Origin of the sequence: Mesorhizobium sp. B2-4-13, assembly GCF_006658535.1 — a bacterium.
Taxonomy (GTDB): domain Bacteria; phylum Pseudomonadota; class Alphaproteobacteria; order Rhizobiales; family Rhizobiaceae; genus Mesorhizobium; species Mesorhizobium australicum.
On record NZ_VFVB01000006.1, the window covers coordinates 168,897 to 223,684 of the forward strand.

A 54,788-nucleotide genomic window follows, 5' to 3' on the forward strand; every position below is an offset into this window, starting at 1 on the left:
ATCCCGAGCGCATCGATCGCGCGGTGACCGGGATCGTGCGCCAACTGGAAAGCTCCGGCGAAACGGAAGTGGCCTCGGGTGAGGTCGGCCGGCTGGTCATGGATGCGCTGAAATCGCTCGACGATGTCGCCTATGTGCGTTTCGCCTCGGTCTATCGCAATTTCCGTGAGGCCAAGGATTTCCACGAGCTGCTCGGCGAGCTGAAGGGGGACGAAGAAAAGAGCGAAGAGGACGCCGGCTGAGCATGGCAGCACCGCAACGCAGCGAGGCCGAACAAGCGGCCCCTGACCGCCGTTTCATGGCCGCGGCCTTGCGGCTGTCGCGCAAGAACGCCGGACGCACCTCGACCAACCCTTCCGTCGGCACGCTGATCGTGCGCGATGATGGGACCGGGCCGATGATCGTCGGTACCGGCGTCACCGCCGTCGGCGGCCGGCCGCACGCCGAGACCGAGGCGCTTGCCGAGGCCGGCGAACTCGCGCGTGGCGCAACCGCCTATGTCACGCTCGAGCCTTGCGCCCATCACGGCCGCACACCGCCTTGTGCCAACGCGCTGGTCAGTGCCGGCATCGCGCGTGTCGTGGGTGCGGCCAGTGATCCCGATCCGCGGGTCTCCGGCAAGGGTTACGCCATCCTGCGCGAGGCCGGTGTCGAAGTGGTCGAAAAGGTCCTCGCCACGGAAGCTGCCGAACAGATGGCGGGCTATTTGATTCGCTCTCTGAGAAAACGCCCCGAAGTAATTCTGAAGCTTGCGCTTTCCAGCGACGGCAAGATCGGCAGGGAAGGCGCCGGCCAGGTCGCGATAACAGGCGACATGGCGCGCCGCGAAGTCTACCTGATGCGCGCCGAGGCGGACGCCATCCTGGTCGGCATCGGCACGGCGCTGGAAGATGATCCGGCACTGACGGTGCGTTTGCCCGGACTGGAGAACCGGTCGCCGGCACGCATCGTGCTCGACCGCCAGATCAGGCTGCCGGAGGGCTCGAAGCTGGTGTCGGGCGTCGATCGCGTACCTCTTTATGTGGCGGCTTGCCTGGAGGCCGATCCGCAGCGCCGGGCCGCGCTCGAGCGCGCCGGCGTGCGCTTCATCGGTACGGAGACGCACGAGGGCGGCGTCGCATTGCCGGAGCTGCTCGAGGATCTGGCGGCGCTTGGCATGGCAAGCGTGCTGGTCGAGGGCGGCGCCAAGGTGGCGAGCGCCTTCCTGGCCGACGGGCTGGTGGACCGCATCGTGCTGTTCCAGGGTCCGGAAGCGATCGGCCAAGATGGCATTGCATCGCCTGTCGACGCTGACCATGTCCCCGCGGGTTTTCGCAAGCTGCGCGAGATGCGGTTCGGCGAAGACGGTTACGCCGAATGGATCAGGGATTTTCAGGGATAGCGATCGATGTTTACCGGGATTGTCACCGATATCGGCACCGTGGCCGCCATCAAGCCGCTGCGGGAAGGGGTGGGACTGCGCATCGACACCGCCTATGATCCCGAGACCATCGCCATCGGCGCGTCGATTTCCTGCGGTGGCGTCTGCCTGACGGTCACGGCTTTGCCCGACAGCGGCTCGAACGCGCGCTGGTTCGAGGTCGAGGCCTGGGAGGAGGCGCTCAGGCTGACCACGGCGTCCGGTTGGAAGTCCGGCACCAGGATCAATCTGGAACGGGCGCTGAAGATCGGCGACGAGCTTGGCGGCCACATCGTTTCGGGCCATGTCGACGGTACCGCCGAGATCATTGAACGCCGGGATGAGGGCGATGCGGTGCGCTTCACACTGGAAGCGCCGCGCGATCTGGCGAAATTCATCGCGCCGAAAGGCTCCGTCGCGCTCGATGGCACCTCGCTCACTGTCAACAGCGTTGCGGGCACTCGCTTCGACGTGCTGTTAATCCACCATTCGCTGACCGTCACCACCTGGGGCGAGCGCAAGGCAGGCGACCGCGTCAATCTCGAGATCGATACCATGGCCCGCTACGCCGCCCGGCTGGCGGACGCGGCGAAAGAGGGGCTTTGATCGCCTGCGGGACAGTCCGACCCACGGCAATCTGATACGCGTCGGGCAATCTTCCGCTTGCGATCAAACCGGCTTCGGCCTAAGTCACCGGCGACTCCGGAGACATCTATGGCTGGCACATCCCAACACGGCAAGGCGTTCATTCGTCCCAAGAAGAAGGCTCACCTCCTCGTCATCGAGGCGCGCTTTCACGACGACCTTGCCGACGCACTGCTCGATGGCGCGACAAGCGCACTCGACGAAGCGGACGCGACTTACGACGTCGTCACCGTTCCCGGTTCGCTCGAAATTCCCGCGGTGATCACCTTCGCGCTCGACGGCATGGCCGAAGGCGGGACGGGCTATGATGGTTTTGTCGCACTCGGCACCATTATCCGTGGCGATACCTATCATTTCGACATCGTCGCCAATGAATCCAGCCGTGCCCTCATGGACCTGTCCGTGCAGGACTCGGTCTGCATCGGCAACGGTATCCTGACCACCGAGAACGATGCGCAGGCGTGGACGCGGGCCAAGCGCTCCGAAGGCGACAAGGGCGGCTTTGCCGCGCGCGCGGCGCTGACCATGATCGCGTTGAAGGAACAACTGGGAGCGCAATCGTGAGCGAACCCGCTTCGCCCGGACAGCCCGCGGTGCGCCACGCCAACAAGCGCGGCGCTGCCCGTCTGGCCGCCGTGCAGGCGCTCTACCAGATGGATGTCGCCGGCAGCGGCGTGTTCGAGATCACCGCCGAGTACGAGGCGTTCCGTCTCGGCAAGGAGGTCGACGGCGCGCTCTATCGCGAGGCCGACGCGCAGTGGTTTCGCGCCATCCTGACCGGCGTCGTCGAGAACCAGAAGACCATCGATCCGATCATCCGGCAGGCGCTGACCGACGACTGGCCGCTGTCGCGCCTCGATTCGACGCTGCGGGCCATTCTGCGCGCGGGCGTCTACGAACTGATGAAGCGCGAGGACGTTCCTGTCGCGGTCATCGTCACCGAATATGTCGACATCGCCAAGGCTTTCTACGAAGAAGACGAGCCGAAGCTGGTCAATGCCGTGCTCGACCGCGTGTCACGCCGGGTGCGTGGCGAGGGACGCGGCAAGGACGCTTCGTGACTGCCGTCGCGGCCGCGGCGGGCAAGGAGGCGCGGCGCACCGCGCTGATCCTCGCCGCCTCGCAGGCGATCATCGGCTCGGTGGCTCCCATCGCCATTTCCATGGGCGCGCTGGCCGGGCAATATCTGCTCGGCGCCGACAAATCCCTGGCGACCGCGCCGATCACCGGCTTCAATCTCGGTGTGGCGCTCGGCGCCTTGCCCGCGGCCGCCATTATCCGCTGGCTGGGGCAGCGTGGCGGTTTCATGACCGGAACCGTGGTCACCGCGCTCGGCGGGCTGGTCGCCACCCTGGCTTTGTTTCATGGCAGCTTCTGGCTGTTCGCGTTCGCGCTGCTCGTCATCGGTGTCGGCGGCGCCTTCGTCCAGCAGTTCCGTTTTGCCGCGGCCGACAACGCGCCGCCGGCGTTCAAGGCCCGCGCCATCTCCTTCGTGCTCGCCGGTGGCATCATCACCGCCATCCTCGGGCCGCAGATCGTCATCTTCACGCGCGAATTGTTCGCACCAGTCATGTTTGCCGGTTCTTTCGCCTCGATCCTGCCGCTGGCGGTTGTCGGCGCCGTGATCCTGTCGTTCCTTCGTTTGCCGTCGAGGACCGCGAGCAAGGTGGACGTTGCCGACGGCGATGCCCGACCCCTTTCCGAAATCGTCACCAAGCCGCGTTTCGTCGCGGCGCTCTTCTGCGCCGTCGGCAGCTATGCGCTGATGAGTTTCGTCATGACCGGCGCGCCGCTCGCCATGGTGGGCTGCGGCCTGTCGGAGGACGATGCGACGCTGGGCATCTCCTGGCATGTCATGGCGATGTTCGGGCCGAGCTTCTTCACCGGCTCGCTGATCCATCGCTTTGGCGCCGAGCGCATTGTCGCCATCGGCCTGCTGTTGCTGATCGGCTGTGCCGTCGTTGCCTTGTCGGGCCTGGCGCTGTGGCAGTTCTGGGCGGCGCTGATCCTGCTCGGCCTCGGCTGGAATTTCAGCTTTATCGGCGCCACCGCCATGGTGGCGGCCAGCTACCACCCTTCCGAAAAGGGCAAGGTGCAGGGCTTCCACGACTTCGTCCTGTTCGGCTCCGTCGCCTGTGCGTCGCTGATGTCGGGCATGGTCTACAACGCCTGGGGCTGGACCATGCTCAACTGGATGATCTTTCCCGTCGCCGCACTTTGCTTCGTGGCACTCGGCGCGCTGAAGATCACAAGCTTGCGGCCGGCTTGACGCGAATTTGAAAGCTATGCATCCGGCGGCAGAACCTGAAGCACCCGCGCTATGAACATATGGAACTCAGCCATGTAATTGCGCAGGAAATCCTCAGTGGATTCAACCGTCACCTCGCCGTCATCCGTGATCAGTCCCGGCGTGAACTGGATATAGGCTTCGGGCGCATTCATCTGCGGTGAGTTGCAGAAACTCAGCACGCTGCGGAGGCTTTGTTGGGCGACAGCGGTCGCGATCGCGCCCGGCGATGTTCCGATGACGGCCGACGGTTTGCGCGCGAATGAATTCTTGCCGTAGGGGCGGCTGGCCCAGTCGATCGCGTTCTTCAGTCCGCCGGGGATCGAGCGATTATACTCCGGGGTGACGAACAGCACGGCCTGGACGGAGGCGATCGCCTTTTTGAAAGCCTGGGCGGCCGGCGGGAAATTGGCGTCGTAGTCGTAACTGTAGAGAGGCAGATCCTTGAAGCCGATTTCCGTCATTTCGAGCTCGGGAGGGGCAAGTTGAACAAGCGCCTTCGCGAGCTTGCGGTTGATGGATGCCTGGGCAAGGCTGCCGATGAGATAACCGACCTTGTGTATGGCCATGACACGCTCTCCGTGTTTGCCGCCACCCTCGTGGCATTATTCACCCGATAGCGGCCAATCGCCAGCCCGCTGTTGCCGCCAGGCCCAAATCGGCGCGTCCGGAACAAAAATATTGCGCTGGTCCCCCTTCTTATGAAACCGTGTGCCCCGACTGGCCGTTGAAGCCATGCTCATATGCGGCCACCGCATTCCGGTTCACAGCAAGGGGTTTCACAATGTTTTCAGTCAAGGTTCTGGCCAGCGCGGCGATGGCGCTCGCCATCACGGCGGCTTCCGCGAGCGCTCAGGTCGTCGTCTCCTCGAAGATTGACACCGAGGGTGGCGTGCTCGGCAACATTATCCAGCTCGTCCTCAACGCCAACAACATCAAGACCACGGACCGCATCCAGCTCGGCGGCACGCCCGTGGTGCGCAAGGCGATCACCGCCGGTGAGATCGACATCTATCCCGAATACACCGGCAACGCCGCCTTCTTCTTCGAGAAGGCCGATGATCCCGTGTGGAAGGATGCCGCCAAGGCCTATGAGACGGCCAAGAAGCTTGACTACGACGCCAACAAGATCGTCTGGCTGTCACCGGCGCCGGCCAACAACACCTGGGCGATCGCCCTGCGCAAGGAAGTGACGGACGAGAACAAGCTCGTCACGCTGTCGGACTTCGGCAAATATGTCGCCGGCGGCGGCAAGGTGGTCCTGGCGGCCTCCGCCGAGTTCGTCAATTCGGCGGCAGCCCTTCCGGCCTTCCAGACTACCTACGGCTTCACGTTGAAGCCGGACCAGCTGATCACCCTCTCTGGTGGCGATACGGCGGCAACCATCGCGGCCGCCGCCAACCAGACCAGCGGCGCCAATGCTGCCATGGTCTACGGCACCGACGGGGGCATCGCGCCATCGGGCCTCGTGGTGCTGACTGACGACAAGGGCGTGCAGCCGGTCTATCAGCCGGCGCCGATCATCCGCGAATCCGTGCTGAAGGAGCATCCCGAGATCGAAACGCTGCTGAAGCCGGTCTTCGCCAAGCTCGATCTCGTCACGCTGCAGGAGCTGAACGGCCGCGTGCAGGTCGGCGGCGAGCCGGTCAAGGGCGTCGCCGAGGACTTTTTGAAGAAGAACGGGTTTTTGAAATAGCGACGCGTCGATAGCGACGTCAGGGCGAGGCGCCTTATGGCCCCGCGTTTCGATAAGCTCGGCGTGGTCATCGCTGCACTCGCTGCTTACGCCGCGTTTCTCGCGCCGTTCGCCACCTTCCGCGCCAACCGCATCGTTCCCGGCCAGGCACGCTCTATCGTCGAGGCGCTGCCGCAGGCGATAGGGCCGTTGCTGCTCGCAATCGTTGTCGCGGCGGCAATCATCGCACTCCTCAAAACGCCGCTCGTCTTGCGCCTTGCAGTGAGCGTCGTGACGCTTGTCGCGCTGGCGCTGCTCATCGGCGTCGCCGGCACATTCCTCACTCCAGCCGGCAATACCTTTGCTCGGGTCTCGCCGGCATCCGGCTTCTGGATTCTCATCTTCGCCTTCACGCTGTTGCTCGCCGACGTGCTGACCCGGCTCAACCTGTCGCCCTCGGCGCGCGTCGGCGTGCTTGTCGTTGCGGCGCTGGCCATCGGCTTGCTGCTGATTTCGGGACGCTGGGACAGCCTCTCGATCCTCAAGGAATACTCCAACCGCGCCGACAGCTTTTGGGCCGAAGGCTCCAAGCATGTGACCCTTGCTCTCGGCTCGTTGCTTGCCGCCGTGATCGTCGGCCTGCCGCTCGGCATCCTGTGCCACCGTGTCGAGAGCCTGCGGGCCGGCGTCCTCAACGTCTTGAACATCATCCAGACCATTCCCTCGATCGCGCTGTTCGGGCTGCTGATCGCGCCGCTTGGCTGGGTCGCGGCCCACGTTCCGGGGGCCGCCGCGCTCGGTATCAGGGGCATCGGCACGGCGCCCGCCTTCGTCGCCCTGTTCCTCTATTCGCTGCTGCCGGTGGTGGCCAACACCGTGGTCGGCCTTGCCGGCGTGCCGCGTGCCGCCAATGACGCGGCGCGGGGCATGGGCATGACGGACCGCCAGCGCCTGTTCGGTGTGGAGTTTCCGCTGGCCTTTCCGGTGATCCTCACCGGCATCCGCATTGTGCTGGTGCAGAATATAGGCCTTGCCACCATCGCCGCGCTGATCGGCGGCGGCGGTTTCGGCGTGTTCGTCTTCCAGGGGGTCGGCCAGACGGCGATGGACCTGGTGCTGCTTGGCGCAGTGCCGACCGTGGCACTCGCCTTTGCCGCCGCCATCATCCTCGACGCCGTGATCGAAATGACCGCCACCAAGCGCAGGGTTGAAACGGCATGATCGAAATCGAAGGCATCACCAAGCGCTATGACGCGACCACTGTCGTCGACGACGTCTCGATGGTCGTCGAGCCGCGCACGGTCTGTGTCATTGTCGGCACCTCGGGCTCCGGCAAGACGACTCTGCTGCGCATGATCAACCGGCTGGTCGAACCGACCGCCGGCGTCATCAAGCTCGATGGTGCCGACAATCGATCGGTGCCGGGGTACGAACTGCGCCGCAGCATCGGCTACGCCATCCAGGGCCACGGCCTGTTTCCGCATCGCACGGTGGCGCAGAACATCGCTACCGTGCCGGTGCTGCTTGGCTGGGACAAGGCGCGCATCAAGTCCCGCGTCGACGAGCTGATGACGCTCTACCAACTCGACCCCCAGGAATTTGGGCCGCGCTACCCGCATGAACTGTCCGGCGGCCAGCAGCAGCGCGTCGGCGTTGCCCGCGCGCTCGCCGCCGAACCCAACGTGCTGTTGATGGACGAGCCGTTCGGCGCACTCGACCCGATCATCCGTACCAAAGCGCAAGAAGATCTGCTGGCAATCCAGAAGCGCTTCGGCACCACCATCATCCTCGTCACTCATGACATGGAGGAGGCCGTGCACATGGGGGACAAGATCGCGGTGATGGATGCCGGCAAGCTCGTGCAATATGCAAGGCCGGCGGAGATCCTGGCGAACCCAGCCAGCAGCTTTGTCGAAACCCTGGTCGGAGCCAGCGAAAAACCATTCAGGCTACTGTCGCTGGGGCGGGTACGCGATGCGGTGGAGCAGGGCGGCGCCGAAGGCGAGGCGATCCCCGGCGACGCCAGCCAGCGTGACGCGCTCGCGGAACTTCTCTGGTCCGGCAGGCCGGCGCTGCCGGTGAAGGGTGCCGACGGCAAGCCGATCGGCCGCGTCACCGTCGACGGACTGATCAAGCGCGCGGCGAGGCCGGCATGAAGGCCTGGCTGCCGCTGCTGCTCAGGCTTGCGCTGGTGGTGTTGCTTGTTGCCTTCATCACCAGTCCGGGGTGGTTCGAGCCGTTGCTGAAGCCGCTGACCGAAAACAACGCTCCCGTAATCTACAATCAGGGCAGCCTGCTGACGCTGACGCTGCTGCATCTGCGCACCGTGTTGATCGCGACCGTCGCCGCCACCATCGTCGCGGTGGCGCTCGCCATCCTCGTCACCCGGCCGGCTGGCGTCGAATTTCTGCCGTTGTCGCGCAGCCTGGTCAACATCGGCCAGACCTTTCCGCCCGTGGCGGTGCTGGCGCTCGCCGTGCCGGCAGTCGGCTTCGGCGAGAAGCCGACGCTGATCGCGCTGTTTCTCTATGGACTGCTGCCTATCTTCGAGAACGCACTGACCGGGTTGACGACGCTGCCGGCTAACGTCGTCGAGGCGGCGCGTGGCGCCGGCATGACCGGCTGGCAAAGGCTCACCAAGGTCGAGTTGCCGCTCAGTGCACCGATCATCCTTGGCGGCATAAGGCTCTCCGTGGTGATCAGCCTGGCCACGGCCACCATCGGCTCGACGGTGGCCGCCAAGACACTCGGTGAGGTGATCATCGCCGGCCTGCTATCCAACAATCTCGCCTTCATCCTGCAGGGCGGCCTGATCGTGGCGGCCCTTGCCGTGCTGATCTATGACGGACTGTCGGCGGTAGAGCGCTACACGGCGCGCCGGATGGGTCGCGAAGCGGAATGATCCTCGGGGAGACGGAGGTCTTGCCTCGGATGGTTCCCTAGCGTGATTTCAATCGATCTAAATCGAAGGCCCTTTCGGCTCTGCCGTCGCGGGTTTTGCCTTTTGGACGAAAGCCGGGCAAAAACTGAACAATATCTTGACGTTCGCGGCCCTGTTTCGCATACACCGATGCGAAGAGGCGGATTCCGCGCGCGGAATCCGGTCTTTGTCTCAACGGCCCAGGGAGGGGTTCTTTTGGGCCAACAATCGAGGAAAATTCGGCAATGACCATTATTTCCGCCGTCATCGCCTGCGGCCTGCTTTCAATCCTATACGCCATCTGGGCGACACGTTCGGTCCTCGCGGCCGATCAGGGCAATGCACGCATGCAGGAAATCTCCGCCGCCATCCGCGAAGGCGCCCAGGCCTATCTGGCGCGCCAATACACCACCATCGCCATCGTCGGCGTGGTCGTGCTCGTGCTCGCCTGGTGGCTGCTGTCGATCACCGCCGCCATCGGCTTCCTGATCGGCGCCGTTCTGTCGGGTGCCGCCGGCTTCATCGGCATGCATGTTTCGGTGCGGGCCAATGTACGCACCGCGCAAGCGGCTTCCAACAGCCTCGCCGCCGGCCTCGACATCGCTTTCAAGTCGGGCGCCATCACCGGCATGCTGGTGGCCGGCCTCGCTCTGCTGGGCGTTTCCATCTATTATCTCGTCCTGACCCATTTCATGGGTCTTCAGCCAAACGATCGTATCGTCATCGATTCGTTGGTCTCGCTCGGCTTCGGCGCCTCGCTGATCTCGATCTTCGCCCGTCTCGGCGGCGGCATCTTCACCAAGGGTGCCGATGTCGGCGGCGATCTGGTCGGCAAGGTCGAAGCCGGTATTCCGGAGGATGATCCGCGCAACCCGGCCACCATCGCCGACAATGTCGGCGACAATGTCGGCGATTGCGCCGGCATGGCCGCCGACCTGTTCGAAACCTATGCGGTGACGGTTGTCGCCACCATGGTTCTGGCCGCCATTTTCTTCGGCGGCACCGCTGTCCTCGGTGCGGCGATGCTGTATCCGCTCGCCATCTGCGGCGCCTGTATCCTGACCTCGATCGTCGGCACCTTCTTCGTCAAGCTCGGCTCCAACGGCTCGATCATGGGCGCGCTCTACAAGGGCCTGATCGTGACCGGCCTGCTGTCGATCGTCGGCCTCGGCGTCGCCACCTCGGCCACGCTCGGCTGGGGCGAGGTCGGCACCGTCGCCGGCATGACGATCACCGGCAAGAACCTGTTTATCTGCGGCCTGATCGGCCTCGTGGTGACCGGGTTGATCGTGGTGATCACCGAGTACTACACCGGCACCAACAAGCGCCCGGTCAACTCCATCGCCCAGGCGTCGGTGACCGGCCACGGCACCAACGTCATCCAGGGCCTCGCGGTCTCGCTGGAATCGACGGCACTTCCGGCAATCGTCATCGTCGGCGGCATCATCGCCACCTACCAGCTCGGCGGCTTGTTCGGCACGGCGATCGCCGTCACCACCATGCTCGGCCTCGCCGGCATGATCGTGGCGCTCGACGCCTTCGGCCCGGTCACCGACAATGCCGGCGGCATTGCCGAAATGGCGGGCCTTCCCAAGGAAGTGCGCCACTCCACCGACGCGCTCGACGCGGTCGGCAACACCACCAAGGCGGTAACCAAGGGCTACGCCATCGGTTCGGCCGGCCTCGGCGCGCTGGTGCTTTTCGCGGCCTACTCGAACGACCTGAAGTTCTTTGCCGCCAATGGCGACAAATATCCCTACTTCCAGGGCATGGGCGAAATCTCCTTCGATCTCTCCAACCCTTACGTCGTCGCCGGCCTGATCTTCGGTGGCCTGATCCCCTATCTGTTCGGCGGCATCGCCATGACGGCGGTCGGCCGCGCGGCGGGCGCCATCGTCGAGGAGGTGCGCAAGCAGTTCCGCGAGGATCCGGGCATCATGGCCGGCACGTCCAAGCCGAACTATGCGCGTGCGGTCGATCTCCTGACCAAGGCGGCGATCCGGGAGATGATCATCCCGTCGCTGCTGCCTGTGCTGGCGCCGCTCGTCGTCTATTTCGGCGTGCTGCTGATCTCGGGCTCGAAGGCGTCCGCCTTCGCCGCGCTCGGCGCCTCGCTGCTCGGCGTCATCGTCAATGGCCTGTTCGTCGCCATCTCGATGACCTCGGGCGGCGGCGCCTGGGACAACGCCAAGAAGTCGTTCGAGGACGGGTTCACCGACAAGGACGGCGTCAAGCACCTCAAGGGCTCCGAGGCACACAAGGCTTCGGTGACCGGCGACACCGTCGGTGATCCCTACAAGGACACCGCCGGCCCGGCGGTCAACCCGGCGATCAAGATCACCAACATCGTGGCGCTCCTGTTGCTGGCCGTGCTCGCGCACGGCTGAGCGGGAGCGGTTGAAAAAACCCGCGGGGAGCGATCCCCGCGGGTTTTTTCATGTCAGCTGACTGGTCGCTTGGTCCGGCATCTGGGCGCCGCGTGCGCGACAGCCGCTATTCTCCGGTTTCTTCCCGCTTGCTGCCTCTGCGGTACATAGCCAACAGATCATCCACGGTCGGCTCCCGTTCAGGCATGGGCGGCAGGCCGCGTACCTTTCGAAGCATGGAGACAAAAGCACCGCGTTGGTATTTGCGGCGAAACTCGACGGATCTCGGATGAACGCCGCATGCAGCCCAAACCCTGCGTTTCAGATAACTGGATTTCTTCAGGCGAGACGGCACCGCCGCCGCGGCAAGAACGTTGACACGCAGGTCGTCCGGTATGCGCATGCGGTCGATGAGTTCCTCCTGCTCCATTGCCGTGTCTTCGAGATAACTGCCGCTGCGCTGGCCGGAGAAGATACTCAGCACCGTCAGGTGCGGCATGGTCGCGATCACGGCTCCCTTTCGCCAGGCCCGGAAGAGCCAGTCCTGCGAACTTTCGCATGAGCATTCGCTGGCAGGCCGCCAGGGGCCGAGCCAGTCCAGCGACGCCCGCCTGACCACCTGTGCCGATCCGTATCCGGCCGTGACGACGGGATCGTAAAAACCGTCTTTGCCCATTCCGTAAATCGAGGTCTTGAGAGCATCGTCTCTCGTCCGCACCGGTTCGATGATGGCGCCACGAGCGATGACGACATCCGCGCCGGTCGCATCGATCCATCCCGTGGTTGCCGCCAGATGATCCGGAAACCAGAGGTCGTCGTGATTGAGCACGGCGACAAGCCGGCCGCGCGCCCTGGCAAAACCGATATTATTGGGGCCGGATTGCTCGCCGAAATTGACGGGCAGGTCGATATAGAAGATGCGCGGATCGGCGAATTCGGCGATGATCGCCGGTGTCTCAGGGCGACAGTCGTCGCCGATCACCAGAATTTCAAAATCCTGCAGCGTCTGGCGCAAGACGCTGAACAGCGTCTGTCGCAAGGCTGCGGGACGATTGTGGGTGGCGATCACCACCGAGACGAGCGGCACGCGCTGCCCTGTTGCATCGAACAAGCGCGATCCTTCCACGCTACACCAGCTTGTAGGGGATTTGTTCGGTGTCCGGTGGCAGGCGCCAATGGTCGGGCGCGTCGTAGGCATAGGCCTTGTCGACGAGATTGAGCAGCAGGGCGATCTCCGGCCCGAGTGCCGTCACGCCGTGCCACACGCCTGGCGGGATTATGACGATCGCCGGCCGCAACGCGCCGAGTATCTTGTGCCACACCGTGCCGAAACTGGGCGAAGCCTTCCGGCCGTCATAGAGCGATATGCGGACGCTGCCGGCACAGCAGAAGAGCCGATCCAGCGTCACCCTGTGCGCATGCCAGCCGGTTACCGCGCCTGGATACATCGTGCGTTGAAACACCTGGCCGACAGGCGATGGATCAAGTCCCCACTCATCCCGAAAGACCTCGGTCAGATAGCCGTTGGATGTAGCGACCGGCCTGATTTCCTTGATTGTGACGCCATCGATCGACGGCAGATCGATGGCAAGCCAGTCTGATGTCACCGTCTGCCGGTCGGGTGTCCCGGTCGCCATCCAGCCAACCGGCATCGCATGGTCGTCACTGCTCATGTCCAAATCCCCCAGCCTGACGGTTTGATATGGGTTTGCCCCATCACTGGCAAGCCGGGCCCCGTTAACAAAAACCCGTGGGATCGCTCCCACGGGTTTTTGGTCGCCTGAGACATTTCTGTTCCCCAAAGTCAGGGAAGCAGCAGGATTCTAGGGATCAGGGGGTGCCGCCGCCGGGAATGCCGGGCGCCAGCTTGCTGGCTCCGTTGATGATCTGGCTGAGGAAGTTCTGGTCCTTGCCGCCGGTTGGCGTGGTGCGCGAAATGAAGTCGAAGATCTTGCCGTCCTTCAAGCCGTAATTGGCGATCTGGGTGACGCGGCTGTCCGGGCCGAAATAGACCGCCAGCACTTTCTGGTCGACCAGCCTCGGCTTGTCGAACGCGACGTAGCGCTTGCGCGTCTGCGAAATATAGTAAAACGCCTCATTGTCGAAAGTCGCCGTGGTCGACGGCGTGCCGAGTGCAAGGAGCACCTGCTCGCGGCTGGAACCGACCGGCACGGAATCGATCGCCTGCTGATCGAGGACATAGCCTTGCGTGAACGTCTCGCTCGGACTGAGGTCGCCGATCATCTTGTTGGTGTGGCATGCCGACAGCGCCGCTACGATAGCCAGCAGCGAGATCGCGCCGGCAGCCCTGGAATTGAAACCCGACTTGAAATTCAGCGCGCGCAACAACAATTCTCCATTATATCGCCGCAACTTGCGCTGGGCCGCAAAACCGGTAAACCAGCTTGCTTGCCGATGCAACAAGGCCAATTCAACAAACGGTCCCCGGAGACCATCCCCATGTTCCAGCGCCTTTTTGGCCGCGAACGCCACGCCAACCGCGCCATCACCGACGCGCTTTACGCACAAATCGTGGCGGCGGCGCGGCAGACTGTTTTTTATTCCCACTGGAATGTGCCGGACACGCCGCTTGGCCGTTTCGAGATGCTTTCGTTGCACATGTTCCTGGTCCAGCACCGCTTGCGCGGCGAGGACGGTGTGGCGCAGGAGATCGCGCAGGTGCTGATCGACGAATTCTTTCTCGACGTCGATCATTCGCTGCGGGAACTGGGCATTGGCGACGTGGGTGTGCCAAAACGCATGAAGAAGCTGGCGAAGATGTTCTATGGCCGCACCGCCGCCTATGATGATGCGCTGGAACGAAACGACCATGGCGGTCTGACCGCGGCACTTGCCCGCAATGTCCGTCCCGACGCCGGCGGCTGGCCGGAAGCGTCACGTTTGGCCGGGTATGTCGCCGACGCCAGCCGGCAACTGAGTGCGCAGCCGACCGACTCGATCGTTGTCGGCACTATGGCGTTTCCTGTAGCCAACGGAGGCTGATCGATGAAACACGCGGATATGCAAAGTCCGGTATCCTTTTTCGCCAATGTCGCGCGTCTGCCGCACAAAGGGCTGCCGGTTGTGATCGAGGCCGATGTCGCGCAGCGTGCGGCACTTGCCGAGGCCCATGGGCTGCTGTCGGTCGAAGCCTATCGCGCCGAACTGCTGGTTGCGTCATGGAAGCGCAACGGCGTTAAGGTCAGCGGCCGTGTCGAGGCGGACATTACCCAGGCCTGCATCGTCACGCTCGACCCCATCGGAGCGCATGTTGAAGAGCCGTTCGAGGCTCTGCTCTTGCCCGAGGACTCCAAACTCGGACGGCAGGGATTCGAAGGTGGCGGCGAAATCGTGCTCGACGCCGACGGACCCGACAGTCCTGAGACATTTTCGGGCGACACCATCGATGTCGGGGCACTTGCCGAACAGTTCTTCGGTTTGGCCATCGATCCGTATCCGCGCAAGCCCGGCGCCTCGATCGGCATCGATGACGACACCGGACCGGCCGAGAATGAATTTCAGCAAAAACTGCGATCCTTGCTGCGAAAATCCTGAAAACCTCGCTCGCGACGGAAAAGTCGGTTGTGCGACAGCCTAAAACCGCTATTTTCGCCGAACCTTTGCGATCACTAAAACGACTTGCCGCCTAACCGTGAGATGAATACCGCGTGATCAGGATTTCCATCGATGCCATGGGCGGCGATCACGGACCAGCCGTGGTCATTCCGGCGCTCATGACGGTCGCGACCCGCCGTCCCGACATCCGGTTCGTCATCTACGGACGTGAGGAAGTGGTGCGCCCGGAACTCGCCAAATTCCCCAAATTGGCCGAGGTCAGCGAGTTCTTCCACTGCGAGATCGCGGTCAGGATGGATGACAAGCCGAGCCAGGCGCTGCGCCATGGCCGCTGGAAATCGTCGATGTGGAAGGCGGTCGAGGCGGTGAAGTCGGGCGCCGCGGATGCATGCATCTCCGCCGGCAATACCGGCGCGCTGATGGCGATGTCCAAATTCTGCCTGCGCACCATGGCGACCATCGACCGCCCGGCGATCGCGGCATTATGGCCGACATTGCGCGGCGAAAGCGTGGTTCTGGACGTCGGCGCCACCATCGGCGCCGACGCGCACCAACTCATCGACTTTGCCATTCTCGGCACCGGCATGGCGCGTTCCGTGTTCGGCATCGGCCGACCCACGGTAGGCCTGCTCAATGTCGGCGTGGAGGAGATCAAGGGCCAGGAAGAGGTCAAGGAGGCGGGACGCATGTTGCGCGAAGCCAATATGGCCTCGATGAATTACCAGGGCTTTGTCGAAGGCGACGATATCGGCAAGGGTACGGTCGACGTCGTGGTGACGGAAGGCTTTGCCGGCAATATTGCTCTCAAGACGGCGGAAGGCACCGCGCGCCAGATAGCTGGCTATCTGCGCGCCGCGATGAGCCGCACCCTGATGGCCAAGATCGGCTATGTCTTCGCCAAGGGCGCCTTCGACCGCCTGCGCGAAAAGATGGATGTCGGCCGCTCCAATGGCGGCGTCTTCCTGGGGCTGAACGGCATCGTCGTCAAAAGCCATGGCGGTGCCGACTCGGACGGTTTCGCCGCGGCGATCGAACTCGGCTATGACATGGTGCGCAACAATCTGCTTGATCGCATCGAGGCCGACCTCGACCTGTTTCATGCGCGCAACCCGCATGCCCTGACATCAAGGAAATCCGACGTCGTTACCGACGCAAGGGAATAGGAAAGAATTTTGATCAGATCAGTTGTGCGCGGCACGGGCGCCGCGCTGCCCCGCCGCATCATGAAGAATGCCGATTTTGAAGGTATGGTCGAGACCTCCGACGAGTGGATCGCTCAGCGCACCGGCATCCGCCAGCGCCATATCGCGGCTGATGACGAGACGACGGCTTCGCTGGGCGAGGCCGCGGCGCGTGCCGCCCTTGCCGATGCGGGATTGACCCCGGGCGATATCGATCTGGTCGTACTGGCGACCTCGACCCCCAACAACACGTTCCCGGCTACCGCGGTCGAGATCCAGAACCGGCTCGGCATGCAGCACGGTTTTGCCTTCGACATGCAGGCGGTATGCTCGGGTTTCGTCTATGCGGTGACGACAGCCGATCTCTACATCCGCGGTGGCCTTGCAAAGCGCGTGCTGGTGATAGGCTCGGAGACCTTCTCACGCATCCTCGACTGGAGCGATCGCTCGACCTGCGTGCTGTTCGGCGATGGCGCCGGTGCGGTCGTTCTGGAAGCCGGTGAGGGGGCCGGCACGATCGCCGATCGCGGCGTCCTGGCGGCCAGCCTGCGTTCCGACGGCTCGCACAAGGAAAAGCTTTTCGTCGACGGCGGACCGTCGACGACGGGCACGGTCGGTCATCTGCGCATGGAGGGACGCGAGGTCTTCAAGCACGCGGTCGGCATGATCACCGATGTCATCGAGGCGACCTTCTCGGCCGCCGGTATTACCGCCGACGATCTCGACTGGTTCGTGCCTCACCAGGCCAATAAACGGATTATTGACGCTTCGGCCAAAAAGCTCGGGATAGCTGAGCAAAAGGTGGTGGTGACCGTCGATTTGCACGGTAACACCTCGGCTGCTTCCGTACCGCTGGCGCTGTCGGTGGCCGTCGCCGACGGCCGCATCAAGAAGGGAGATCTGGTGCTCCTGGAGGCGATGGGCGGCGGCTTCACCTGGGGCGCCGTTCTGGTTCGCTGGTAAGTGCAGAACGGTCCGGTTTCGGTCCTTGACCTTGCCGGATCAATTACTTAGGCTCTGCCGTTGTTGTGCCGATTTTATGTTTGAGCTGATGGGACGGTCGCATGGGGGGAAAGACACTTACGCGCGCCGACCTTGCCGAGGCCGTCTACCGAAAGGTCGGTCTGTCGCGCACTGAATCCGCCGAACTCGTCGAGGCGGTGCTGGATGAAATCTGCGAAGCGATCGTGCGCGGCGAGACGGTGAAGCTGTCGTCTTTCGCGACATTTCATGTCCGCTCCAAAAATGAGCGGATCGGGCGCAATCCCAAGACCGGGGAGGAAGTACCGATCCTGCCGCGCCGGGTGATGACCTTCAAATCGTCCAACGTCCTGAAGAACCGCATCCTGCGTTCCCACCAGAACAGCAAGGCCAAGGGCGGCAAATAGCCTCCATTGCACGGTTGAAAACCGGCTCCGCGACAACGGCGGACTTGAATATTGCTTCACAAACCGCTGAAATAAGGCCCGATTCGGCAGCATGGCCGGATGGGTGTTCTGGCTTATGATCGATTCCGCACCTGCGGAACAAGCTCTTCTCATTGTTGAGCGGGATCTCGTCGGAGCACCGTTCCGGGCTACACGCCAGCGTGAGGATTTCGCCCATGGACAAGAGCCCTGACGCCTTCCGCACCATCAGCGAGGTCGCTGAAGATCTCGACCTGCCACAGCATGTGCTGCGTTTCTGGGAGACGCGCTTCAACCAGATCAAGCCGATGAAGCGCGGCGGCGGCCGCCGCTACTACCGGCCGCAGGATGTCGAACTGATCAAGGGCATCCGCCATATGCTCTATGACCAGGGCTACACCATCAAGGGCGTGCAAAAGCTGCTGCGGGAAAACGGCAATCATTTCCTGGTCGCCATCGGCAATGGCGACATGGCCGCCGTCGAGGCGATCTCGCAGCGCAAGCAGGCCGATCAGGTGCCGCTGACGCCGGCAGCCCAACCGCGCGGCGGAGATGACGAACTGGTTGGCCAGCCAAGGGTCAAGCCCAGCCGCCGCTTTTTCGGCCTGGGCAAGGGCGACGAGGAAGGTCCGGTTGCGCCGGACGCGTCGAAGCTCTCGCGTGACAACCGCGCGCTGCTGCAGGAAGCGCTGTTTGACCTCCTGGAATGCAAGCGACTGCTCGACCAGGTGCGCTGACCGCCGCGAAGCGCTTTAAAGCCTCGAAACTGGAACTCGCTTTGGGGTGAGGCGTTACGTTTCCTTCTGCAAGACAAGGAAACGCATGATGGCATCATTTTCGACCCTTTCGGACATCGACCTCGAAAAGCAGGTCGCGGCTCTCTCGAGGGAACTCGCCGCGTTGCGCAAGGCAGTGTCGAAGCGGGGTGGCGCTTACTATGAAGACGGCCGTGATGCTGCTCTTGATACGTATTCGGATCTTGCGGAGCGTCTGCGCGATGCCATGCCGGCAATCCGCAAACAGGGCAGGGTGATCGAGAAATCGGCACGCGAACATCCGGCGGCGGCCGCAGCGGTCGGCCTTGTCGTACTCGGTCTGGTCGCCAGCCTGCTGTTCAGCCGGCGCTGACTGCTACCCAAGAATTTCCAGAGAGAAAATGGCGGCTCGCCCTCCGGCGCGGCCGCTATTCCCATTGACGTCAGCGGTTTGCGATACCGCTCCGGAATCTGGCCGAAGCGCGTCGGCGTAGAGGCGCACGGCACCGCTGTGCTGTGGGTGCAGAAAGGCGGATCGATCGATCCGCCACAGCCGCTTGATTCCGCGGCGATCGCCGGGTTTGTCCAGTAGTCCCGGCCTGGCATTGTGACCAGGAGAAAACCAGCCTTGGACAAGAAGCCAGGGCTGGTCTTCTCGTTGCGGTGCTTAGGCCTTGTTGCCCATCTTTTTCATGTGATGATGGTGGTGGCGATGATGGTGACGGTGATGATGGTGGTGACGATGGTGACGATGGTGATGATGCTTTGCCATTGAGGCCGCGTCCGCGCTTGTCGCGCCGACCACCGGCACCGCGAAAGCCATTGCAGCTGCAAGCCCGAGGGCCGAGAGGAGGGATTTCTTCATTGGATCGTTTCCTTTTTCGCAAGCAGGTATCGATCGGGCCGATATCCCGACCGCCGCGAACGGAATTACGCTCCTGAATTTTTTCGTCAGTATTTCCCGATTGTAGAATCTTGTTTCTGAACTGTTTCCCAGGAACCGGCTTCCTGCCCCATGATCGCCAGGGCCGAAGCCGGCTGCTTTGGCTTACATGGGCGGGATCACACCATTGTTTCCGACCACGACGCGGCTGGAACTCAGCGTGCCGTCCGCCTCGCGCTGAGCGGTAACGAAGACCGTCGCACTTGGTTCGAGATCGGTCGGGGCGGCCGGCGCGAAAGTCACGACAGGCGTTCCGTCGGGGATCGAGATATTCTTCGTCTGCCCATTGTCATAGGTCAGCGTCACGGCACGCCCGTTTATGTCGGTGACGTCCGCGACGGTGCCGTTGGTCATGCGGCTGTTCGGCTCCAGGTCCCAAGGGCGATCACCCTCTCCAGTGCCTTTCAAGGCCGCTGGAAAGACCACCACTTCCAGCGCGCCGCTGCCGCCGTCAGCCTTGGAGACGGAGGCGATGCCGACGAAATCGCCCTGCTTAATGTCTTTTACCGATGCGTTGGCGACGCCTGAAAGCTTCCAGCCGTCTTTCAGCTTGATCGCGGCCGTGTCGCCTTGACGGGTTTTCACGGTCAGCAGCGACGGCTCGAAACTGACCACCGTGCCGCGCACGCGCAATGTGTCCGCCGCGTGCGCGCTGGCCACACCGATGCCGGAAAGCATGGAAATGGTGCCGAGCACGAGGAGAGGTGTCTTGAGGTTCATTGGAGTATCCTTTTGGGAAAGGCTGACCGGAAGGAATGGTTTCACGCCAGCGACGTCGAGATAACGAACGGGTGGGGCGAAACTGCCGGGCAAAACCCGCTCGCGCGTTCAAAACAACTTGATCGGGACAGGGCGTGGCAGCCCCATGGGCATCCGGGTCACGATGCCGTGACGGCCAGATTGGCGCTTGGCAAATCGCTGGCGAGAGGGCATCTTCCTGCTCGTCTCAGGCAACATCCCATTTTGATCAAACGCTTTCAGCCAACGGAGTTGCCAATGCCCAACAATGCAAAAAGCCACGCCCCCTCCGAACCATTAGCCAACGAGATCGGACCGGACTACAACGCCCTCAGGGCAATGCGGGAAACGCGCGGGTACAGCCTCGAAGCGCTTTCGCTGACCTGCGGCCTCTCGGTCGAAGAAATCGAGGATATCGAGAGCGGCCGGGCGGCCGACCCGGCGAAGCTGCGTCGTATTGCGTCCGCGCTTCGTCTGCCGCAGGAAGCTCCTATTGCTTCCGCCGTACCGACGCTGGCCGCACAAGGCCGGCCTCAGGCATAGAATCGGCGCCAGGCATGCGCGAGAAACCCGCCAAGGTCCGCTTGGCGGGTTTCTTGTGGATGCCATGGCGTTCGCCTGCAGGCCGGGCTTGCCGATTTGCAGAACTTGCCGGTTTGCAGATCGCACGTGTCCATATGCGCGGTATCCATCCGCGCCAAACGCATCCGCCGTGCAGGGGGGCTGAACCGTGAGTTTTTCGACATGAGCCTGGATTCCGTCGGTGCCTTCTTCGCGGCTCGCGCGCCTGATATCGAGGTCGTCGTCACGCAATCAAGTTCGGCGACGGTGGCGCTGGCGGCGGAGGCGCATGGTGTGTTGCCGGCGCAGATCGCCAAGACGATCTGTCTTCGCGTCGGCGAGCGCACCATGCTGGTCGTGACCAGCGGCATCGCCAGGCTCGACAACCGCAAGTTCAAGGACCAGTTCGGCGGCAAGCCGCGCATGCTGGACGCGCAAGAGGTTGTCGCTGCCACGAGCCATCCGGTCGGCGGCGTCTGCCCGTTCGGCCTGCCGTCGCCGCTGCCGGTTTATTGCGACGTCTCGCTGCGCCAATTCGACGAAGTCGTCCCCGCCGCCGGCGCCACCAATGCCGCTGTCCGGATTGTACCACAGCGCATGGCCGATCTTACCGGTGCCGAGTGGGTCGATGTGTGCCAAGCGTAGTAGCCGGAGCTTGAGCCGGACAAAGCGGGCGATTCGACAATCGAGTGATGCGGCAGGGCGGACTTTTGGGGACAAGTCCTGCTTCGAAATGGTCGGAGTGGCCGGATTCGAACCGACGACCCCTTGACCCCCAGTCAAGTGCGCTACCGGGCTGCGCTACACTCCGGACCGGTCGCGATGTATCGTGATAACCCGGCTCGGGTCAACCGAAATTCGGCGTTAATCGTACCGGTTCCGATGTGATGGCTGGTGGACCCGGCAATACCGGCCGCAATAGCCGCTGATGGCGGTATTCGAGCGCTATGGCGCCCCAGATCAAGCCGAGCAGCAGATACATATGGCGCCAGTGGTCGATGTCGATGAAGGTGCCGAGCCCGACATTGCCGATGAAGGCGACGTAGGCGCATAGGAGGTAAGGCTGCCACGGCCGGTCGCGCAGCAGGATGCGGAATCCGGCTGAGATCGTCCAGATGACCAGCGTCAGGAACGAGACGAAGCCGAGCCAGCCATAGTCCATCAGCATCTTCAGCCAGATGTCGTGTGTGTCCTCGCCGAAGATCGTGCCGAAGACCAGCGGCCCGATGCCGAATGGGTGCTCCATCGCCATCTGAAAACCGAGCGTGTAGCGGGCGAAGCGGCCCAGGCGTGCGGTGTCGTAGCTCTGTTCCAGATGCGCGCGGCTGGAGAACATCTCCGACACACCGGGCAGTTGCAAGATGATGATGATTGCGATGGCCAGCAGCGACAGCGCGGCGATCGTCATGATCACCACCCGGAGCCGGAACATGCCGCTGGCGCTCTGCAGGAACAGGCAGCCGGTGAGCAGGATGGCCGAGACCGCGAACATGCCCCAGGCACCACGCGAGAAGGAGAAGAAAATGCCGGCGCTGATGATCAGCAGCGGCACAGCCAGCAGCGGCATACGCGTGACTGGGCCCGTCAGCAGCAAATAAAGCAGATAGATGCCGGGCAGCACCAGGAACGGCCCGAACACATTCGGGTCCTGGAAGGCGCCGGCGGCGCGGTCGTATTTGGTGAAAATTTCGGCACCGGGGAAGGCGTGGAAATAGCCCGCTATGCCAAGCAGCGACGTCGCCACCGCCGAAACGACATAGGCATTGAAGATCAGCCGGTAGAGGTTCGGCTGCGTGGCCGTAACCGATGCGAAAAACACCGCGCTGAAAGCGAGAAACAGCGACACGGCAAGATAAAGCGGGGTGTTGGCGAGATCCGCCATCTGCGTCATGGAAATCATGCCGCCGATGTTCATCGTCACCAGCAGCACCAGAAGCGGCATGGCCGCGCGCGACATCCTCAGGCCGAACAGCGCCCAGATGGCGATCAGCGCGGCCATGTAGATTTCGTAAGGCGCCGGCTCGCTGATGACGAAGCCGGACAGAAGAATGCCGAGCACGACCGCGCTCGAGGAGATCAGCGTGATCAGCTTGGCGTTGACCGCCGCGCGCGGCAGATCATGGCTGATCGCGCTCAATAGGCGTTTTCCGTGTTCAAGAGCCGGACCGGCGTCAGGAACAGGATCCGCAGGTCGAAAAGCAGCGACCAGTTCTCGATGTAGTAGAGGTCGTATTCCGTCCGCATGCGGATCTTTTCATTGGTGTCCATCTCGCCGCGCCAGCCATTGATCTGCGCCCAGCCGGTGACCCCGGGCTTGACCTTGTGGCGCGCGAAATAGCCGTCGACCACCTCGTTGTAGAGCAGGTTGTGCGACTGCGCGGCAATGGCGTGCGGGCGCGGACCGATGAGCGACAGTGAGCCCAGCAGCGAGTTGAAGAACTGCGGCAGTTCGTCGATAGAGGTCTTGCGGATGAAGCGGCCGACACGGGTGACGCGCGGATCGTTCTTGGTCACCGTCTGCTTGGCGGTCGGATCCGACCGGTCGGTGTACATGGAGCGGAACTTGTAGACCTCGATGATCTCGTTGTTGAAGCCATGCCGCTTCTGCTTGAACAGCACCGGTCCCTTGCTGTCGAGCTTGATGGCGATCGCGGCGGCCAGCATCACAGGCGAGAACACGACGATGCCGATGAGGCTGAAGATGATGTCGAAGGCGCGCTTGGCGACCGAATCCCAATCGTTGATCGGCTTGTCGAAGATGTCGAGCATCGGTACTGAACCGATGTAAGAATAGGCGCGCGGACGGAATTGCAGCGCGTTGGAATGCGCCGACAGCCGGATGTCGACCGGCAGCACCCACAGTTTCTTCAGCAATTGCAGCACGCGCGATTCGGCGGTTAGCGGCAACGACACGATCAGCATGTCGATGCGGGCAATGCGGGCGAATTCGATCAGTTCCGAAATCGTGCCGAGCTTGGGATAACCGGCGACGAGGGACGGCGAACGCTTGTCGTTGCGATCGTCGAAGATGCCGCAGATGCGGATGTCGTTGTAAGGCTGCTTTTCCACCGAGCGGATGAGCACTTCCGCCGCCTTGCCGCCGCCGACGATGACGGCGCGCCGTTCCATGCTGCCATCGCGCGCCCAGCGCCGGATCAGCCTCGACATCACCAGCCTGAGACCGTAGAGGCAGATGAAGGCGACGACGAACCAGGTGCCGAACAGCAGGCGCGAATAGTCTTGCGACATCTTCATGGCGAATGCCGTCAGCGCCATCAGCGCGAAGGTGCCGGCCCAGACCAGCAGGATGCGCCCAAAATTGGCGAGCGGCCGCATCAGGGACACCACCTGGTAGCAATCGGTGACATCGAGCAGCACCACGGCGAGGAACGATGCGGCGGCGATCGTCAGCGGATATTGCCAGGCGAGATAATTGAAGAATCCGACATAGTAGAAATAGACGCCGAGCCCCGAGACGAACAGCACCGCGAATTCGACCATGCGCAGCACGCCGCTGACCATGATCGGCGACATCGTATCGCGCCGGTATTGCGACGCGACCTGCCGGGCAACGTCGTTCATGCCGCCGGGCTTGTCGCCATCGGCAGGCCCGTCGAAATGACGCACCGCTTCTGATGAAAAGCGGTGCGCGGGGTCGATCTCGTTCATGGAACAGTCCGCAAGCTTCCCAGGGTGATTAGCAAAAGAGAGCTAAGAAACCCTTGAAACAACCTGTGGCTTTGGAAGGGCCTGAGCTAACTTGCGAGCGCGGCGAAGTAGGCCTTCTCGATTTCGGCGGCCATGACGTCGGCGCCGAAGCGCGCCCTGAGCGTGGATTCGTCAGGCATCAATCGGCGATAGGTGGCAAGGTCGCCCAGCGCCTGGCTCATTTTGTCGGCGAGCTCGGCCGGATCCGGGCGAATCAGGGCGGGGGAGCTTGAACCGAAAATCTCCGGTATGCCGCCGACCGAGGTCGCGATAACAGGTCTTGCCGCGGCAAGTGCCTCCAGCACGGTATAGGGCATGGCTTCCGCGCGCGAAGGAACGACGACGAGCGCCCCCAGCACAAAGGCCTCGCGGGCCGGCATTGGCGGCAGGAAACGGACATTGTCTTCAAGCCCGAGGCGTTTCACCTGCGCGTGGTAGCGGGGCAGGTCGTCGCCGTCGCCGACCATCACCGCACTCGGTGCGCGGCCGAGCCGGGGAGCGGCGGCGGCCAGGGCATCGATGAAGATATCCGGGCCCTTGAGGTCCCGCATCATGCCAATATAGAGCAAATCAGCCGCATCGGCCCTGGCGGCTACCGGCTCGAATTCGGTGGTGCGAAGTCCATTGTAGACCAGCGTGTTCGGGATCGGCGGTTCGCCCACCTTCCTGCGGTAGGTCCGCCGCTCGTAGTCGGAGACGAACAGCAGGCAATCGGTGAAGCGCGCCATGAGATACTCGAGCGCGAAGAACAGCTTTCCGGTGGCTGTGTTCTCGTCATAGTGGAGAGAGCCGCCATGCGGCGAATAGAGGCGGGCTACGCGAGACCTTGATACCCGCAACAATGAGCCGAACAGACGGGCATAGGCGCCACCCTTGGCGCCATGTCCGTGCAGCACGTCCGGCCGCAATTCCTTGATGATCCTGTAGGTGCGCCGGGCCGAGGCGAGGTCGCCCGGGCCGACGTGACGCTGCATTGGCGTACGATGAACGCCGAGCGCCAGCATGTCCTTCATCTGCCCGAAAAGATGCTCCTCGAATTCACCGCCGGTGGTCGAGTCGCAGACGATGCCGACCATGTGGCCGGCGGCGACCTGCGCTTCCGCCAGGTCGCGCACGTGCCGGAAAATTCCTCCCACGGGTGAGCGAAAGCAGTGGACGATCCTGAGCTTGTCCGCCACGAGGTGTCTGTCAGAACAGACGTTCGCGGACGTAGACGGTATCTCCCGGCAGCAGGGGATCGGAGGTGACCACACGGCCAGTTATCACCTTGCCGTTGATATCGCGGGTGATGTCGACGCTCTCCTGGTTGGCGCGTGGCGTGAAGCCCCCGGCAATCGCGATGGCCTTCTGCACCGTCAGGCCGGGCACGTAGGAATACTGGCCGGCGGCGCCCACTTCGCCCATGACGAAGATCGGCCGGTAACGATCGATCTCGACCGAGACGTCGGGGTCGCGCAGATAGCCCTGCCGCAATTTGTCGGCGATCTCCTTTTCCATCTGCTGCGCGGTATGGCCCCGTGCCGGTATGGCGCCGACGAGCGGGAAGGAGATATAACCGGATTGGTCGACGCTGTAGCTGTTGGTCAGGCCCTCCTGTTCGAACACAGTGACGCGGACCCGGTCGCCTGCGCCGAGGCGATAGGGCTGTTCGAGGACCTCGTGGAAGGCGGCCGGCGTCGGCCGGTAGCTGGAACAGCCGGCGAGCATCGAAACGGCAAGCAGTGCGCGAAACAGGGAAGCAGTGCTTTTCATGACCGGACAGGTACCTTCGACTGGCCGCTGCGATGTCGCAGCAAACATCTGGGATCGGGTCCGTTATCATCCTGTTAGGGTTAATGGCCGGTAAAGGAGCACGCCAATAGCGTTTTAGTAGGCAAAGTTTTGCTATTTTATCGATTTTTTGTCGGCCCCGGCAAAATCCTAACGGAAGCTTACCGTGATCTTAACGGCTGGGTTACCATAGTTGTTTACGGTGCATGCTGATCCAGTTTCGGAGTAGGGATGCATGTCCGTTCAATCCGCGGCCGCAGACGTCGACGTTGATCTTAGGCAGCTCTTCGCCAGCCTGGGACGCAACTGGCTGCGGATTCTGGTCTTCGTTCTGGTGGTGACGGGGCTTGCATTCGTGGCTGCGTCGTTCGCGACCCGCCATTACAAGGCCCAGACGCAGGTGGAGATCGCCCCGCGAGAATCGGTCTACACGCGGCCCGCCAGCAGCAATCCAGACAGCGACAAGCCGATCCTCGACGAGCAGGGCGTTGCTACCCAGGTCCAGATAATTTCGTCCAACGAGATCCTCAAGCAGGTCGCGCAGAAGCTCGGCCTGTCGCGACTGCCCGAGTTTGACGAGACGATCAACATGTCGTCGCTGAGTCGCGTGCTGATCCTGCTTGGCCTTAAGAACGACCCGATGGATGTTCCGGCCGATGAACGTGTCCTGAAGAAGATGCGCGAGAAGCTCAACGTCTACGGCGTTGAAAAGACACGCATCATTGCCATCGAGTTCTCCTCGGAAGATCCGAAGCTCGCGGCCGCCATCCCCGATGCCATTGCCGCCGCGTACATTGCGGGGCAGGGCGCGGCTAAGAGCGAATCGAACACCGCCGCCGCCGACTTCCTGGCGCCCGAGATCGCCGACCTGTCCAAGCAGGTCAGGGATGCCGAAGCCAAGGTCGCGGCTTACCGCTCCCAGTCCGACCTCCTGATGGGCGGCAACAATTCCACCCTGGCCACCCAGCAATTGGCCGAACTGTCGACCGAGTTGTCGCGGGTGCGGGCCAACCGGGCCGCGGCCGAAGGCACGGCCGAGAGCGTGCGCAAGGCGCTGCAGAACGGCGGATCGCTGGATTCGCTGCCGGAAGTGCTGTCTTCCGATCTGATCCAGCGCTTGCGGGAGCGCCAGGTCGAGCTGCGCGCCAACATCGCCGATCTGTCGACGACGCTGCTCGACAATCATCCGCGTGTTCGCGCGGCCAAATCGCAACTGGCCGATCTCGACGCGCAGATCCGCAGCGAAGCCCAGAAGATCATGAAGGGCTTGGCGATGCAGGCCGATGCCGCCAAGGCGCGCGAAAGCCAGCTCGTCGCCGACGTCAACACGCTCAAGGCTGCTTCGGCGCAGGCCGGTGAGCAGCAGGTCGGTCTCGACGCGCTGCAGCGCGATGCCGCCGCCAAGCGCCAGCAGCTCGAACTCTACCTGACCAATTATCGCGAGGCGGCGTCGCGTCAGGATCGCAACTATATCCCGGTCGACGCCCGCATCGCCTCACCGGCTTCGGTCCCCGCAGAGCCATACTTCCCCAAGGTCGGGCCGATCGTCGGTGCTGCCGCCGCGGCTTCCCTTCTGCTGGCGGCCGTGTTCACGCTGCTGCGGGAGCTTTTCTCGGGCCGTGCCATGCGCCCAGCCAGGGGCGCGCGATTTGAGCCGATCGACGAGGTGACGATGCCGCCGGCCGCCTATCAGGAGCCGTCCACCCGCCTCGAACCGGCTGTCGCCACTGAGCGCGCCACTCGCACCGCCGACGTATCATGGCCCGAAACGGTCACGGAAACTCCGGCGCAGCCGCGGTCTGCCGCCGAGTTCGAGCCCGTCGCCAAAGCGGAGCCTATCGCCGAGCCTGAACCGTTGGCCAAATCCGAATCCTTGACCAAATCTGGACCCGTGGCAGAGCCTGAGCCCATGGCTGAGCCGGAACCCGTGGAGGTTCGGCGGCCGCGCTCCGTGCTCGGCGAGATCGACGTCGAGAAGGCAGCCGAGAAGCTGATCGCCAGCGGGGCCGCGCGCGCCATATTCGTTTCCCCCGAGGGCGATGAAGCGGCGGCGTCGGCGATCCTGGTGGCGCGCGAGGTTTCCGACGCCGGACTGCGCGTCCTGCTGCTCGACCTCACTGCCTCAGGGGCTGCCTCGCGCCCGATGCTGGACAGCGGGCTTTTCCCGGGCATCACCAATCTGCTGGCGTCGCAGGCGCAGTTCAGCGACGTGATCCATGGCGACCTCTATTCCGACTGCCATGTCATCCCCGTCGGCACCGCCGATCCGGTCCGTGCCATGCGTGCCGCCGATCGGCTGCCGATCATAATGCAGTCGTTGACAACAGCCTACGATCTGGTGGTGGTCGAGTGCGGGCCGGCCGATGCACAAGGCATCAGCCGTTTGGGCGGCGAGGCCACCGAGGTGTTCTTGTCCATGCTGGAGGCCGACGACGAGGTGACGCAGGCCGCGGTCAAGCTGATCGAGAGCGGCTATCCCGACCTGACACTGGTGACGCCGCTCGGCCACGAGCCGCCAGGCAATCCGGTGCCGGGGCGGCGTTCGGCTGCTTGAGATAACAGCTGTTCAGAGGCCCATCAGGTCTATTCGAGTTCCAGCGTCGTCACATCGAATATCCTGTTGGCGTATTGGGGCTAGTTTTCGTCTTCCGTGGGCACGGGCGCTGTCTGTCCAACGGCCTTGCGGCGCAGCAGCTTGGTGAGCTTCCAGATTGTCGGGCTGTTCTTGACAAAGGCCTTCAGCCGCGCGCCCTGCCGAAGCGCCTGTCCCAGCGCACGGCCCTTGAGCGTCAGCGGGACGAGGACTTCGAAATGCCGGGTTTCGATATCGCACCATAACCGTTTGTAAGGCTCGTCTCCGACGGAGAAATCATAAACCGCGAACCCGCTCCGGCAGGCATCCTGGATGTTGTCGAAGAACAGGAAGTCGCCCGGGCTGGTGTGGGCAAGATCATCCTCGCTGATCGCTCCGAACTCGCAGATCAGCCGCCCGCCCGAGCGGCTCGCTCCGGTGACGGCGCGCAGCTTGCCGGCTACTTCCAGCCCGTGCAGCACGAAGCAAGGCTTGTCCTCGGCAAGTGCTTGCTTGAACAGCCCGCGGAAGAAGGCGCGTGTCCGGTCGTCACCGAAGACGTTGGCGATGCCCATCTTGCGGAAGCGCTGTTCCTTCATCTCGAAGAACGCGTCGAGCAGCCTCTCCACATCGCCGTCGCTGCTCGCCTCGACGCGCCGGTAGCTACCGACAGCCTCGAACTTGCGCGTCTGCGAACGATGCTTCTTGCGTTTGCGCTTGCCGCTGGCGCGCAGCAGCAGCGCATCGAATCCGCCGCTGAGATCGACGGCCAGTGAAAGATTGGGGCTGGCGAAGTGATCGAGCGATGCCAGCGGATTGGCGGTGCCGTCGAGATCGGGCAGCAATCTTTCCAGCGCGATGAGATCGATATCGGGCCGGAATCTGGCGATCGCCGCGAGCATCGACTGGATGGCTGTGAGGTCGCCGCTGGCCAGCCATTGCGGTTCGGCGGCGCAGAAATTGCCATTGGCGTGGCGGCCGCCCATGAACTGGGCGACCCGCAACGGGCCGCGCTTGACCACCTCCAACGCCAGTGCGAAGGCCGGCTTGCCCTCCAATTCCAGCATGGCAATGAGCAGATCGGGCCTGACCTCGGCGGCCCAGTTCAACACCCATGCCGCACTTTGCGCTGGAGCATAGAGCGCCGAACGACAGAACGTCGCATATGCCGCGAGCCCCTCGGCGGCGGCAATGGAAACCGACGGCCCCGCGGCATTTCTGGGTAGTGTGCGTGGCGAGGCCTGGCTCGCCGCGAGCCGCTTGCCATCAAATGACGCGGTTGCGTCAACCATACCTCAATCCTTAAGGCGTATTGATCCCGATTTGGGGGGCGCTCGGGCGTATTCCGTGCTTGGTTAGCCTAGGCGCAAAAGGTGAATGAATGATCGACGGTGGGGAGGCAATCCGGAAACTGGCGCTCAACGTCGCCCGTTATACCGGCCTCGCACCGCTGGCCAGGCCGTTTGTCGGCGGCATCGGCGCCATCCTGATGCTGCATCGCGTGACGGCGACGCCCGAAAAGCCCGACAGCGTCAACCGGCACCTCAACATCGCGCCCAGTTTCCTCGATGCCGTGATAGCTGACATGAAAGCGGGCGGCTATGCCTTCGTTTCGATGGATGAAGCGGTCGAGCGTATCAAGGCAGGCGGCAAGGGCGGCCGGTTCGCGACCATCACCGCCGACGATGCCTATCGCGACAACATGACCGAGGCCCTGCCGGTGCTGCAAAAGCATGGCGCGCCGCTCACCATCTATGTGGCGCCCGGGCTGATCGATGGCTCCGCCCACCTTTGGTGGGATGTGGTGGAGGATATCGTCAATGCATGCGACCGCCTGACCTTGGCCACATCGAACGGCCCTGCGGTGATCGATTGCGGGACCCCCGCCAGGAAACATCAGGCCATCGCCCGCCTGCATGCCTATTTCACCACCGAGGTCCGCGAGGAAGACCTGCGGACCGTGCTGCGCGGTCTCGCCGCGTCGAATGGCGTCGACGCCGACGCCCCGCGCCTGCGCACGCTGATGAACTGGGATGAGATCCGCACCGTCGCCGCGCACCCTCTGGTGACCATAGGCGCCCACACGATCAGCCACAGCAATCTGAAGCGGCTTTCCGAGGCCGATGCGCGGCGCGAGATCGGCGCCGTCAAGGACATGCTGCGGACCGGACTTGGCGAGGAGCCGCGCCATTTCGCCTATCCCTATGGCTATGCGAGCGCCGTCGGCTGCCGCGAAGTGGGCTTTGCGCGCGACGCCTGCTATGCCTCCGCCGTGACCACCCGCCACGGCGTGCTGCGCGCCGAACATGCCGGCTTCCTGCATGCCTTGCCGCGCATTTCGGTCAATGGCCGCTACCAGAGCCTCGCCCACATCCGCACCATGCTGTCGGGCGTGACGACCCCGCTCGCCAATGCTGGCAAGATGCTCGTTACTATCTGACATACGGCCTGGCCGGGCAGGGCTCAGCGCTTAGTCCGCGGCTCCAGCATCAGCCATTTGATGATGCCCATTGCCGGCAGCACCCAGAGCAGGCCGCTGACGAGGAAGAACAGGAATTGCACCAGTGCGCCCGATTCCGACAGGCGGGCAACGGCGAAGATCGAGGCGACCAGCGCGTAGATGATGACCAGCGCCAACAGCAGGAACATTCCGATCAGTTTTTTCAGGCGAATGGGCATGTCTTGGCCTCGTTGATGGCTACCGCTTAGGCCGAACGCAAGGCACGCGCAACCCACGACACCGGGCGCGACGGCGTGCCGCGCTGCGCGGCCTTGCCAGCAGGAGTGCGATGGTTCACCAATCCGCGACATTCAACCTGCCGGGACATATCCATGGCCGCCATCACCGCCGCCGCGCCTTATCAGGCCCGCGACCGCGACCTGCACAACCGGGCACTCGTGCGCGGCTGGCTCTACGTCGTGCTCCTGGTGCTGTTCGCGCTGGTGCTGGTTGGCGGCGCCACGCGGTTGACCGAATCCGGCCTTTCGATCACCGAATGGCAGCCGATCCATGGCGTCGTCCCGCCGCTCAACGACGCCGAGTGGCAGGAGGAATTCCAGCGCTATCAACAGATCCCGCAATACGCCGAACTCAACAAGGGCATGAGCGTCGAGGCGTTCAAGTCGATCTTCTGGTGGGAATGGGCGCATCGCCTGCTGGCGCGCAGCGTCGGCCTGGTCTTTGCCTTGCCGCTGCTGGTCTTCTGGGCGACGCGTCGCATCGAGCGCGGCCTTGGGCCGAAACTGGTCGGCATCCTGCTTCTCGGCGGCCTGCAGGGGGCCATCGGCTGGTGGATGGTGGCGTCCGGCCTGGTCGACCGCGTGTCGGTGAGCCAGTACAGGCTGGCGACGCATCTCACGCTGGCGGCACTGATCTTCACCGCGACCATGGTCGTCGCGCGTGGCCTGGCGCCGCATTCCGAACCCGCTGCCGATCGCTCGACGCAGCGTCTGGCTGGTTTCGTTGTGCTTCTGGCGCTGGTCCAGATCTATCTCGGCGGCCTGGTTGCCGGTCTCGACGCCGGCATGAGCTACAACACCTGGCCGCTGATGGACGGCCGGCTTATCCCCGGCGATCTGCTCGTCCTCGAGCCGGCGTGGCGCAATTTCTTCGAAAGCCCGAAAACGGTGCAGTTCATCCACCGGCTTGGCGCCTATACGGTCTTCGCCGTCGCGCTCTGGCACATGATGGCCACGCGTCTGCGTCTGCCCGGCTCAACGCATGCGCGACGCGCGACACTGTTGTTCGGTCTGGTGCTGGTGCAGGCTTCGATCGGTATTGGTACGCTGCTGATGCAGGTGCCCCTGCACATGGCGCTGACCCATCAGGCTTTCGCGCTCGTCGTGCTGGGCTTTGCCGCCGCGCATTGGCGCGGCACCAAGGGCGCCTATCCCTTACCCAACGAGATTGCCGTCGGACGTTGAGTGCAGCCGATCACATCCAGAATTCGTTCGACTGGGTCGTCTTCTCGCCGTCGAATTCAGCCTGACGCAGTGCGGCGGCGGATGGTGCCGATTTGTCCTGGTCGGCCTGGCCGCCTGGTCCTGATTTGCCTTGGCAACCCTGTCAGCGGCCTTGAGCGCATCGAGCCTGGCCTGGGCGACGGCGATATGCACCTGGCGGTCTGGTGCGCCGTCCTCGAGTCGCACCTTCCAGATGCGGCTCGAAAAGGTCTCGGCCATGAGTTCCGGTTCGCTGACCTTCCAGCGCGCTGGAAAGGCTGGTGCATCCATCAGAGACCGAGCATCAGGTCCATGTTCTGGACGGCTGCACCCGAAGCGCCCTTGCCGAGATTGTCGTAGACCGCCAGCAGCAGCGCCTGGGCTCTGCTGTCGTTGGCAAAGACATAGACCTTCATACGGTTGGTGCCGTTGTAGATCTCCGGATCGATGTCAGGCACGCGTTCCAGATGTGCATAGGGCGCCACCTCGACCACGCCGCCCTGGATCGCGGCGAAATGGTCCGCAATGGCGGCGTGAAGTTCGGCACCCGTCGGCACGCGGTCGAGGCCACCGAGCTGCAACGGCACCACCGTGATCATGCCTTGCGCGAAATTGCCCACCGCCGGCTGCATGATCGGATCATGCGACAGCTTCGCATAGGCCTTCAATTCCGGCACGTGCTTGTGCTGTAGGGTCAGCCCATAGGGCAGGAATTCCGAAGCGTCCTCGCCCTTGGCGACATAATCCTCGATCATCGGGCGCCCGCCGCCCGAATAGCCCGTAATGCCGTTGACCGCGATCGGGAAACTGGCCGGCAGCAGGCCTGCGGTGACCAGTGGCCTGAGCGTTGCGATCGGCCCCTGCGGCCAGCAGCCGGGATTGGCGACGCGCTTGGCCGTGGCGATCTTTTTCGCCTGCTCCTTGTCCAGTTCGGCGAAGCCATATTCCCAGCCTTCGGCCACGCGATGCGCGGTCGACGCATCGATGACCTTGGTGGTTTCGTTGGCGATCAGCGAGACGCTTTCCTTGGCCGCATCGTCGGGCAGGCATAGGATCGCGATATCGGCGGCGTTGAGGAATTCGGCGCGGACGGCCGTTTCCTTGCGGCGCTCGACCGGGATGGAAATGATCTCCAGATCGCCGCGCTCGGCAAGCAGCGCTCGGATCTGGAGGCCGGTGGTGCCGTGCTCGCCATCGATGAAGATTTTCGGTTTCATTGCCTGATCAAATTCCCTGATATCTCGAAACTATATGCCGTTGCCATGATTGACCGTGGCGCCATTGTGGTTGCCGTTGTTCAGCTCCTCGAGCCGGGCCTTTCGCTCGGCCAGCAGACCGAGATATTGCATGGCCACCATCGAGCCGGCGATCGCCGTTATATCGGCGTGATCGTAGGCCGGCGCAACCTCCACGACATCGGCCCCGACAATATCGACCTGGTTCAGCTGGCGCAGCGTCGACAGGATCTTCGCCGACGACGGGCCGCCCGAAACCGGCGTGCCGGTTCCCGGCGCATAGGCCGGATCCAGGCAGTCGATGTCGAAGGTCAGATAGGTCTTCTTGCCACCGGTGCGATCGACGATCGCGTAGGCGATGTCGGAGGCGCGCATTTCCTCGATTTCATGGCCATGGAGAATCTTGATGCCGAATGTGTCGGGCGCATGGGTGCGAATGCCGATCTGGATCGAGCGATCGGGATCGATGATGCCTTCCTTGACCGCGCGGCCGACGAAGGAACCATGGTCGATGCGCTTGCCGTCATCGGGCCATGTGTCCTGATGGGCGTCGAACTGCACCAAGGCCAGCGGTCCGTGGATGGCGGCGTGCGCCTTGAGCAGCGGCCAGGTGACGAAATGGTCGCCACCAAGCGTCAGCAGGAAGGCGCCCGATTTCAGGATCTTGGCCGCCTCGCGCTCGATCGTGCCGGGCGTCTTCTGATGGTTGCCCGAATCGAGCAGGCAATCGCCATAATCGACCACGGCAAGGTGTTCGAACAGATCGCGCGAGAACGGGTATTGCGGGTCGTTGTCGAGGATCGCGGAGGCGCGGCGGATCGCCTGCGGCCCAAACCGGGCGCCCGGTCGGTTGGTGACGGCGGCGTCGAAGGGAATGCCCCACACCACCGCATCCGCGCCCTTCACGTCCTTGGTGTATTTGCGCCGCATGAAAGACAGCGCGCCGGAGTAGGTCGGCTCGAGGGCGCCACCCGTTTTGGAGCGGGCGGTGAAGGCATGGTCGATGGTGTTGGTCGCCATTACGGGTCCTCGTTTTCATCGGGGTGCAACAACTACAGAACCGGCATGGAAGATGCCAGTCACGGCTTGGGGAGACGAAACCGCGCCGCCCGGGTGCCACGGCAAGACAGGACTTGTATCATCATGACGCAGACCGCGCTTCTTAATCCGTCAGATGCCGTGGTGTCGACCCACACCGGTACGATCGCCGGCGATCGGTTCCGGGTTCTCGATTCGTGGCGCGGCATCTGCGCGCTGCTGGTGGCGCTGTTTCATTTCCCGACCGCCTCGACGATCTCGCAGAGCAGCTTTATCGGTTCGTCCTATCTCTTCGTCGACTTCTTCTTCGTCCTTTCCGGCTTCGTCATCGCCTCCAGCTATGCCGATCGGCTCGGCCGCACTCAGGAGGTCTGCCGCTTCGCGCTGGTCCGTTTCGGCCGCATCTATCCGCTGCATCTGGTCATGATTGCCGCCTTTGCCGCCTTCGAGCTGCTGCGGCTCGTGCTGCCGCAGCTGCATGGCACGGGTGCTGCTCCTTTCACCGGTGGCTTCGACCTCAGGAGCTTGGCTGCCAATCTCCTTTTGCTGCAAGGTGTCGGCTTCGAGGATCGGTTGACCTGGAACGCCCCGAGCTGGAGCATCTCGGCCGAGTTCTTTGCCTATCTCCTGTTTGCCGGCGTGCTCTTCATCGCCGGCGCGCGCGCCTGGATATGGTTCGTCGCCGCCGCTGTCACCGCGCCGCTGTTCCTGCTCGGCTTCTCCACGCATCATATGGATGTGTCCTATGATTTAGGCTTCATCCGCTGCCTCTACGGCTTCTCGCTGGGCGCCCTGCTGGCCTGGTTTCAGCATGATTCCATTGCAGGAGCGCGACAGGTTCTGGCCGCAAACGGCCCGAGGATGAGCTGGACTGTTGCCGAAATCGTCATGGTGGTCGTCATCGCTCTCTTTGTCTCGCTGGCGGGCGACAATGACGCCGGCATTGCCGCGCCCCTGGTGTTCGCCTTGGCGCTGTTTCTCTTCGCTCATGAAGGCGGCTGGATCAGCGCGTTGCTGAGGACGCCGTTCATGCTGACGCTCGGCGCGCTGTCCTATTCGATCTACATGGTCCACATCTTCGTTCAGGCGCGCCTGATCAATGTCGCCGGGCTGGTCGAGCGCAAACTCGGCCTCGGCCTGGTTGGCGACATCGTACTGCGTGGCGAGCCCGCGACCGGCTTTGGCGCCGGCTGGACGGGGACCGTGGCGATCGTCGTCATGCTTCTTACCACCATAGGTGTCTCCTGGATCACCTGGCGTTTCGTCGAGATGCCTGCGATGGCCTGGTTCCGCCGGCTGTCGAAACGCATCTGAGGCGAGATATCGCGGCAACCGCTAGCCGGCTTCGTTCACCCAGATGTCACGGGCATCGCCTATTCCCGGCTCGATCCGGAATGGAGCGATTCTCGATGCAGACCTTCTGGCCGAGCCTTCTGCTTTCCGTCACGCTGGCGGCTTCCGCCAGCCAGTCAATGGCCGGCGAAACCCGCGCCAGGCAGATCCTCGACCGCTTCGAGCATGCCAACCAGTGGCGCGACCATGTCATGGTGGCCGCCCATCGCGCCGGCAGCATGCAGGCCGGTAAGACGCTCTATGCGGAGAATTCGCTTGCCGCCGTGGAAGGCTCGATCGCGATCGGCGCTGAAATCGTCGAGGTCGACATCCGGCGCTCGAAGGACGGCGCGTTCATCGTCATGCATGACAGCTGGCTCGACCGCACGACCACCTGCAAGGGCGAGGTCATCAACTACACGCTGGCCGAGTTGAAGAGATGCCGGCTGGTGATCGAGGGCACCCATGCCGTCACCAACGAGACCGTCTCGACATTGCGCGAGATGCTGATGGCGACACGGGACAGAATCCTCATCAATCTCGACAACAAGCTCGAAGTCGGCGACCTCCCGGGCATGATCGCGATAGCGCGCGAACTCGGCATGGCCGAGCAAGTCATCGTCAAGGAAAACCTTTGGGACCAGAACAGGATCAGCACGGTGAAGGCGGCCATGACTGCCGCAGGCGGTGGCTTCCAGTTCATGCCGATCATCGCCGATGACGCGGTCCATGATGCGGGCTTCGCCTCGACGGTCGACCACGTCTTCGCGCCGCGCGCGATCGAACTGATCAACTGGCGGGCGGGCGCCGAGACGCTGACCGAAACCGGCGGGCCGCTGTTCAGCACGCGCATGCGCGCCGAGGCGGTAAGGGGCGACTGGCACATCTGGGCCGACACCTATGCCATCGTCAACAAACCAGGCGGCTTCCTCGCCGGCGGCCGTGGCGACGAACTGGCGGTCCAGGCCAGCCTGCCGCGCGAAGCCTGGGGCTTCTGGGCCGATCGTGGCGCCACCATCATCCAGACCGACGAGCCGAAAGCGGCGATCGGCTGGCTGGCGGCGAATGGTTATCGGGTGCCCTATGCCGGCACGGGCGAACGCATCGAGCCAGCCGCGACCGCCAGCATCAATTGATCCGCCGCGTGCAAGCAAAAAGGCCGCACGGAGGCGGCCTTTTCGATTGTCCGAAAATTCGAAACGGTTAGCGCTTCGAGAACTGGAAGGAACGGCGGGCCTTCGCCTTGCCGTACTTCTTGCGCTCGACGACGCGGCTGTCGCGGGTCAGAAAGCCGCCCTTCTTGAGCACGGCGCGCAGCGCCGGCTCGTAATAGGTCAGCGCCTTCGAGATGCCGTGACGCACCGCGCCGGCCTGGCCGGAAAGCCCGCCGCCGACGACGGTGGCGATGATGTCGTACTGGCCCGAGCGGTTGGACGCGATGATCGGCTGGTTGAGGATCATCTGCAGGACCGGACGCGCGAAATAGCTCGCGAATTCCTTGTCGTTGACAACGATCTTGCCGGAACCCGGCTTCACCCAGACGCGCGCGATGGCGTTCTTGCGCTTGCCGGTGGCGTAGGCGCGGCCCGACTTGTCGAGCTTCTGGACGTGGACGGGGGCGGCGGCCTGCGTGTTGGTGTTGCCGGTGGCGGCGCCCAGTTCTGCGAGCGAGGAAAGCTCAGCCATCTTATGCGACCTTCTTGTTCTTGGAATTCATCTTGGCCACGTCGAGGACTTCTGGCTGCTGGGCGACATGCGGATGCTCGGCACCTGCATAGACGCGCAGGTTCTTCATCTGGCGGCGGCCGAGCGGGCCACGCGGAACCATGCGCTCAACGGCCTTCTCGACGACACGCTCGGGGAAACGGCCCTCGAGCAGCTGACGCGCGGTGCGCTCCTTGATGCCGCCGGGGTGGCCGGTGTGCCAGTAATAGACCTTGTCGGTGAACTTCTTGCCGGTGAATACCACCTTGTCGGCATTGATGACGATGACATTGTCGCCGTCGTCGACATGCGGGGTGAAGGTCGGCTTGTGCTTGCCGCGAAGATGATTGGCGATGACAGTGGCGAGACGGCCGACGACGAGACCCTCGGCGTCGATCAGGATCCACTTCTTCACCACATCCGCAGGCTTCTGCGAAAAGGTTGTCATGTTTTCTGCTCTCGGTTCTGACCTTCGGGAGTGAAGGCGTTTCTTGTTGCTTGGATTGGCGAAAGACGCTTGTCATCAGCCAATAACAAAACGGCGGCCTTTGCGGGCCGCTGCTTCGTGAAGGCTTATAGGCGAGCGGAGTAACTGCGTCAAGGTAGCGGAAAAGTCCTGTAGCGCAGAAAAGGCTGTAGAAACAGCATGTTGGACTAAAGGTATTATTTTACCACATTGGCGGCGCGCTGCGGCGGGATCGAGTAGGTGCCCGTGGCATGCGCGATCGTGTGTCCTTCCGGGCCGGCGACGATGTCAATGTCGAACACCATCAGGCTCTTGCCGAGCTTCAGGATGCGGCAATGGCCATCGATCGGCCCGGCTTCGGCCTTGCGCACGAAGTTGATGTTGAGGTTGGTGGTGACCGAGAGCGCATCCGGCCCGGCATGGCTGAGCACGCAGACATAGCCGCCAATGTCGGCCAGCGTGAACAGGGCAGGGCCGGACACCGTGCCGCCGGGACGCAAATGCCGTTCACCGGCATTGAGCCGTACGATGCAGCCGCCTGGAAACACGTCGATCGCCTCGTAGGCGGCGGCACTCTCGTTGAGTTGGGGAAAGACGGTTTCCATCAACAAATTGATCTGCGTTGCGGTCAGCACCGGCTTGAGGTTGGTCTGGGCGGGCATGTCGGTCTCTCGTTCTGCGCCAAGCCTGTATGGGCGCAGCCGGGTGTTTCTGGCAACATATACATCATGCTGGCGCAAGCGATGGGTGTTGGACGAAACCCGATCCGATATTAGATACTCTGCCGGCATCACCGGAATCGCGGAGACCTTAGCCATGGCCGAAATCCTTGCCATCAAGCCTGCTGCCGCCGACGAGGGCCCGGTCACGACAAGACGGGAGAAGGGCGTGCTGCGCCTGACGCTCGCCAATCCGCCCGCCAATGCCCTGTCGCTTTCGGTGATGGCGGCGCTCGTGGCGGAGTTGGAACGCGCCAAGGCGGACAAGGCCGTTCGCGTTATTGTGCTGTCGGCGGCCGGCAAGGTGTTCTGCGCCGGCCACGACCTCAAGGAAATGACCGCGCGGCGTGCCGATGCCGATCGTGGCAAGGCCTTCTTCGAAGAGACCTTTGCCGCTTGCGCCATGCTGATGCAGACGATCGTGCGCCATCCCTTGCCTGTCATCGCCGAGGTGGACGGCCTGGCGACAGCCGCCGGCCTGCAATTGGTCGCCAGCTGCGACCTGGCGATCGCCTCGCACGAGGCGACCTTCTGCACGCCGGGCGTCAACATCGGCCTGTTCTGCTCGACGCCGATGGTTGCGCTATCGCGCAACGTCTCGCGCAAGCAGGCGATGGAGATGCTCTTGACCGGCGAGACGATCGACGCCGCGACCGCCAAGGAGTTCGGCCTCGTGAACCGGGTCGTGCCGCGCGAGTACCTGAATCAGATTGTCACCAAATACGCGCAAACCATTGCTTCCAAATCCACTTTGGTGATCAAGACCGGCAAGGAAGCTTTTTACGCGCAGGCCGAGATGGGCTTGGCCGATGCCTATGCCTATACCGGCCGAGTCATGGTCGAAAACATGCTGGCGCGGGACGCGGAAGAGGGCATCGGCGCCTTCATCGGCAAGCGCAAGCCGGAATGGGCGGACGAATAGGATCATGGAACCGCGCGTCTCCATCATCACCATCGCCACCGACGATCTGGATCGCGCCGTGCGCTTCTACGAGGCGATGGGTCTGAAGCGCCACGCGGGGATCACCGACGGTGTCGCCTTCTTCCAGATGGGCGGCGCCATCCTCGGCCTGTTCCCGCGCCCCAGCGCCGAGGAGGACTCCGGTATCACCTTCGCCCAGGCGCCCTCGGCCGTCTATCTCGCCTACAACACCCGCTCCGATGCCGAGGTCGACGAAGTGCTGGCGCAGGCGGAAAGGGCCGGCGGGCGCATCATCAAGCCGGCCGGCCGCGCCTTCTGGGGCGGCTGGTATGGGTACTTCGCCGATGCCGACGGGCATGTTTGGGAGGTGGCTCACAACCCAGCCTTTCCGATCGCGGACGACGGCACGATTTCGCTGCCTGATTGATGGCCTACCGCAAGCAACTGACACGGCTCAAGGCACCGTACCTCAAACGGATTTTGCTCGACCGGGAGCGGGTTACGGACTGGGAGAAGTATCCGTGGAACCTGCCGCTGTTTCGCGGCCACGCGTTCGAGCTCGAATTCACCACGCCCATCACCATCATCGTCGGCGAGAACGGCACCGGTAAATCCACGCTGCTCGAGGCGATCGGCGCGCTGGCCGAAAGCGGGCGGCGGCAAGGGCTACCGGCCGGTCGACCATTCCGGCGCCATCGACGAGAGTGGCGCCGCACTGGCCAACACATTCCGTAGCCACTGGTTGCCAAAAGTCACTGCCGGCTGGTTCTTTCGCGCCGAATCCTTCTACTCGGTGGCCCGCTACCTCGACCAGGCAGCGCTGGAAGATCCGTTCAAGCCACCGCCGCCGGATTTCCTGTCCTGGTCGCATGGCGAAGGCTTCATCCGCTTCTTCGAGGAGCGCTGCCGCAGGCAAGGCATCTATATCCTCGACGAGCCCGAGAGCGCGCTTTCGCCGACGCGCCAGATCGAATTGCTGAAGATGCTGCGGCGCATGGACCAATCGGGCACCGCGCAGGTGATCATGGCGACCCATTCGCCGCTGTTGATGGCCTGTCCCGGCGCGCAGCTGTTCCGCATCAGCCGCTTTGGGCTCGAGCTTGCCGACTTTCGCGATACGGACCACTTCCGCATGCTGCGCGATTTCAGCAATGACCCGCGATCCTTCATGGAGGAAGCACTTGGAGAGACGAGGGATGACCGTCAGTGACGAAGATCTCAAATGGCGGGTCGAACAAGCCTGTCGTGAAGGCTGGCCGGCGGCCACCGAGACGGTCGCCGACGGCTGGCTTCTGCGGCGATCGAGCGGCAAGATCCGCCGCACCAATTCGGTCAATCCTTTGCGTGGCAAACGGGCGGAGCCGGACTCAACGCTTGCCGCCGCGGAAGCGTTTTATGCCGGTCACGACCAGGCAGTCCTGTTTCGGGTCCCTGACATCGCCAGCGAGATGGACACCATCCTTGATCGCCACGGCTATGACACCGAGGGCGGCTCGATCCATCTGTTTGCCGGTATCGAAGAATTTAAGGTGTCGCCCGACGCGCGGGTTACCATCTTACCGGCACCAAGCGAAAGCTGGTTCGACGCGCGGTTTCGCATGGGAGCCTATGGAGACACCGATCGCCGGATCGTCCGCGAAATGACGAAGTTGATCGTCGGGGAGCGGGCTTTCGTGTCGACGGAGCTAGAAGGCGCGATTGTTGCCGTGGCCTTTGGCGTTATCCGGGATGGCATGCTCGTCGTGGAATCGGTTGAAACGGACGGCCATTTCAGGCAGCAAGGCCTCGGTCGCAAGACCGTAGGCGGTCTGATCGGTTGGGCTCGGCAGGCGGGGGCGGAGGCGGCGTGTCTGCAAGTGGTTGTCGACAACTCTCCGGCCCGCGCGCTCTATGCCTCGCTTGGTTTCAATCGCGAACTCTACCGATACCACTACCGCAGGAAGATGATTGCCGCATGAACCACGACACTTACGAAAATGCCTACATTGCCGGCATCCTCAATTCGGTGAAGTCGATCGCCATGGTCGGGGCGTCGGCCAATGATGTCAGGCCGAGCTATTTCGTCCTGAAATACCTGCTGGCCAAGGGGTTTTCGGTGTTCCCGATCAATCCTGGCCAGGCCGGCAAGGAAATCCTCGGCCGAATGACCTATGCCAGGCTGGCCGACATACCGGGGCCGATCGACATGGTCGATATTTTCCGTAATGCCGCGGCGGTCCCAGGGATCGTCGACGAGGTGTTGCAACTCGATCCCTTGCCGAAAGTCATCTGGATGCAGCTTGGCGTGCGCCATGACGAGGCAGCCGCTCGCGCCGAAGCCGCCGGCATCAAGGTGGTGATGAACCGCTGCCCCAAGATCGAATATGGCAAGCTCTCCGGCGAGATCGGCTGGACCGGCGTCAATTCCGGCGTGCTGTCGTCCAAGAAGCCGCTGATGCGCCAGGGTTTTCAGAGTTTCGGCGTGCGCCAGAAATAGACGCGGCGTAGAGGCGCAAAATTATTCCGCGTATTGCCGCATTATCCTGCGGTGTGATCGAAGGATCGGCGCCGAAAGGTATTTTCTTCTTTGCATTCGCACGCCGCCTTCGCCAAGAATGCGCGGCCAATTTAGGAAGTTCAAAGGGAGGTTTCAGTGACCCGTTCGCCCGGTTTCAACACGCTCGCCGTCCATGCCGGCGCCAAGCCCGATCCTGCCACCGGCGCGCGCGCCACGCCGATCTACCAGACGACCTCCTTTGTTTTTGATGACGCGGACCACGCCGCTTCGCTGTTCGGGCTAAAAGCTTTCGGCAACATCTACACCCGCATCATGAACCCGACCCAGGCAGTGCTCGAAGAGCGCGTCGCGGCCCTCGAGGGCGGCACGGCCGCCCTTGCGGTTGCTTCTGGCCATGCCGCGCAGGTCATCGTGTTCCACAATCTGATGCAGCCCGGTGACAATTTCGTCGCCGCCAACAAGCTTTACGGTGGTTCGATCAACCAGTTCGGCCATGCCTTCAAGAATTATGGCTGGGAGGTGCGCTGGGCCGAAACCAATGACATCTCGACCTTCGAGAACCAGATCGACGACAGGACCAAGGCGATTTTCATCGAGAGCCTGGCCAATCCGGGCGGCACCTTCGTCGATATCGAGAAGATCGGCGACATCGCCCGCAAGCACGGCCTGCCGCTGATCGTCGACAACACGCTGGCCTCGCCCTATCTGATCCGGCCGATCGAGCATGGCGCCGACATCATCGTCCACTCGCTGACCAAGTTCATGGGCGGCCACGGCAATTCGATTGGCGGCGTCATTGTCGACGGCGGCACCTTCGACTGGTCGAAGTCGGGCAAATACCCGATGCTGTCGGAACCGCGCCCCGAATATGGCGGCCTCGTGCTGCACGAGACCTTCGGCAATTTCGCTTTTGCCATCGCCGCGCGCGTGCTCGGCCTGCGCGATCTCGGCCCGGCGATCTCGCCGTTCAATGCCTTCCTTATCCTGACCGGCCTCGAGACCTTGCCGCTGCGCATGCAGCGTCATTGCGACAATGCGATCACCGTCGCCGGCTGGCTGTCCAACCACCCCAAGGTCGCCTGGGTGAATTATCCCGGCCTGCCCAGCGACAAGAACAACGCGCTGCAGAAGAAATATTCGCCGCTGGGCTCCGGCGCCGTGTTCACCTTCGGCCTCAAGGGCGGCTACGAGGCGGGCATCAAATTCGTCGAGGCACTCGAACTGTTCTCGCACCTGGCCAATGTCGGCGACACCAAGTCGCTGGTCATCCACCCGGCATCGACCACGCACCGCCAGCTTTCCGACGAACAGAAGGTCAAGGCTGGTGCCGGACCCGACACGGTGCGGCTGTCCATCGGCATCGAGGATGTCACCGACATCGTCGCCGACCTCGAACAGGCGCTCGCCAAGGTCTGACCTGATATGACCGCGTTTCTTTCCGTCGACACCAAAGGCGTCGAACCCGAATCCGGCGCGCCGGCGCCGGATCGCCTGATCTCGGGCGATCCGAAATTCCGCACCTGGAATGTCGAGGAGCGCGACGGCGGCCTCTATGCCGGCATCTGGGAATCGACCCCGGGCAAGTGGCGCATCGTCTATGAAGAATGGGAGTTCTGCCACATTCTCTCAGGTGTTTCGGTAATCGCCGAAGAGGGCGGCCAAGCGCGCACCGTCAAAGCCGGTGACAGCTTCGTGCTGCGGCCGGGCTTCAAGGGAAGCTGGGAAGTGCTTGAAACGACTCGCAAGGAGTATGTGATCAAGGTTTGAAGCTTGATCACATATCGAGAATCCGATCGGATTTCCGGGCAACTCGCTAGCTAAAAATCGACGGCAAGTCGTTCCAGCCCATGGAAATGGTAAGTGTCGCGGAAGCGTGGCTGTTCGGCGAGATGCAGTTGCGGGTGCCGCTCGAACAAGGTCCTCAGCGAAACCTGCAGTTCGAGGCGGGCCAGCGGCGCACCGATGCAGAAATGGATGCCGGCGCCGAATGATACATTCTTCTGGTCGGTGCGCTCCGGCCGGAAGGTCTGCGGTTCGGCGAAGGCATGCGGATCATGATTGGCCATGCCAAGCAGAAGTCCGATCGTCTGGCCCGGCCGCACGACGATGCCGGGCGCGATTTGGATTTCCTCATAGGCATAGCGCATGAACATGTGCAGCGGCGCATCGAAACGCAGGCATTCCTCGACCGTTGCTGCCGTCACTTCGGGTGAGGTAAAGAAGCGGCGCGGGTCGCCGCCTTGTGCCAGGATGGAGTGGATGGCATTGCCGGTCTGGTGCACGGTTGCTTCGTGGCCGGCGTTGAGCAGCAGGATGGCCGAGGAGACCAGCTCGTCCTCTGACAGTTTCTGGTCGTCCTCCTGGGCCGAGATCAGCAGCGACAGCAGGTCATCACCCGGCTTCTTGCGCCGTTCGGTCACGTAGCCGCGCAGGAAATCGGAAAATTCGCCCGCGGCACGGTTGGCCGTCTCCTCGGTCTCACGGGTGCGGCCGTGGATATACATGGCGACCATTTGATGCGACCAGTCGAGCAGTCGCGGCCCCATCTCCACCGGCACGCCAAGCATTTCGGCGATGATGGTGATTGGCAGCGGGGAGGCGAAGGCCGGCAGGAGGTCGACGGCCTTGCCAGGTTCGAAACGATCGATCAATTCGTTGGCGAGCGCCTCGACGCGCGGCCGTAACCGTTCGACCTGACGGGAGACGAAAGCCCGGTTGACCAGTGTTCTCAGCCGCGTATGGACCGGTGGCTCCAGCTCGAGCATCGAATTGGCTTCGATGCCGTCGAATGCCTTGAGATGGGTCCTGTCTTGTCCGACACCGCGGCTGTCGGGGATGCCGGCCGGGTTCTGGCGGCCGAAACGGCGGTCGCGCAACAGCCGGTTGACGTCGCCGAAGCCGCCAAAGCACCAGAAGCCGAACTCTTCCCAGAAAAACGCATTCGAGGCTTCGTGCAGGAAGCCGTAGGCCTCGTAAGGGTTCAGGAAGAAAGCCGGTTCGCGCGGGTCGAGTCTGAGCTGGCGAGTGGCTGGATCAAAGGCCAGATAGGAGAGCGTCGATTTGGTCATGCCAGACCCATAGCGCGGCTTGCCAGCCCGGTTCCAGACCGTATGTTGCGTCCGACAGCCCGATGCATTGAGCCAGGCAGTAGGGTTGCGGAAGGTCTGAACGGATGAATGTGATCGTTGTCGGCGCGGGTATCGCCGGTCTGTCCACGGCGTGGTCGCTGGTCAAGGCGGGCCACGCCGTGTCGGTTGTCGAGCAGGGGCCGATCCCCAATCCGCTGGCGGCATCGGGCGACCATCACCGCATCATCCGCCGCGCCTACCGCGCTGGAACCGGCTATGGGCTGCTGATCACCGAAGCCTACGAGGCCTGGGACGAGATGTGGGCCGATCTCGGCGAGAACCACCTCGACGCGCGGGGCTTCGTCTGTGTTTCGCGCGAGCCCGGCGACGAGGCCGAGGAATACCGCGAGGGCCTGGAAGAGGGAAAATTCCCTTTCGAATTGCTGGGACCGGAAGCAGCCGTAGAGCGCTGGCCGTTCCTTGAGGCCGGCTCGTTCCGCTACGCCTATTTTTCGCCCGAGGGCGGCGCGCTGCATTGCCGCAAAATAGCGGCCGGGCTGGCCAAATGGCTGCGTGCCAATGGAGCCAACGTCTACGAGCACAGCAAGGTGACGGAGATCGATGCCGAGGCCGGCCATATCGTGCTCGAATCCGGCGAGACGATGCAGGCCGACCGCATCGTCGTTACCGCTGGCGCCTGGGTGCTGAAGCTGTTCCCCGAACTCGGCGGCGAATTGAAGACCTTTCGCACCGCGCTCGCCTATGTCGAGCCGCCGGCCGATCTCAGGGCCGCTTGGGAGGCGGCGCCCGTCATTCTCGATGTCGGCGGCACGACCGACGGCTATATGATCCCGCTTACGCGGGGCGCCGGCATGAAATTCGGCTCGGGCCTGCACAAGGTGCCGACCAGCGACGCCGACTGGAACCGCGAGCCGGTGCCCGGCGAGGGCGAGGCGATCCGCAACCTGTTTTCGCCGCCGATCGCCCGCATCGAGGAGTACAAGGTGACCGAAGTGGTCACCTGCGCCTATACGTTCACCGATGACGAGAAATTCCTGGCGCATGAGACCGGCAAGTGCCTGGTCGTCTCGGCGTGCTCGGGTCACGGCTACAAGTTCGGCGCGGCGGTCGGGCGTCGTGTGGCCAAAACCATTGGCGATGGCGATGTCGTCGGTCTTAAGGCCTGGCTGCGGGCCGAGGTGGCCTAAGCCTAGTCCTGGCAGTGCCTTGGAATATGCACCCGCCGCCAGCCGGATGAGCCTTCGCGCACCAGCACGCGGCGCGGGACGGTCTGGTACGCGGCGGGAATATCGATGACGCGCCTTTGCTCGGGCCGCACCAGCACCTCCTCGGCGATGCTGTCATATTGCGCCGGAATGACGACGCGCCGCGTGCGCTCGGGCTGGATCACCACCGTCTCGGCGACGCGTTCAAAGCGTGCCTTGTGCCAAACCTTGCACAACACGCGGCGGCCATGGATGACGCGCCATTCCCAGGAATAGCCGCCGCCATCGACCCTGACGGTGTGATAGACGGTCCTGGTGGCCGCAGGCACCACCTCATACCGAACCTGGGCCGGCACAGTCATCACCACTCGCTCGCGCGTGCCATAGATCGGCGGATCATAGTCGACGATCTGCTGGCCGGGAGGGCTGACCATGACGTCTTCGTAGACGGTGTCGTAAACGGCCGGTGTGTGGACGGGCTCGTAGCATTCGACGGCGCGACCACCGGCCGCCGTTTGCGAAATCGAGCCGAGCATGGTCATCCCTGCAATGGTGAAGCATGCGGTTTTCCCGGACATGGCACTCCCCGTCTGAACTGTAGGCACAAGTTCAACGTTGAATTGTAGGGGAAGCCGTTGCGGAGAAAAGCGGTTTTGGCGCATTTCGTTAAGTGACGAGGTTAAGAAACTGCTACCCTGGCGGGGCCGGTCGGTATTTGAGGTCGGCGTGGCATCAGCTGCTGCTAATTCTTGCCCGGAAGCTTGATTCGACTTACCCAGATGGCTAGGACGGGTCGGCCTTGCACAAGGATGAGCCGGCATCCTATTTACATCTTAACGATCCAGAACCGATTCTGCCCGAGCTGCCAGCCTGTCCGGCGCCGGAATCCCACCGCGAGACAAGAGATAACTGATGAAGAATCCCGTCGAAACCTACATGAACCTCGTTCCGATGGTGGTCGAACAGACCAATCGCGGCGAGCGGGCCTACGACATTTTCTCGCGCCTCCTCAAGGAGCGCATCATTTTCATCACCGGTCCGGTCGAGGACGGCATGGCGACGCTGGTCTGCGCGCAGCTCCTGTTCCTCGAAGCGGAGAACCCGAAGAAGGAAATCAACCTCTACATCAATTCGCCGGGCGGCGTCGTCACCTCGGGCATGGCGATCTACGACACCATGCAGTTCATCAAGCCGGCCGTGTCGACGCTGTGCATCGGCCAGGCGGCCTCGATGGGCTCGCTGCTGCTGACCGCCGGCCACAAGGACATGCGCTTCGCCACGCCGAACGCCCGCATCATGGTTCACCAGCCGTCCGGCGGCTTCCAGGGGCAGGCGTCCGATATCGAGCGTCACGCCCAGGACATCATCAAGCTGAAGCGTCGCCTCAACGAGGTCTATGTCAAGCACACCGGCAAGAGCTATGAGGACATCGAGAAGACGCTCGACCGCGACCATTTCATGACCGCCGACGAGGCCAAGGATTTTGGCCTGATCGACAAGGTCATTTCGTCGCGCGAGGCGGCCGAGGGGGCGTTGGCATAAAGGCTAGTTGGCAGTTGGATGGCACCATCACGCGCTTTTGGCGTGTCTTGCGTCATTTCGGCCACAATTGGCTGTTCCCTCGGAGGTCGGGATTGCCTACGTTAAGGCTATGTTGATTTTCGACGGCTTAGCTTTGCGTGGGGAAGCTGCGAATCATTGCCACGTTTTCTGATTTGTGTTTCGTACGGAATACGTTGCGGGAGCCGGAAGACTGGCGGCGGCGGATTCCCGCGATAAATAGAGTATGCGCCCTTTCAGCCAGACCATCGGCGGGCGGCCATGAAAGGACATGAAAATGAGCAAGGTCGGCAACAACAGCGGTGATTCCAAGAACACGCTTTATTGCTCGTTTTGCGGCAAGAGCCAGCACGAGGTGCGCAAGCTGATCGCCGGTCCGACGGTGTTCATCTGCGACGAGTGCGTCGAGCTGTGCATGGATATCATCCGCGAGGAGAACAAGACCTCGATGGTGAAGTCGCGCGAGGGCGTGCCGACCCCGCAGGAGATCCTCAAGGTTCTCGACGACTATGTCATCGGCCAGCCCTACGCCAAGCGCGTGCTGTCGGTGGCCGTCCACAACCACTACAAGCGCCTCGCGCATGCCGGCAAGAACAACGATGTCGAGCTGGCCAAGTCCAACATCCTGCTGATCGGCCCGACCGGCTGCGGCAAGACGCTGCTGGCACAGACGCTGGCCCGCATCATCGACGTACCCTTCACCATGGCCGACGCCACGACGCTGACCGAGGCCGGTTACGTCGGCGAGGACGTCGAGAACATCATCCTGAAGCTGTTGCAGTCGGCCGACTACAATGTCGAGCGCGCCCAGCGCGGCATCGTCTACATCGACGAGATCGACAAGATTTCACGCAAGTCCGACAATCCCTCGATCACCCGCGACGTGTCGGGCGAGGGCGTTCAGCAGGCGCTGCTCAAGATCATGGAAGGCACGGTCGCCTCCGTGCCGCCGCAGGGCGGCCGCAAGCACCCACAGCAGGAGTTCCTGCAGGTCGACACCGCCAACATCCTGTTCATCTGCGGCGGCGCCTTCGCCGGGCTGGACAAGATCATTTCGGATCGCGGCAGGAAAACCTCGATCGGCTTCGGAGCTGTCGTCGCCTCGCCGGAGGATCGCCGCACGGGTGATGTTTTCCGCTTGGTCGAGCCCGAGGATCTGTTGAAGTTCGGCCTCATTCCGGAGTTCGTCGGCCGTCTGCCGGTTCTGGCGACGCTGGAGGATCTCGACGAGCCGGCACTGATCCAGATCCTGACCGAGCCGAAGAATGCGCTGGTCAAGCAGTACCAGCGCCTGTTCGAGATGGAAAATGTCGATCTGACCTTCCACGAGAACGCGCTTTCGGCGATCGCCAAGCGCGCCATCGAGCGCAAGACCGGTGCGCGCGGCCTGCGTTCGATCATGGAAGCGATCCTGCTCGACACGATGTTCGAACTGCCGGCGCTCGAAGGCGTGCGCGAGGTTGTGATTTCGGAAGAGGTGGTGACCGGCAGCGCCCGGCCGCTCTACATCTATTCCGAACAGAAGGAAAAGAAGGGCAATGTCAGCGCCTGATATGGCACTTGGCCCTATATTTTTATGGAACGGCGCCCCTGCGGCGCCGTTTTGCTGTGAGGAACCGGCACAGCGTCGCGATGGAGTGGATTGGGGACGATGTTAACTCTTGATCTTTGCCCTGCCTGCCTCCACCTAACACGAGAAGGCCGAGGTGCCCGATTTCTGTGCTGTAAAACTCCCGTCATAAACGGTGGTAGGCGGAACGATCCCCGGTCGTTAATATGAGATTCGCGGTTGGCCTGATGGTGGCCGCGACATGAAAGGTTGGACAATGGCCAAAATATCCAAGGCTCCCAGCGACGGCGTCTTCGCGGTCCTCCCACTGCGCGACATCGTGGTGTTCCCGCATATGATCGTTCCGCTCTTCGTCGGGCGCGAAAAGTCGATCAAGGCGCTGGAAGAGGTGATGGGTCAGGAAAAGCAGATCCTGCTTGCCACCCAGATGAATGCCGCCGATGACGATCCCGAGCCCGATGCGATCTTCGACATCGGCACGCTCGCCAATGTGCTGCAATTGCTGAAGCTGCCCGACGGCACCGTCAAGGTTCTGGTCGAAGGCGCCTCGCGTGCGAAAATCGTCTCCTTCACCGACCGTCCCGACTTCCACGAGGCCAAGGCCACGGCTCTGGTCGAACCGGAAGAGGAGGAGGTGGAGGTCGAGGCCCTGGCCCGCTCGGTCGTCACTGACTTCGAGAACTACGTCAAGCTGAACAAGAAGATCTCGCCCGAAGTGGTGGGTGCCGCCAGCCAGATAGACGACTATTCCAAGCTCGCCGACACGGTTGCCTCGCATCTTGCCATCAAGATCCCTGAAAAGCAGGAAATGCTGGCCACGCTTTCCGTCAAGGAGCGGCTGGAAAAGGCGATGGGCTTCATGGAAGCCGAAATCTCCGTCCTGCAGGTGGAGAAGCGCATCCGCTCGCGCGTCAAGCGCCAGATGGAGAAGACGCAGCGCGAATACTACCTCAACGAGCAGATGAAGGCGATCCAGAAGGAGCTCGGCGAGGGCGAGGACGGCCGCGACGAGGCCGCCGAGATCGAGGCTCGCATCAAGAAGACCAAGCTCTCCAAGGAGGCCCGCGAAAAGGCGGATGCCGAATTGAAGAAGCTCAGGACGATGTCGCCGATGTCGGCCGAATCGACTGTCGTGCGCAACTATCTCGATTGGCTGCTGTCGATCCCGTGGGGCAAGAACTCCAAGGTCAAGCAGGACCTGGCCTATGCGCAGAACGTGCTCGACACCGATCACTTCGGCCTCGACAAGGTCAAGGACCGCATCGTCGAGTATCTTGCCGTGCAGAGCCGCCAGAAGAAGCTGAAGGGGCCGATCCTGTGCCTCGTTGGCCCTCCCGGCGTCGGCAAGACCTCGCTCGGCAAGTCGATCGCCAAGGCGACCGGTCGCGAATTCATCCGCATGGCGCTTGGCGGCGTGCGTGACGAGGCCGAGATCCGTGGCCACCGGCGCACCTATATCGGCTCGATGCCCGGCAAGGTCATCCAGTCGATGAAGAAGGCCAAGAAGTCCAACCCGCTCTTCCTGCTCGACGAGATCGACAAGATGGGCCAGGACTTCCGTGGCGATCCGTCGTCCGCGCTGCTCGAGGTGCTCGACCCCGAACAGAACTCGACGTTCATGGACCACTACCTCGAGGTCGAATACGACCTGTCGAGCGTAATGTTCGTGACGACGGCGAACACGCTGAACATCCCTGCGCCCCTGATGGACCGCATGGAGATCATCCGTATCGCCGGCTACACCGAGGACGAGAAGATCGAAATCGCCAAGCGGCACCTGATGCCGAAGGTGATCCGCGATCACGCGCTGCAGCCAAAGGAGTTCTCCGTCGGTGAGGACGCGATCCGCGCCATCATCCAGACCTACACCCGTGAAGCGGGCGTCAGAAGCCTGGAGCGCGAGCTGATGAAGCTCGGGCGCAAGGCGGTGACCGAGATCCTGAAGACGAAGAAGAAGACGGTGAGCATCACGGCGGCGAACCTCGCCGACTATCTCGGTGTTCAGCGCTACCGCTTCGGCCAGGTCGAGGCTGACGATCAGGTCGGTGTCGTCACCGGCCTTGCCTGGACGGAAGTCGGCGGCGAGCTGCTGACGGTCGAAGGCGTCATGATGCCCGGCAAGGGCCGCATGACGGTGACCGGCAATCTGCGCGACGTGATGAAGGAATCGATCTCGGCGGCGGCCTCCTATGTCCGCTCGCGCGCCATCGATTTCGGCATCGAGCCGCCGCTGTTCGACAAGCGCGACATCCACGTGCACTTGCCGGAAGGCGCCACGCCGAAGGACGGTCCGTCCGCCGGTGCCGCCATGGCCACGGCCATCGTGTCGGTGCTGACGGGTATTCCGGTGCGGGCCGATGTGGCGATGACTGGCGAGATAACGCTTCGCGGCCGCATCTTGCCGATCGGCGGCCTCAAGGAGAAGCTGCTCGCCGCACTGCGCGGCGGCATCAAGAAGGTGCTGATCCCGGAAGACAACGCCAAGGATCTGGCGGAGATCCCGGACAACGTGAAGAACGGCATGGAAATCATTCCGGTCTCACGCGTCGGTGAGGTGTTGCGCCACGCGCTGGTGCGGATGCCGGAGCCGATCGAATGGGTCGAACCGGTCAATCCGCCGGCTTCCACGGACACGAGCGATGACGCTGGAAAGTCGCTTGCGCATTAGTTTTTTCTAAGGTTGCAGCGCACAAACAGAAAGCCGGGCCTCGCGCCCGGCTTTTTCATGTGAAAAACCCCGGAATTCCGGGCTTTTTCCGCTATTTTCCTGCCTTTTCGACTTGGTTGCGGGAACGCTTCTTTCTAAAGTCCGTTTCCTGCCGGATGAGTCGTGAGTTCCGGTGTTCTCATGGAAGGGAATTTTTATGAACAAGAACGAACTGGTGTCCGCTGTCGCCGACGCCGCGAGCATTTCGAAGGGTGACGCGCAGTCTGCGGTCGATGCAGTGTTTTCTGTCATCTCCGGCGAACTGAAGAAGGGCGGCGATGTCCGGCTTGTCGGCTTTGGCAATTTCACCGTGTCAAAGCGCGCCGCATCCACCGGCCGCAACCCGCAGACCGGCGCCGAAGTGAAGATCCCGGCGCGCACCGTGCCGAAGTTCTCGGCCGGCAAAGGTCTCAAGGACGCCGTCAACTAAGCGCGTTTTTATTTTTGAAAAAACCAGAAAAGCCGGGCTTGCCCGGCTTTTCTTTTTCGGCGTATTGGGCCGGACGGTAGCTCCTCAAGCTGTCGGGGCGTCGGCGCGCATGAGGCCTTCGTTCTTGAGGTCGGCCCAGAGCGCTGCAGGGAGTTTGGCGTCCAGGAGCGAGCGGTTGCTCTCGACCTCTTCAGGCCGCTGACCGCCGGGGATGACCGAAACCACCGACGGGTGCAACAGCGGGAACTGCAGGGCGGCTTCGATCAACCTGACCCCATGGCGCTTGCAGACGGCCTCGATGCGCGCCACGCGATCGAGCACTTCCTGCGGCGCCTCGGAATAATTGTAGTAAGCGCCGGACTTCGGTCCGGTGGCCAGGATGCCGGAATTGTACGGGCCGCCGAGAACGATGCCGATGCCGCGTTTCTGGCAAAGCGGCAGGAACGATGTCAGCGCCTCCTGTTCCAGCAGCGTATAGCGCCCGGCAAGCAGGAACAGGTCGAAATCGCCGCGCTCGGCCAGGGTCTGGGCCACCTGCCATTCGTTGATGCCGCCGCCGAACGCCTTGATGACGCCCTGGTCGCGCAAGGCGAGCAGGCCATAATAGCCCGAACGCATGAACTCTTCGATGCGCCGGTCGGACGCCTCCTTGCTGCCGTGGGTGAAGATATCGACATCGTGCACGAACAGGATATCGATGCGGTCGACGCCAAGCCGCTCCAGCGAGGCCTCGAACGAGCGCATGACGCCGTCATAGCTGTAATCGTAGACCTCCTTGCGCGACGGCGTGTCGAAGAACTTGCCGATGCCGGTGCGCTCTTCTGGCGGGCAGGCGCGCATGATGCGGCCGACCTTGCTCGACAGCACGTAGTCGTCGCGCTTCCTGGATCGCAGGAACGGATTGAGGCGCGTTTCCGATAGGCCGAGCCCATAGAGGGGCGCGGTGTCATAATAGCGGCAGCCGGTCGCCCAGGCGGCCTCCAGCGTCGCATTGGCATCCTCGTCGGAGACGGCGCGGTAAAGATTGCCGAGCGGCGCTGTACCGAAACCCAGCTCCGTGAAGGTGATGCCGCCATTGCCGATGCGGTCGAAATGCCGTGTCTTCATATCTTGAAATTTTCCCGGATTGATTTGTCTGACATGACACTATCACGCTCGTGGCTTGGCAAAAGCGCCGCTGAGCGTTGGACACGCATTTTCCCGGTTGCTAGCATGAACGAAATCAAGCTGTTCCGGGGAAAAGCGTGATCAGGAATTGCCAATCCAATTCGATTGCCGGCGCGCAGGCGGCGCGGCCGTGAGCAACTCCAGCTCGGAGATGTTCAAGACCGCGCTCGACGAGCTTGGCGCGGTGCTGGCGCGCGTCGATGGCGATCGGATCGACGCCGCCTGTGGGATGCTGGTCGGTGCCAGACAGATCGTCGTCTATGGCTGCGGCCGCGAGGCCTTGCAGGTGAAGGGCTTCGCCATGCGGCTCTATCATCTGGGCCTGCCGGTTTCGGTCGTCGGCGACATGACCACCCCGCCTGTAGGGCAGGGCGATGTCCTGCTTGTCAGTTCCGGACCCGGCGAAACCTCGACCGTACTCACCCTGATGCGCATCGCGCGCGAGGCAGGCGCCACCGTCCTGCTCCTGACCGCCCAGGCAGGCGGCAGCGCCGCAGGGCTGGCCGATTTGACGCTGCTGATCCCGGCGCAGACCATGGCCGACGACCAGGGGCCGCAAAAGACGTCGGTGCTGCCGATGGGCTCGGTGTTCGAGGGCGCGTTGTTCGTGCTGTTCGAGATCATGGTGCTGAAACTCAGGGAGATGACCGCGGCGTCGCCGGAAGCCATGCGCGCCCGCCACACCAACATGGAATAGATCATG

The 54,788-nt window shown here is 62.9% G+C and carries 58 protein-coding genes, 1 tRNA gene and 2 pseudogenes (2 of these 61 cut by a window edge); 40 read left to right on the forward strand and 21 right to left on the reverse strand.

The features are described 5' to 3' along the window. The 6 genes from nrdR to FJ936_RS18050 all read left to right on the forward strand — a co-directional run. Nucleotides 1-242 carry the 3' portion of a transcriptional regulator NrdR gene (gene nrdR / locus FJ936_RS18025; RefSeq protein ID WP_140718229.1) on the forward strand. It extends 238 nt beyond the left edge of the window, so the window shows 242 of its 480 coding nt (coding positions 239-480); its start codon lies beyond the left edge, outside the window; its stop codon occupies nt 240-242. Between the two features lie 2 nt (nt 243-244). Continuing rightward, the gene (gene ribD / locus FJ936_RS18030; protein WP_140787641.1) at nt 245-1,381 is read left to right on the forward strand and encodes a bifunctional diaminohydroxyphosphoribosylaminopyrimidine deaminase/5-amino-6-(5-phosphoribosylamino)uracil reductase RibD; all 1,137 of its coding nucleotides are present in this window, start codon (nt 245-247) and stop codon (nt 1,379-1,381) included. A 6-nt stretch (nt 1,382-1,387) separates the two neighbouring features. Then, a complete protein-coding gene (locus tag FJ936_RS18035) occupies nt 1,388-2,005 on the forward strand; it encodes a riboflavin synthase (protein ID WP_140787639.1) in 618 nt (205 codons plus the stop codon). 108 nt (nt 2,006-2,113) lie between these two features. Then, complete coding sequence (gene ribH, locus FJ936_RS18040) at nt 2,114-2,608, forward strand: 6,7-dimethyl-8-ribityllumazine synthase (protein WP_140787638.1); 495 nt, start codon at nt 2,114-2,116, stop codon at nt 2,606-2,608. Beyond that, a complete protein-coding gene (gene nusB, locus FJ936_RS18045) occupies nt 2,605-3,105 on the forward strand; it encodes a transcription antitermination factor NusB (protein WP_015318243.1) in 501 nt (166 codons plus the stop codon). The genes ribH and nusB overlap by 4 nt, the downstream gene beginning before the upstream one ends. Beyond that, on the forward strand, nt 3,102-4,313 hold the full coding sequence (locus FJ936_RS18050; RefSeq protein ID WP_140787636.1) for an MFS transporter: 1,212 nt from the start codon (nt 3,102-3,104) through the stop codon (nt 4,311-4,313). The genes nusB and FJ936_RS18050 overlap by 4 nt, the downstream gene beginning before the upstream one ends. Before the next feature lie 14 nt (nt 4,314-4,327). On the opposite strand, the gene FJ936_RS18055 is transcribed toward FJ936_RS18050, so the two are convergent. Further along, the gene (locus FJ936_RS18055) at nt 4,328-4,900 is read right to left on the reverse strand and encodes an NADPH-dependent FMN reductase (RefSeq protein ID WP_023773263.1); all 573 of its coding nucleotides are present in this window, start codon (nt 4,898-4,900) and stop codon (nt 4,328-4,330) included. Between the two features lie 248 nt (nt 4,901-5,148). On the opposite strand from FJ936_RS18055, the gene FJ936_RS18060 reads away from it, so the two are divergent. The 5 genes from FJ936_RS18060 to FJ936_RS18080 all read left to right on the forward strand — a co-directional run bounded on the left by FJ936_RS18060 (nt 5,149) and on the right by FJ936_RS18080 (nt 11,313). After that, nucleotides 5,149-6,027: an ABC transporter substrate-binding protein gene (locus FJ936_RS18060; RefSeq protein WP_224691512.1), complete on the forward strand. Its 879-nt coding sequence runs from the start codon at nt 5,149-5,151 to the stop codon at nt 6,025-6,027. A gap of 36 nt (nt 6,028-6,063) precedes the next feature. Then, entirely contained in the window at nt 6,064-7,227 is a 1,164-nt protein-coding gene (locus FJ936_RS18065; protein ID WP_140787632.1) for an ABC transporter permease, read from the forward strand. Beyond that, nucleotides 7,224-8,162, forward strand: coding sequence for an ABC transporter ATP-binding protein (locus FJ936_RS18070; protein ID WP_140661948.1), 939 nt, complete (start codon nt 7,224-7,226; stop codon nt 8,160-8,162). The genes FJ936_RS18065 and FJ936_RS18070 overlap by 4 nt, the downstream gene beginning before the upstream one ends. After that, entirely contained in the window at nt 8,159-8,908 is a 750-nt protein-coding gene (locus FJ936_RS18075; RefSeq protein WP_015318237.1) for an ABC transporter permease, read from the forward strand. The genes FJ936_RS18070 and FJ936_RS18075 overlap by 4 nt, the downstream gene beginning before the upstream one ends. Nucleotides 8,909-9,171: 263 nt before the next feature. Continuing rightward, nucleotides 9,172-11,313 (forward strand): sodium-translocating pyrophosphatase, encoded by a 2,142-nt coding sequence (locus tag FJ936_RS18080; protein ID WP_015318236.1) that lies wholly within the window; start codon nt 9,172-9,174, stop codon nt 11,311-11,313. A gap of 106 nt (nt 11,314-11,419) precedes the next feature. Here FJ936_RS18080 and FJ936_RS18085 read toward each other — a convergent pair whose 3' ends face one another. The 3 genes from FJ936_RS18085 to FJ936_RS18095 form a co-directional block, all read right to left on the reverse strand. Then, nucleotides 11,420-12,403, reverse strand: coding sequence for a glycosyltransferase family 2 protein (locus FJ936_RS18085; protein WP_140617050.1), 984 nt, complete (start codon nt 12,401-12,403; stop codon nt 11,420-11,422). A gap of 16 nt (nt 12,404-12,419) precedes the next feature. Next, entirely contained in the window at nt 12,420-12,965 is a 546-nt protein-coding gene (locus FJ936_RS18090; protein WP_140787627.1) for a dTDP-4-dehydrorhamnose 3,5-epimerase family protein, read from the reverse strand. Between the two features lie 157 nt (nt 12,966-13,122). Beyond that, entirely contained in the window at nt 13,123-13,638 is a 516-nt protein-coding gene (locus FJ936_RS18095; RefSeq protein ID WP_015318233.1) for an outer membrane protein assembly factor BamE, read from the reverse strand. 114 nt (nt 13,639-13,752) lie between these two features. Here FJ936_RS18095 and FJ936_RS18100 point away from each other — a divergent pair, with 114 nt between their 5' ends. The 8 genes from FJ936_RS18100 to FJ936_RS30525 all read left to right on the forward strand — a co-directional run bounded on the left by FJ936_RS18100 (nt 13,753) and on the right by FJ936_RS30525 (nt 18,985). After that, complete coding sequence (locus FJ936_RS18100) at nt 13,753-14,295, forward strand: ubiquinol-cytochrome C chaperone family protein (RefSeq protein ID WP_140787625.1); 543 nt, start codon at nt 13,753-13,755, stop codon at nt 14,293-14,295. Nucleotides 14,296-14,298: 3 nt separating this feature from the next. Next, on the forward strand, nt 14,299-14,847 hold the full coding sequence (locus tag FJ936_RS18105) for a DUF177 domain-containing protein (RefSeq protein WP_140787623.1): 549 nt from the start codon (nt 14,299-14,301) through the stop codon (nt 14,845-14,847). Between the two features lie 113 nt (nt 14,848-14,960). Further along, nucleotides 14,961-16,031 carry a phosphate acyltransferase PlsX gene (plsX, locus tag FJ936_RS18110; RefSeq protein ID WP_140787621.1) on the forward strand — a complete coding sequence of 357 codons (1,071 nt, stop codon included), beginning with the start codon at nt 14,961-14,963 and terminating at the stop codon, nt 16,029-16,031. A gap of 9 nt (nt 16,032-16,040) precedes the next feature. Beyond that, entirely contained in the window at nt 16,041-17,012 is a 972-nt protein-coding gene (locus tag FJ936_RS18115) for a beta-ketoacyl-ACP synthase III (RefSeq protein WP_015318229.1), read from the forward strand. Between the two features lie 101 nt (nt 17,013-17,113). Then, nucleotides 17,114-17,437 (forward strand): integration host factor subunit alpha, encoded by a 324-nt coding sequence (locus FJ936_RS18120; protein ID WP_010915609.1) that lies wholly within the window; start codon nt 17,114-17,116, stop codon nt 17,435-17,437. Between the two features lie 215 nt (nt 17,438-17,652). Then, entirely contained in the window at nt 17,653-18,192 is a 540-nt protein-coding gene (locus FJ936_RS18125; RefSeq protein ID WP_015318228.1) for a MerR family transcriptional regulator, read from the forward strand. Nucleotides 18,193-18,280: 88 nt separating this feature from the next. Next, the gene (locus FJ936_RS18130; RefSeq protein WP_015318227.1) at nt 18,281-18,583 is read left to right on the forward strand and encodes a hypothetical protein; all 303 of its coding nucleotides are present in this window, start codon (nt 18,281-18,283) and stop codon (nt 18,581-18,583) included. A 255-nt stretch (nt 18,584-18,838) separates the two neighbouring features. Next, entirely contained in the window at nt 18,839-18,985 is a 147-nt protein-coding gene (locus FJ936_RS30525; RefSeq protein WP_181171055.1) for a hypothetical protein, read from the forward strand. Between the two features lie 273 nt (nt 18,986-19,258). Here the strand turns inward: FJ936_RS30525 and FJ936_RS18140 are convergent, their stop codons facing one another. After that, entirely contained in the window at nt 19,259-19,873 is a 615-nt protein-coding gene (locus FJ936_RS18140; RefSeq protein WP_140787620.1) for a hypothetical protein, read from the reverse strand. A gap of 276 nt (nt 19,874-20,149) precedes the next feature. Here FJ936_RS18140 and FJ936_RS18145 point away from each other — a divergent pair, with 276 nt between their 5' ends. Beyond that, nucleotides 20,150-20,434: a helix-turn-helix transcriptional regulator gene (locus tag FJ936_RS18145; protein ID WP_015318224.1), complete on the forward strand. Its 285-nt coding sequence runs from the start codon at nt 20,150-20,152 to the stop codon at nt 20,432-20,434. A gap of 201 nt (nt 20,435-20,635) precedes the next feature. Next, nucleotides 20,636-21,097, forward strand: coding sequence for a YbaK/EbsC family protein (locus FJ936_RS18150; protein ID WP_140617044.1), 462 nt, complete (start codon nt 20,636-20,638; stop codon nt 21,095-21,097). An 89-nt stretch (nt 21,098-21,186) separates the two neighbouring features. On the opposite strand, the gene FJ936_RS18155 is transcribed toward FJ936_RS18150, so the two are convergent. From FJ936_RS18155 to FJ936_RS18175, 5 genes are all read right to left on the reverse strand, one after another. Further along, a tRNA-Pro gene (locus tag FJ936_RS18155) sits at nt 21,187-21,263 on the reverse strand. Nucleotides 21,264-21,299: 36 nt separating this feature from the next. Further along, a complete protein-coding gene (locus tag FJ936_RS18160) occupies nt 21,300-22,589 on the reverse strand; it encodes an O-antigen ligase family protein (RefSeq protein WP_140787619.1) in 1,290 nt (429 codons plus the stop codon). Further along, on the reverse strand, nt 22,586-24,121 hold the full coding sequence (locus FJ936_RS18165) for an undecaprenyl-phosphate glucose phosphotransferase (protein WP_140617042.1): 1,536 nt from the start codon (nt 24,119-24,121) through the stop codon (nt 22,586-22,588). The genes FJ936_RS18160 and FJ936_RS18165 overlap by 4 nt, the downstream gene beginning before the upstream one ends. A gap of 86 nt (nt 24,122-24,207) precedes the next feature. Beyond that, complete coding sequence (locus tag FJ936_RS18170) at nt 24,208-25,338, reverse strand: glycosyltransferase (RefSeq protein ID WP_140787617.1); 1,131 nt, start codon at nt 25,336-25,338, stop codon at nt 24,208-24,210. 10 nt (nt 25,339-25,348) lie between these two features. Further along, entirely contained in the window at nt 25,349-25,912 is a 564-nt protein-coding gene (locus tag FJ936_RS18175; RefSeq protein WP_041163468.1) for a polysaccharide biosynthesis/export family protein, read from the reverse strand. 253 nt (nt 25,913-26,165) lie between these two features. On the opposite strand from FJ936_RS18175, the gene FJ936_RS18180 reads away from it, so the two are divergent. Beyond that, complete coding sequence (locus FJ936_RS18180; RefSeq protein WP_140787614.1) at nt 26,166-28,484, forward strand: Wzz/FepE/Etk N-terminal domain-containing protein; 2,319 nt, start codon at nt 26,166-26,168, stop codon at nt 28,482-28,484. A gap of 80 nt (nt 28,485-28,564) precedes the next feature. Here FJ936_RS18180 and FJ936_RS18185 read toward each other — a convergent pair whose 3' ends face one another. Beyond that, complete coding sequence (locus FJ936_RS18185; protein ID WP_015318217.1) at nt 28,565-29,794, reverse strand: GNAT family N-acetyltransferase; 1,230 nt, start codon at nt 29,792-29,794, stop codon at nt 28,565-28,567. Nucleotides 29,795-29,883: 89 nt separating this feature from the next. On the opposite strand from FJ936_RS18185, the gene FJ936_RS18190 reads away from it, so the two are divergent. Next, complete coding sequence (locus FJ936_RS18190; RefSeq protein ID WP_140787613.1) at nt 29,884-30,942, forward strand: polysaccharide deacetylase family protein; 1,059 nt, start codon at nt 29,884-29,886, stop codon at nt 30,940-30,942. Between the two features lie 23 nt (nt 30,943-30,965). Here the strand turns inward: FJ936_RS18190 and FJ936_RS18195 are convergent, their stop codons facing one another. Further along, on the reverse strand, nt 30,966-31,181 hold the full coding sequence (locus FJ936_RS18195; protein WP_015318215.1) for a DUF2842 domain-containing protein: 216 nt from the start codon (nt 31,179-31,181) through the stop codon (nt 30,966-30,968). 153 nt (nt 31,182-31,334) lie between these two features. On the opposite strand from FJ936_RS18195, the gene FJ936_RS18200 reads away from it, so the two are divergent. Next, complete coding sequence (locus tag FJ936_RS18200) at nt 31,335-32,426, forward strand: COX15/CtaA family protein (protein ID WP_140787611.1); 1,092 nt, start codon at nt 31,335-31,337, stop codon at nt 32,424-32,426. A gap of 201 nt (nt 32,427-32,627) precedes the next feature. Here the strand turns inward: FJ936_RS18200 and FJ936_RS18205 are convergent. The 3 genes and pseudogenes from FJ936_RS18205 to speB all read right to left on the reverse strand — a co-directional run. After that, nucleotides 32,628-32,735: pseudogene (locus tag FJ936_RS18205) on the reverse strand (3'-kinase); the annotation flags it as partial. Beyond that, nucleotides 32,735-33,661 (reverse strand): N-acetyl-gamma-glutamyl-phosphate reductase, encoded by a 927-nt coding sequence (argC, locus tag FJ936_RS18210; RefSeq protein ID WP_140787607.1) that lies wholly within the window; start codon nt 33,659-33,661, stop codon nt 32,735-32,737. The pseudogene FJ936_RS18205 and the gene argC, both read right to left, overlap by 1 nt. A gap of 30 nt (nt 33,662-33,691) precedes the next feature. After that, the gene (gene speB, locus FJ936_RS18215; RefSeq protein WP_015318212.1) at nt 33,692-34,699 is read right to left on the reverse strand and encodes an agmatinase; all 1,008 of its coding nucleotides are present in this window, start codon (nt 34,697-34,699) and stop codon (nt 33,692-33,694) included. Between the two features lie 123 nt (nt 34,700-34,822). On the opposite strand from speB, the gene FJ936_RS18220 reads away from it, so the two are divergent. Then, on the forward strand, nt 34,823-36,031 hold the full coding sequence (locus tag FJ936_RS18220) for an acyltransferase (protein WP_141906844.1): 1,209 nt from the start codon (nt 34,823-34,825) through the stop codon (nt 36,029-36,031). 95 nt (nt 36,032-36,126) lie between these two features. Further along, nucleotides 36,127-37,185, forward strand: coding sequence for a glycerophosphodiester phosphodiesterase family protein (locus FJ936_RS18225; protein WP_140787603.1), 1,059 nt, complete (start codon nt 36,127-36,129; stop codon nt 37,183-37,185). A 67-nt stretch (nt 37,186-37,252) separates the two neighbouring features. On the opposite strand, the gene rpsI is transcribed toward FJ936_RS18225, so the two are convergent. The 3 genes from rpsI to FJ936_RS18240 all read right to left on the reverse strand — a co-directional run bounded on the left by rpsI (nt 37,253) and on the right by FJ936_RS18240 (nt 38,881). Next, nucleotides 37,253-37,735, reverse strand: coding sequence for a 30S ribosomal protein S9 (gene rpsI, locus FJ936_RS18230; RefSeq protein ID WP_140720742.1), 483 nt, complete (start codon nt 37,733-37,735; stop codon nt 37,253-37,255). Between the two features lies 1 nt (nt 37,736). After that, nucleotides 37,737-38,201 (reverse strand): 50S ribosomal protein L13, encoded by a 465-nt coding sequence (gene rplM, locus FJ936_RS18235; protein WP_140787600.1) that lies wholly within the window; start codon nt 38,199-38,201, stop codon nt 37,737-37,739. Nucleotides 38,202-38,416: 215 nt separating this feature from the next. After that, nucleotides 38,417-38,881 (reverse strand): PaaI family thioesterase, encoded by a 465-nt coding sequence (locus FJ936_RS18240; protein ID WP_140661962.1) that lies wholly within the window; start codon nt 38,879-38,881, stop codon nt 38,417-38,419. A 154-nt stretch (nt 38,882-39,035) separates the two neighbouring features. Between FJ936_RS18240 and FJ936_RS18245 the strand changes: the two genes are divergently transcribed. The 7 genes and pseudogenes from FJ936_RS18245 to FJ936_RS18275 all read left to right on the forward strand — a co-directional run bounded on the left by FJ936_RS18245 (nt 39,036) and on the right by FJ936_RS18275 (nt 44,124). Further along, nucleotides 39,036-39,860, forward strand: coding sequence for an enoyl-CoA hydratase (locus FJ936_RS18245; protein WP_140787598.1), 825 nt, complete (start codon nt 39,036-39,038; stop codon nt 39,858-39,860). Between the two features lie 4 nt (nt 39,861-39,864). Next, nucleotides 39,865-40,287, forward strand: a complete 423-nt coding sequence (locus FJ936_RS18250; protein WP_140661964.1) for a VOC family protein — start codon at nt 39,865-39,867, stop codon at nt 40,285-40,287. After that, nucleotides 40,287-41,070 (forward strand): annotated as a pseudogene (locus FJ936_RS18255) (AAA family ATPase). The gene FJ936_RS18250 and the pseudogene FJ936_RS18255 overlap by 1 nt, the downstream one beginning before the upstream one ends. Then, nucleotides 41,057-41,818, forward strand: coding sequence for a GNAT family N-acetyltransferase (locus FJ936_RS18260; RefSeq protein ID WP_140720734.1), 762 nt, complete (start codon nt 41,057-41,059; stop codon nt 41,816-41,818). The pseudogene FJ936_RS18255 and the gene FJ936_RS18260 overlap by 14 nt, the downstream one beginning before the upstream one ends. Beyond that, nucleotides 41,815-42,336 (forward strand): CoA-binding protein, encoded by a 522-nt coding sequence (locus FJ936_RS18265; RefSeq protein WP_140787596.1) that lies wholly within the window; start codon nt 41,815-41,817, stop codon nt 42,334-42,336. Before FJ936_RS18260 ends, FJ936_RS18265 begins: the two co-directional genes overlap by 4 nt. Before the next feature lie 156 nt (nt 42,337-42,492). Then, entirely contained in the window at nt 42,493-43,773 is a 1,281-nt protein-coding gene (locus tag FJ936_RS18270) for an O-acetylhomoserine aminocarboxypropyltransferase (protein ID WP_140661967.1), read from the forward strand. A 6-nt stretch (nt 43,774-43,779) separates the two neighbouring features. Continuing rightward, nucleotides 43,780-44,124, forward strand: coding sequence for a cupin domain-containing protein (locus FJ936_RS18275; protein WP_140661968.1), 345 nt, complete (start codon nt 43,780-43,782; stop codon nt 44,122-44,124). Between the two features lie 50 nt (nt 44,125-44,174). Here the strand turns inward: FJ936_RS18275 and FJ936_RS18280 are convergent, their stop codons facing one another. Beyond that, nucleotides 44,175-45,425, reverse strand: a complete 1,251-nt coding sequence (locus tag FJ936_RS18280) for a cytochrome P450 (protein ID WP_140787594.1) — start codon at nt 45,423-45,425, stop codon at nt 44,175-44,177. A gap of 104 nt (nt 45,426-45,529) precedes the next feature. On the opposite strand from FJ936_RS18280, the gene FJ936_RS18285 reads away from it, so the two are divergent. After that, nucleotides 45,530-46,633 carry an FAD-dependent oxidoreductase gene (locus FJ936_RS18285; protein ID WP_140617026.1) on the forward strand — a complete coding sequence of 368 codons (1,104 nt, stop codon included), beginning with the start codon at nt 45,530-45,532 and terminating at the stop codon, nt 46,631-46,633. A gap of 2 nt (nt 46,634-46,635) precedes the next feature. Here the strand turns inward: FJ936_RS18285 and FJ936_RS18290 are convergent, their stop codons facing one another. Further along, complete coding sequence (locus FJ936_RS18290) at nt 46,636-47,229, reverse strand: hypothetical protein (RefSeq protein ID WP_140717514.1); 594 nt, start codon at nt 47,227-47,229, stop codon at nt 46,636-46,638. Between the two features lie 334 nt (nt 47,230-47,563). Here FJ936_RS18290 and clpP point away from each other — a divergent pair, with 334 nt between their 5' ends. The 4 genes from clpP to FJ936_RS18310 all read left to right on the forward strand — a co-directional run bounded on the left by clpP (nt 47,564) and on the right by FJ936_RS18310 (nt 52,918). Continuing rightward, nucleotides 47,564-48,193: an ATP-dependent Clp endopeptidase proteolytic subunit ClpP gene (gene clpP / locus FJ936_RS18295; RefSeq protein ID WP_015318198.1), complete on the forward strand. Its 630-nt coding sequence runs from the start codon at nt 47,564-47,566 to the stop codon at nt 48,191-48,193. 295 nt (nt 48,194-48,488) lie between these two features. Then, nucleotides 48,489-49,763, forward strand: coding sequence for an ATP-dependent Clp protease ATP-binding subunit ClpX (gene clpX, locus FJ936_RS18300; protein WP_013532190.1), 1,275 nt, complete (start codon nt 48,489-48,491; stop codon nt 49,761-49,763). A 274-nt stretch (nt 49,764-50,037) separates the two neighbouring features. Further along, entirely contained in the window at nt 50,038-52,449 is a 2,412-nt protein-coding gene (gene lon, locus FJ936_RS18305; protein ID WP_015318197.1) for an endopeptidase La, read from the forward strand. Between the two features lie 196 nt (nt 52,450-52,645). Continuing rightward, on the forward strand, nt 52,646-52,918 hold the full coding sequence (locus tag FJ936_RS18310) for an HU family DNA-binding protein (RefSeq protein WP_015318196.1): 273 nt from the start codon (nt 52,646-52,648) through the stop codon (nt 52,916-52,918). Between the two features lie 84 nt (nt 52,919-53,002). Here FJ936_RS18310 and FJ936_RS18315 read toward each other — a convergent pair whose 3' ends face one another. Then, entirely contained in the window at nt 53,003-54,025 is a 1,023-nt protein-coding gene (locus FJ936_RS18315; RefSeq protein ID WP_140617024.1) for an aldo/keto reductase, read from the reverse strand. A gap of 190 nt (nt 54,026-54,215) precedes the next feature. Here FJ936_RS18315 and FJ936_RS18320 point away from each other — a divergent pair, with 190 nt between their 5' ends. Together FJ936_RS18320 and FJ936_RS18325 are read left to right on the forward strand one after the other, a co-directional pair. Continuing rightward, the gene (locus tag FJ936_RS18320) at nt 54,216-54,782 is read left to right on the forward strand and encodes an SIS domain-containing protein (protein WP_140717510.1); all 567 of its coding nucleotides are present in this window, start codon (nt 54,216-54,218) and stop codon (nt 54,780-54,782) included. A gap of 3 nt (nt 54,783-54,785) precedes the next feature. After that, nucleotides 54,786-54,788, forward strand: the beginning of a protein-coding gene (locus FJ936_RS18325) for a creatininase family protein (RefSeq protein ID WP_140617022.1). The gene runs 741 nt beyond the window's last position; 3 of the gene's 744 nt are visible here — the first part of the coding sequence; its start codon is at nt 54,786-54,788; its stop codon lies beyond the right edge, outside the window.

Bases quoted from the DNA above. Each gene is read 5' to 3' on its own strand.
- ribD (WP_140787641.1), top strand. From the start codon at position 245: ATGGCAGCACCGCAACGCAGCGAGGCCGAACAAGCGGCCCCTGACCGC.
- FJ936_RS18035 (WP_140787639.1), top strand. From the start codon at position 1,388: ATGTTTACCGGGATTGTCACCGATATCGGCACCGTGGCCGCCATCAAG.
- ribH (WP_140787638.1), top strand. From the start codon at position 2,114: ATGGCTGGCACATCCCAACACGGCAAGGCGTTCATTCGTCCCAAGAAG.
- FJ936_RS18055 (WP_023773263.1), bottom strand. From the start codon at position 4,900: ATGGCCATACACAAGGTCGGTTATCTCATCGGCAGCCTTGCCCAGGCA.
- FJ936_RS18060 (WP_224691512.1), top strand. From the start codon at position 5,149: ATGGCGCTCGCCATCACGGCGGCTTCCGCGAGCGCTCAGGTCGTCGTC.
- FJ936_RS18065 (WP_140787632.1), top strand. From the start codon at position 6,064: ATGGCCCCGCGTTTCGATAAGCTCGGCGTGGTCATCGCTGCACTCGCT.
- FJ936_RS18070 (WP_140661948.1), top strand. From the start codon at position 7,224: ATGATCGAAATCGAAGGCATCACCAAGCGCTATGACGCGACCACTGTC.
- FJ936_RS18075 (WP_015318237.1), top strand. From the start codon at position 8,159: ATGAAGGCCTGGCTGCCGCTGCTGCTCAGGCTTGCGCTGGTGGTGTTG.
- FJ936_RS18080 (WP_015318236.1), top strand. From the start codon at position 9,172: ATGACCATTATTTCCGCCGTCATCGCCTGCGGCCTGCTTTCAATCCTA.
- FJ936_RS18090 (WP_140787627.1), bottom strand. From the start codon at position 12,965: ATGAGCAGTGACGACCATGCGATGCCGGTTGGCTGGATGGCGACCGGG.
- FJ936_RS18100 (WP_140787625.1), top strand. From the start codon at position 13,753: ATGTTCCAGCGCCTTTTTGGCCGCGAACGCCACGCCAACCGCGCCATC.
- FJ936_RS18105 (WP_140787623.1), top strand. From the start codon at position 14,299: ATGAAACACGCGGATATGCAAAGTCCGGTATCCTTTTTCGCCAATGTC.
- FJ936_RS18120 (WP_010915609.1), top strand. From the start codon at position 17,114: ATGGGGGGAAAGACACTTACGCGCGCCGACCTTGCCGAGGCCGTCTAC.
- FJ936_RS18125 (WP_015318228.1), top strand. From the start codon at position 17,653: ATGGACAAGAGCCCTGACGCCTTCCGCACCATCAGCGAGGTCGCTGAA.
- FJ936_RS18130 (WP_015318227.1), top strand. From the start codon at position 18,281: ATGGCATCATTTTCGACCCTTTCGGACATCGACCTCGAAAAGCAGGTC.
- FJ936_RS18140 (WP_140787620.1), bottom strand. From the start codon at position 19,873: ATGAACCTCAAGACACCTCTCCTCGTGCTCGGCACCATTTCCATGCTT.
- FJ936_RS18145 (WP_015318224.1), top strand. From the start codon at position 20,150: ATGCCCAACAATGCAAAAAGCCACGCCCCCTCCGAACCATTAGCCAAC.
- FJ936_RS18150 (WP_140617044.1), top strand. From the start codon at position 20,636: ATGAGCCTGGATTCCGTCGGTGCCTTCTTCGCGGCTCGCGCGCCTGAT.
- FJ936_RS18165 (WP_140617042.1), bottom strand. From the start codon at position 24,121: ATGAACGAGATCGACCCCGCGCACCGCTTTTCATCAGAAGCGGTGCGT.
- FJ936_RS18175 (WP_041163468.1), bottom strand. From the start codon at position 25,912: ATGAAAAGCACTGCTTCCCTGTTTCGCGCACTGCTTGCCGTTTCGATG.
- FJ936_RS18180 (WP_140787614.1), top strand. From the start codon at position 26,166: ATGTCCGTTCAATCCGCGGCCGCAGACGTCGACGTTGATCTTAGGCAG.
- FJ936_RS18185 (WP_015318217.1), bottom strand. From the start codon at position 29,794: ATGGTTGACGCAACCGCGTCATTTGATGGCAAGCGGCTCGCGGCGAGC.
- FJ936_RS18190 (WP_140787613.1), top strand. From the start codon at position 29,884: ATGATCGACGGTGGGGAGGCAATCCGGAAACTGGCGCTCAACGTCGCC.
- FJ936_RS18195 (WP_015318215.1), bottom strand. From the start codon at position 31,181: ATGCCCATTCGCCTGAAAAAACTGATCGGAATGTTCCTGCTGTTGGCG.
- FJ936_RS18200 (WP_140787611.1), top strand. From the start codon at position 31,335: ATGGCCGCCATCACCGCCGCCGCGCCTTATCAGGCCCGCGACCGCGAC.
- argC (WP_140787607.1), bottom strand. From the start codon at position 33,661: ATGAAACCGAAAATCTTCATCGATGGCGAGCACGGCACCACCGGCCTC.
- speB (WP_015318212.1), bottom strand. From the start codon at position 34,699: ATGGCGACCAACACCATCGACCATGCCTTCACCGCCCGCTCCAAAACG.
- FJ936_RS18220 (WP_141906844.1), top strand. From the start codon at position 34,823: ATGACGCAGACCGCGCTTCTTAATCCGTCAGATGCCGTGGTGTCGACC.
- FJ936_RS18225 (WP_140787603.1), top strand. From the start codon at position 36,127: ATGCAGACCTTCTGGCCGAGCCTTCTGCTTTCCGTCACGCTGGCGGCT.
- rpsI (WP_140720742.1), bottom strand. From the start codon at position 37,735: ATGGCTGAGCTTTCCTCGCTCGCAGAACTGGGCGCCGCCACCGGCAAC.
- rplM (WP_140787600.1), bottom strand. From the start codon at position 38,201: ATGACAACCTTTTCGCAGAAGCCTGCGGATGTGGTGAAGAAGTGGATC.
- FJ936_RS18240 (WP_140661962.1), bottom strand. From the start codon at position 38,881: ATGCCCGCCCAGACCAACCTCAAGCCGGTGCTGACCGCAACGCAGATC.
- FJ936_RS18245 (WP_140787598.1), top strand. From the start codon at position 39,036: ATGGCCGAAATCCTTGCCATCAAGCCTGCTGCCGCCGACGAGGGCCCG.
- FJ936_RS18250 (WP_140661964.1), top strand. From the start codon at position 39,865: ATGGAACCGCGCGTCTCCATCATCACCATCGCCACCGACGATCTGGAT.
- FJ936_RS18260 (WP_140720734.1), top strand. From the start codon at position 41,057: ATGACCGTCAGTGACGAAGATCTCAAATGGCGGGTCGAACAAGCCTGT.
- FJ936_RS18265 (WP_140787596.1), top strand. From the start codon at position 41,815: ATGAACCACGACACTTACGAAAATGCCTACATTGCCGGCATCCTCAAT.
- FJ936_RS18275 (WP_140661968.1), top strand. From the start codon at position 43,780: ATGACCGCGTTTCTTTCCGTCGACACCAAAGGCGTCGAACCCGAATCC.
- FJ936_RS18280 (WP_140787594.1), bottom strand. From the start codon at position 45,425: ATGACCAAATCGACGCTCTCCTATCTGGCCTTTGATCCAGCCACTCGC.
- FJ936_RS18285 (WP_140617026.1), top strand. From the start codon at position 45,530: ATGAATGTGATCGTTGTCGGCGCGGGTATCGCCGGTCTGTCCACGGCG.
- FJ936_RS18290 (WP_140717514.1), bottom strand. From the start codon at position 47,229: ATGTCCGGGAAAACCGCATGCTTCACCATTGCAGGGATGACCATGCTC.
- clpP (WP_015318198.1), top strand. From the start codon at position 47,564: ATGAAGAATCCCGTCGAAACCTACATGAACCTCGTTCCGATGGTGGTC.
- clpX (WP_013532190.1), top strand. From the start codon at position 48,489: ATGAGCAAGGTCGGCAACAACAGCGGTGATTCCAAGAACACGCTTTAT.
- lon (WP_015318197.1), top strand. From the start codon at position 50,038: ATGGCCAAAATATCCAAGGCTCCCAGCGACGGCGTCTTCGCGGTCCTC.
- FJ936_RS18310 (WP_015318196.1), top strand. From the start codon at position 52,646: ATGAACAAGAACGAACTGGTGTCCGCTGTCGCCGACGCCGCGAGCATT.
- FJ936_RS18315 (WP_140617024.1), bottom strand. From the start codon at position 54,025: ATGAAGACACGGCATTTCGACCGCATCGGCAATGGCGGCATCACCTTC.